Origin of the sequence: Mycobacterium sp. NS-7484 (genome assembly GCF_001953975.1) — a bacterium.
Classification (GTDB): Bacteria; Actinomycetota; Actinomycetes; order Mycobacteriales; family Mycobacteriaceae; genus Mycobacterium.
Genome location: NZ_MBEJ01000010.1, coordinates 1 through 53,793 on the forward strand (window position 1 = coordinate 1; position 53,793 = coordinate 53,793).

The following is a 53,793-nucleotide window of genomic DNA, read 5'->3' on the forward strand; positions in this document are numbered from 1 at the left end:
CCCCCCCCCCCCGGCGCCCCCCCCCCCCCCCCCCCCCCCCCCCCGCCCCGCGCGGCGGCCCCGGCGGGCCCCCCCCCCACGACCACGCCACCGAGCACGCCGACGACCACGCCGCGAACCCGCACGCCTGGTACAACCCGGCCGCGGTGACCGGCCTCGCCGACACGGTGACCGATGAGCTGAGCCAGTTGGCCCCGCAGGCCAAGGAGTACTTCGCCCAGCGCCGGGCCGAGTTCACCACCGCGATGCAGCCCTACCAACAGCTGATCACCGACATCAAGACCAAAGCCCCCGGAAAGCGGTACGCCGCCACCGAAACGGTATTCGACGACATGGCGACCGCGACCGGACTGGTCGATCAGACGCCGGCGGGTTATCAGGCCGCCGCGTCCAACGGGACCGACCCGTCACCGGCCGACCTGGACGCCTTCCTGCGTCTCCTCGGCGACCGCGGGGTCGACGTCCTGGTTTACAACACCCAGACCGAGGGCTCGCTGCCCGAGCAGATCCGCGCCGCGGCCGAGGGCGCCGGAATCCCGGTCGTCGATGTCACCGAAACCGTGCCGCCCGGAGCCGATTCGTTCGAAGCTTGGCAGGTGAACCAACTGACCGCGCTCGCTGAAGCCCTCGGCGTCCAGGGCTAGTGTCAACTGGTGGCACCCAACTCCGCTGAGCCGCCCGCGCTCGTCTTCGACGACGTCAGTGCTGTGCGCGGCGGACGCCTGATCTGGTCGGAGGGCACGTTCGAGATCCCGTCCGGCGGCATCGTCGCGCTGATCGGCTCCAACGGATCCGGTAAATCCACGATGTTGCAAGTCATCCTCGGCTTGCTGCCGGCTGCCTCCGGTTCGGTGCGCGTGCTCGGCAGCGCGCCGGGTGAACACAACGACCTGATCGGCTATGTCCCCCAGGACTACGTGGCCGGTGCGGGGCAGGCCATCCGGGCCCGCGGCGCGGTCACGCTGGGCCTCACCGGGCATCGGTGGGGCTTCACCCGAACCTCGGCCGCCGACAAGGCCCGGGTCGACGAGGCCCTGCGCTGGGTCGAGGCCACCGACTTCGCCGATAGGCGGGTATCGGAGCTGTCCGGTGGCCAACGTCAACGCATCGCGTTGGCCAGTGCCCTTGTCGGACAACCGAAGATGCTCATCCTCGACGAACCGCTGGCCGCGCTCGACCTGCGCAACCAGCACGAGATCGTGCAGCTGCTGGCCCGGCTCAACCACGAACTCGGTGTCACGATTCTCGTTGTCGCCCATGACCTCAACCCCTTGCTGAGCGTGCTCGACAGCGCCATCTACCTGCTCGACGGGCACGCCCACCACGCGGCCATCGACGAGGTGGTCGACGCCGGGTTGCTGACCCATCTGTACGGCACCGCCGTGCAGGTGGCCCACACCCCGATGGGGCAGATGTACATGAGGAGCGTGTGATGTCGGCCGGACTGCTGGCGCAGGGCACGTTCGCCCAAAGCACTCTGGCACTGGGCTATCAGCACAACTGGTGGCAGATCCTGACCTCGGCCTTCATGCGTAACGCGTTGATCGGCGGCACGCTGGTGGCGCTCGCCGCCGGTCTGATCGGCTATTTCGTCATCGTGCGCAACACCGCGTTCGCCGCGCACGCCCTGGCGCACATCGGTCTGCCCGGGGCAACCGGCGCGGCACTGCTGGGCCTGCCGGTCGGGCTGGGGCTGGGTGCCTTCTGTGTCGCCGGAGCCGTGGTGATCGGGGCGCTGGGCAGCCGCGCCCACGATCGGGAGGTGGCCACCGGCACCGTGCTGGCACTGGCCACAGGCTTCGGCCTGTTCTTCAACTCACTGGCCACCAAGAACTCGTCGACGCTGACCAACGTGTTGTTCGGCAACCTGCTGGCCATCACGCATCAGCAGCTGCTCACGTTCGCCGTGCTGCTGGTGGTGTTGGCTGCGGCGATCGTATTCGTTTTCCGCCCACTGCTGTTCGCGTCGGTCAACGCGCAGGTGGCCGAGGCCAAAGGGATACCGGTCCGCGCCTTGTCGGTGTTGTTCATGGTTCTGCTCGGCGTGGCCGTGACCATGGCGGTGCTGGCCGTGGGCACGCTGCTGTTGTTCGCGTTGGTCGTCACGCCGGCCGCCACGGCGATCATGGTGACCGCCCGGCCCATCGCCGCGATGGCGATCTCGACCGGGATCAGCCTGGTGTCGGTGTGGGCGGGGTTGGCAATCTCCTCAATTTTCAATATGCCGCCGAGCTTCGTGATCGTCACCATCGCGTGCGTGGCGTGGTTGGCGATGTGGACGGTTGATCGGGTGAGGAATTCGGCCATCCACTAGCCTCAGAAAGCATGCCAAGGAGTCCCCACCCGCAGCGGCGGGCCACCCTGGCTTCGTTGGCGGCCGAACTGAAGGTTTCCCGCACCACGATCTCCAACGCCTACAACCGTCCCGACCAGTTGTCGGCGGAGCTTCGCGATCGGATCTTCGATGCGGCCAAGCGTCTCGGCTACGCCGGCCCCGATCCGGTGGCGCGGTCCCTGCGGACCCGCAGGGCCGGGGCGGTGGGGCTGATCATCACCGAGCCGCTCAATTACTCCTTCAGTGATCCGGCCGCACTGGATTTCGTTGCCGGGCTTGCCGAATCGTGCGAGGCGGTGGGGCAGGGGCTGCTCCTGGTGGCGATCGGACCCAACCGCAGCTTCGAAGACGGCTCGGCTGCGGTGCTGGCGGCCGGTGTCGACGGGTTCGTGGTGTATTCGGCCTCCGACGACGACCCGTACCTGCCGGTGGTGCGTCAGCGTCAGTTGCCGGTCGTGGTGGTGGACCAGCCCAAGGACGTGGCCGGGGTGTCGCGGGTCGGCATCGACGATCGCGGGGCGATGCGTCAGCTGGCCGAGCAGGTCCTCGATCTCGGTCACCGTGACATCGGGTTGTTGACCATGCGGTTGGGCCGTGACTGGCCGCATGGCGACGCGAAATCCGCACCGGCCGATCCGGATCGGGTGCTGTCGCCACATTTTCACGTGCAACGCGAGCGTATTCACGGTGTGTATGACGCGATGACGGCCGCCGGCCTGGCGCCGGCCACGTTGACCGTGGTGGAGAGCTTCGACCATCTGCCGACCTCGGGTGGCGCGGCGGCCGAGGTGGCGTTGGAGGTCAATCCCCGCATCACCGCGCTGATGTGCACGGCCGACGTGCTGGCCTTGTCGGCCATGGACTATCTGCGCTCGCGGGGGATTTACGTGCCGGGCGAGATGACGGTGACCGGTTTCGACGGAGTGCCCGACGCGTTGCGGCGCGGCCTGTCCACGGTCGTGCAGTCGAGTGTGGCCAAGGGGCGACGGGCCGGCGAACTGCTGCACAATCCGCCGCGCGATGGGCTGCCGGTGATCGACGTGCTGCCCACCGAGGTGGTGCGTGGCCGCACGTCGGGCCCGCCGGCCTAGCCCGTTTCGGCGGTGCGACGGGCGTCGAGTAAATACTTCAGTGCTGCCACAACATCTTCGGGCTCGTCGACGCGGTAGCCGGCCAGTGTTTCGCCCGGTCCCACTTTGACGCCGACATCGCCGTCGCTCAGCCGACGGAACGCCTTCTCGTCGGTCACGTCGTCGCCGAAGTAGATCACCGCGGAGGCCCGGTGCTCGTCGCGCAGGATGTCGATCGCCTCGCCCTTGTCGGTGGTGATCACCGCGAACTCGAGCACGGCCTTGCCCTTGGTCAGCTGGGCATCCCAGGCTTGCGCGGCGTGGAGTGCCTGCGCGCTCGCGGCTTCGGCATCGGCAGGGGAGGCGTTGCGCACGTGCAGGGCCACGCTGGCGGGTTTGAGTTCGACGGCCACGCCGGGCCGGGAGGCGGCCATGGCGCCCAATTCGGTGGCAATGCGGTCCAACAACTCCCGGTCGATGGAATGGGCAAAGCCGGAAGCGAATTCGGCGCCGTGGCTGCCAACGAGGTGCACCGTCGGGGGCATACCCGACAGTTCCCGCAGCACCTCGAGCGCGCGGCCGGAGATCAGCGCGGTCGCGGTGCCGGGGCATTGAGCCAGCGCCACAAGCGCTTCGGCGCCGGCGCGCAACGGACGCGCGTCGGCCGGGTTGTTGACGATCGGGGCCAGCGTGCCATCGAAGTCAGAGGTGATCAGCAGCCGGGGTGCCTGTGCCACCCGGGCCAGCGCCGCCTTGAGTTCTACGGGGAGAGCACTCACCCGTCAGATCTTAGGTTTGTCCTCCGCGCCGATCAGCAGACGCACGGCCAGATCGAGTCGCTTGCTGACGTCGGTGGCCGAGGCGCGGCGGGTCAGCCAGGCCAGCAGATTCGACAGCCACACATCGGAGATCACGCGCGCGATGTGGTACTGGTCCTCGGTCGGCTCGCCGTCGCTCATGGCCCGGGCGAACATCGAGTCCATCAACTTGCCGACATGATCGACCTCACCGGCTGCCGACGCGTCGGCGAAGACGAAGGCGCGGGTCATGGCCTCGGTGAGCAGCGGGTTGCGCTGCATGGCCCGGTTCAGCTTGCCGACCATGAAGCTGAGCCGCTGGTACGGCGTGCCACCGGCGAGCGCGGCCCGGTCGGTCTTGGCGTCGATGCGTTCGAACTCGCGGCCCAGGGCAGAGACCAGCAGATGGACCTTGGAGGGGAAGTAGCGGTACAGCGTGCCGACCGCGACGTCGGCCCGCTCGGCCACGGCGCGCATCTGCACCGCCTCGTAACCGCCCTTGGAGGCGATGGCCAAGGTGGCGTCCAGGATGCGCTTGCGACGCTCCCGCTGCGCTTCGGAGCCGAGTTCGGATTCGGCGAGGACGGCCACGTTCAGCACCTCACGTGGTCGCGAGTCCGACCCGGACGTGTCGTTGCCTGAAGGCTGTGATGCGCCGGACATGCGGTCTGTGGCTCCTTCTCGTCGCGTACCTCGTCGAAAACGATACGCACGCCGATCTCCTTCTACCCACCTCCCTGCCGGTGAAGACACGGACGTGTACTGCTGTGATGCGGGTCGACTTGACGGTCGAACGCTGTCACCATTAGAACACGTTCTAGTGGGAAGCACGGACTTCTCGCGTTAGCGGCTAGGAGGTCCACCATGTCCGGCGCATCTGCCACCATCACCGACGAGCAGTTTGCCGCCCGTGACCTGGTCCGGAGCTGGGCGGCCGCAACCGACACGGCCGCGGCGGTCCGAGCCGGTGAACACGATGCCGACGCCTGGCGCGGGCCGTTTCAGGGTCTCGCCGAACTAGGGATCTTCAGCGTCGCAGTCGCCGAGGAACACGGCGGCGCCGGCGGCACGGTCGAGGACCTGTGCGCGATGGTCGACGAGGCGGCGGCCGCCCTGGTGCCCGGTCCGGTGGCCACCACCGCGCTGGCCACGCTGATCGTCACCGACGATGCGGTGCTGGAAGCGCTGGTGTCGGGTGAGCGCACCGCCGGGGCGGCATTGAACGCGGATCTGAGCCTCGACGGGGACCGGGTGTCCGGCACCGCCGAATATGTCCTCGGTGTCGACGCCGCCGGTGTGCTGTTGCTTCCGGCCGGAGATCGGGTGGTGCTGGTCGACGCCGGGGCCGACGGGGTCAGCATCGACCTGCTCACTGCCACCGACTTCTCGCTGCCGCTGGCGCGGGTGGTGCTCGACGCGGCTCCCGCGCAGGTGCTCGAGGTGTCACGGCAGCGCTTCGCCGACATCACCGCCACCGTGTTGGCCGCCGAGGCCGCCGGGCTGGCGCGCTGGACCCTGCAGACGGCAACCGAATACGCCAAGGTGCGTGAGCAATTCGGCAAGCCGATCGGCAGCTTCCAGGCGGTCAAGCACATGTGTGCCGAGATGCTGTTGCGTTCGGAGCAGGTTTCGGTGTCGGCAGCCGACGCGGCGCGCGCGGTCTCGGAATCCGATGCCGGCCAGCTGTCGATCGCCGCGGCCGTGGCTGCCGCGGCCGGTGTGGACGCGGCCAAGGCCAACGCCAAGGACTGCATCCAGGTGCTCGGTGGCATCGGCATCACGTGGGAGCACGAGGCACATCTGTATCTGCGTCGGGCATATGGCATTTCGCATGCGCTCGGCGGGCAGCGCGCGTGGCAGCGCCGGATCTCGGCGCTGACCCAGCAGGGCGTGCGCCGTGAGCTGCGTATCGACCTGGAGTCGGTGGCTGCCCTGCGCCCGGAGATCAATGCCGCGGTGGCCAAGGTGGCCGCCCTGCCGGTGGACCAGCGACAGGCTGCCCTGGCCGAGGCCGGGCTGCAGGCCCCGCACTGGCCACGTCCCTACGGCCGCAACGCATCTCCGGCCGAGCAGCTGCTGATCGATCAGGAACTCGCCGCGGCCCAAGTGGAGCGGCCGGATCTCGTGATCGGCTGGTGGGCCGTGCCGACCATCTTGGAACACGGCAGTCCCGAGCAGATCGACCAGTTCGTGCCGGCCACGCTGCGCGGTGACCTGTCGTGGTGCCAGCTGTTCTCCGAGCCGGGCGCCGGTTCGGATCTGGCCGCCCTACGCATGAAAGCCGTTCGCGCCGAAGGGCCCAACGGTGAGGCCGGATGGAAACTGACCGGGCAGAAGGTGTGGACCTCCGCGGCGCAGAAGGCGCACTGGGGCGTGTGCCTGGCGCGCACCGACGCCGACGCCCCGAAACACAAGGGCATCACCTACTTCCTGATCGACATGAAGTCCCCGGGCATCGTGATCCGGCCGCTGCGCGAGATCACCGGTGACGAGCTGTTCAACGAGGTGTTCTTCGACGACGTGTTCGTGCCCGACGAGATGGTGGTGGGCACGGTCAACGACGGCTGGCGGCTGGCCCGCACCACGCTGGCCAACGAGCGGGTGGCCATGGCCGGCGGCACCGCGTTGGGCAACCCGATGGAAGAACTGCTGCGGGCGCTCGGGCAGCAGGCCGACGTGGATCCGGCCGATCTGGACCGCCTCGGCGGGTTGATCCTGACGGCCCAGGTGGGCTCACTGCTGGATCAGCGGATCGCCCAGCTCGCGGTCGCCGGGCAGGACACCGGCGCGCAGGCCTCGGCTCGCAAGCTGATCGGGGTGCGTTATAGGCAGGCGCTCGCCGAGTTCCGGCTGGAGCTCTCCGACGGCGGCGGTGTGGTGCGCAATCAGGAGGTGCACGACTTCCTCAACACCCGCTGCCTGACGATCGCCGGCGGCACCGAGCAGATCCTGCTGACCGTGGCCGGTGAGCGCCTCTTGGGCTTGCCGCGCTAGGACTTTCTTCCGCGAGCAGACGTAAACCCGTACCTTTTTGCCGAAAAAGGTACGGGTTTACGTCTGCTCGCCGGGCGCGTGAGCGCTGATCAGAACCCGGTCTGCGTGCAGGCGGTAGGCGTGGTGAGGTTGACCCCGCCATAGACCACCTGGATCACTGAGCAGACGATGAAATCGTCCTTGGTGTTCGGCTGCCCGGTGCGCCATTCGGTGGGCACGGATTCGCCGTCGATGGTGAAGCGCTCGATCGGCCCGCCACCGAAATATGTCGCCGAGATCTCGACCCTGTTCAGCGACCGGTACAACTTCGACAGCACGTTGTCGTGGTTGGAGCCCTTGATCTCACGCGGCATCCCGGCCGGGGCGCTGTAGGACGCCTCCTGCCAGGTGTCCTTGTTGGTGCTGCGCAGCGTGATGGTCTGACGTGCCCAGGTGTCACCGGGGAATCCGATGGGGCCCTCGGGCGTCAGCAGGTTGGCGTGCGTGTTGAACGTGCACCGGCCGCCCGAACACTCGGCGTTCACGTGCATCTCGATCGTGCCCGCCGGGCTGGGGATCGAGGTGACGGCCGAGTTGGCGGCCGCCGTCGCCGACGCGGGATACGTCAGCGCCGCCGCGGTCAGCACCGCTGCCGCGCTCGCTGCGGAGAGCCTGTTGATCGTCATCGTCAAGAAAGGTATCCGCTCGCTACTCGTCGTAGGTGACTTCGACCGAATCCGACACCGGCGTGGCCTGGCAACCCAGGATCAGCCCCTCGTCGAGATCGGAGGGTTCCAGGACGTCGTTGATCTCCATCTCCACGTCGCCCGATTTCTTCAGCACCGCGCACGCACCGCAATGACCTTCGCGGCAGGAGAACGGTGCATCCAGACCCTTGTCCAACAGGACGTCGAGCAGCTTGGCCGAACGGGGCCAGCGGATCTCGTGGGTGGTGCCGTCCAGGGTGACGATCGCGGTGGCCGGCCCCTGGTCGCTGTCGTCGTCTTCCTCGATCACCACCGCGGCGAACGGATCCGAATCCAACGACTTGAACACCTCGATGTGGATGTTCTCGGCTGGGGCGCCGGCCTGTTGCAGGGCCTGCTCGGCGGCGGCCATGAATGGTCCGGGCCCGCAGATGAAGGACTCGCGTGCGGCGTAGGGGCTCACCAGCCCGGCCAGGGCGGCCGTGCTGGGCAGGCCCTGCACGCTCTCCAGCCAGTGCACGACGGTGAACCGGTCGGGGTACTTGGCCGTCAGTTCGCGCAGGGTGGCGCCGAAGATGACCGAGTTCTCGTCGCGGTTGGCGTAGACGAGCACGACGTTGCCGGTGCCTTCGGCGAGGGCGGATTTGCAGATCGCCATCATCGGGGTGATGCCGCTGCCGGCGGCCAGCAGTAGGAAGTCGGTGTCGAGCTTCTTGGGCACGAAGGTGCCCGACGGGGCCAGCACATGGATCTTCATGCCGGCGTGCGCGTTGTCGCACAGCCAGTTCGACGCATAGCCGTCGGCGGTGCGCTTGACCGTGACGGTCAGTTGGTCGTCCGTCGTCGGTGAACTGGACAACGAATAGCAGCGGGCCACCGAACCGGTGCGGTCGCTGGGTATCCGCAAGGTCAGGAACTGGCCAGGGGAGTAGCGCAGCTTCTCGGCGGCGATGTCCGAGCCTTCGGGCACGGAGAACACGAGGGACCGGGCGTCGGCCGTCTCGTCGATGACCGCGCTCACCTGCAGTTCGAGCACATGGCTGCCCAGTGGCTCATCAGTCACGGCTGGACCCTCTCTTCACTCATAACTAGAACAGGTTACAAAAACGTACTTGCCCAGGTCCAGCCCCCGTAGGAACTCGCTACTCGACACAAATCGTAACGTGTTCTAATCTCTGTCTAAGCGGTCAGCTCGCGCTCATCGCAGTCCGATTCTTGGGAGGCATTTCCGTGACATCCATTGAACAGCGTGACGTTCAGGCGGTTCTGGCCGGCATCGATGAACTGCTGCCAGCGCTGCGCGAGCGCGCGCAGGAGACCGAGGATCTGCGCAAGCTGCCCGACGCAAACGTCAAGGCATTGGAGGAGATCGGCTTCTTCAAGTTGCTGCAACCCGAGCAGTGGGGTGGGCTGCAGTGCGACCCGACGCTGTTCTACGAGGCGGTCCGGCGGTTGGCCAGCGCGTGCGGTTCCACCGGCTGGGTGGCCGGCATCATCGGCGTGCACAACTGGCACCTGGCGCTGTTCGATCAGCAGGCCCAGGAAGACGTCTGGGGTGAGGACACCTCGGTGCGGATCTCCTCCTCCTACGCCCCGATGGGTGCCGGTGTGGTCACCGAGGCCGGCGACGGTTACCTGGTCAACGGCGCGTGGAACTGGTCCTCCGGTTGTGACCACGCCACCTGGGCCTTCCTCGGTGGCCCCGTCATCAAAGACGGTCGCCCGGTCGATTTCGGCAGCTTCCTGATCCCGCGGACGGACTACCAGATCGACGACGTCTGGAACGTCGTCGGCCTGCGCGGCACCGGCTCGAACACCGTCGTGGTCAAGGACGTGTTCGTGCCCAAGCACCGCTTCCTGTCCTACAAGGCGATGAACGACGGCACTGCCGGCGGGTACCAGACCAACACCGCCCCGGTCTACAAGATGCCTTGGGGCACAATCCATCCCACCACCATCTCGGCTCCGATCGTCGGCATGGCCTACGGCGCGTACGACGCACACGTCGAGCACCAGGGCAAGCGCGTGCGCGCGGCCTTCGCCGGCGAGAAGGCGAAGGACGATCCGTTCGCCAAGATCCGGATCGCCGAGGCGGCCAGCGACATCGACGCCGCCTGGCGTCAGCTGTCGGGCAACGTCGCCGACGAGTACGCCCTGCTGTCGGCCGGCAAGGAGATCCCGTTCGAGCTGCGGGCCCGCGCCCGTCGCGATCAGGTGCGTGCCACCGGTCGCGCGATCGCCTCGATCGACCGGCTCTTCGAGGCCTCGGGTGCGACCGCGTTGGCCAATGATGCTCCGGTGCAACGGTTCTGGCGCGACGCTCACGCCGGCCGGGTGCACGCCGCCAACGATCCCGAGCGTGCCTACCTGATCTTCGGCAACAACGAGTTCGGCCTGCCCCCGGCCGACACGATGGTCTGATCGCGATGACGTCGTTCGCCGCCGAAGCTGCTCAGCAGCAAGAGATCACGTTCGAATCCACCTCGCGCTACGCCCAGGTCCGAGACGACATGCGGCTGCACTACCACGAGGCCGGTGACCCCGAGGCGCAGACCATCGTGCTCCTGCACGGCGGTGGTCCTGGCGCGTCGAGTTGGTCGAACTTCGGCCGCAACATCGCGGTGCTGGCCGAGCGCTATCACGTGCTGGCCGTCGACCAGCCCGGCTACGGGTATTCCGACAAGCACACCGAGCACGAGCAGTACAACCGCTACAGCGCCAAGGCGTTACTCGGGCTGTTCGACCACCTCGGCCTGCAGGGTCGCATCCCGCTGCTGGGCAACTCGCTCGGCGGCGGCACCGCCGTCCGCTTCGCGCTCGACTACCCCGACCGGGCCGGCAAGCTGGTGCTGATGGGCCCGGGTGGGTTGAGCGTCAACCTGTTCGCGCCCGACCCGACCGAAGGCGTCAAGGCGCTCGCAAAGTTCAACGTCGAACCGACGCGCGAGAACCTCGAAGCTTTCATCCGGATCATGGTGTTCGACCAGAAGCTGGTCACCCCTGAGCTGGTCGAGGAACGGTTCGCGATCGCCAGCACGCCCGAGTCGCTGGCTGCCACTCGGGCGATGGGCAAGTCCTTCGCCGGTGCGGACTTCGAGCTCGGCATGATGTGGCGCGAGGTGTACAAGCTGCGCCAGCCGGTGCTGTTGATCTGGGGCCGCGAGGATCGGGTCAACCCGCTCGACGGCGCACTGGTTGCCGTCAAGCAGATTCCGCGTGTGCAGCTGCACGTCTTCGGGCAGTGTGGGCACTGGGCTCAGGTCGAGAAGTTCGACGAGTTCAACAAGCTCACCATCGATTTCCTTGGGGGTTAGGCGATGAGCATCAAGTCACTGGGCTACCTGCGCATTGAGGCCACCGACATGGCCGCCTGGCGTGAATACGGGCTCAAGGTCCTCGGCATGGTCGAGGGGTCCGGCAAGACCGAAGGTGCGCTGTACCTGCGGATGGACGAGTTCCCGGCGCGGCTGGTGATCGTTCCGGGTGAGCATGACCGGCTGCTGGAGTCCGGCTGGGAGACGGCGAATGCCGCTGAGCTGCAGGACATCCGGACTCGCCTCGAGGCCAACGGGACACCGTACAAAGAGGCCACGGCTGCCGAGCTCGCCGATCGTCGGGTCGACGGGATGATCATCTTCGAGGATCCGTCGGGCAACCGGCTCGAGGTGTTCCATGGTGTTGCCCTGGAACACCGGCGTGTGGTCAGCCCCTACGGGCACAAGTTCGTCACCGAAGAGCAGGGGCTGGGCCACGTCGTCCTCACCACCAAGGACGATGCTGAGTCACTGCACTTCTACCGCGACGTGCTGGGCTTCTATCTACGGGATTCGATGCGTCTGCCTCCGCAGCTGGTGGGTCGGCCGGCCGATGGAGACCCCGCGTGGTTGCGCTTCCTCGGCGTCAACCCCCGTCACCACAGCGTCGCGTTCATGCCGGGGCAGACGCCCAGTGGCATCGTGCATCTGATGGTCGAGGTGGAGAACTCCGACGACGTGGGTCTGTGCCTGGACCGGGCCCTGCGCCGCAAGGTGAAGATGTCGGCGACGCTGGGCCGCCACGTCAACGACAAGATGCTGTCCTTCTACATGAAGACCCCGGGCGGTTTCGACGTCGAGTTCGGTTGTGAGGGGCTCGAAGTCGACGACGACAACTGGGTTGCTCGGGAGTCCACCGCCGTCAGCCTGTGGGGGCACGACTTCTCCGTCGGATTCAAGTAGGCATGTCCACCGCCGCGATCGATCCCCGCACATTCCGAAATGTGCTCGGCCAGTTCTGCACCGGTGTCACGGTCATCACCACCGTCCATGACGACGTGCCGATCGGCTTTGCCTGCCAGTCGTTCGCCGCGCTGTCGCTTGATCCGCCGTTGGTGTTGTTCTGCCCCACCAAGCAGTCACGCGCCTGGCAGGCGATCGAGGCCAGCGGGAAGTTCTGCGTGAACATGCTGCACGAGAAGCAGCAGCACGTGTCCGCGCAGTTCGGTTCCAAGGCGCCGGACAAGTTCGCCGGTATCGATTGGACACCCTCGGAGCTTGGTTCGCCGGTGATCGACGGCAGCCTCGCCCACATCGACTGCACGGTGCACTCCGTGCACGACGGTGGGGATCACTTCGTGGTGTTCGGTGCCGTGCACGCACTCTCGGAGGTGTCCAAACTCAAGCCGCGTCCCCTGCTGTTCTATCGCGGCGAGTACACCGGGATCGAACCGGACAAGAACACCCCGGCGCAGTGGCGTGACGATCTGGAAGCGTTCCTCACCACGACGACGTCCGATACCTGGCTCTGATCTTTAACTAGGCAACAAATGGACCCCTTCCACCGGGAGGGGTCCATTGTCGTTCTACCTGGGCTTTCGGGTGGCTCAGCGCGCCCCAGGGGCCTCCGTAGGTCAGGGTAGCCATACCTATTGAAATTTAGAGTAACCTAAGCTAACTTTTGGTCGTTCCACAGTCAATTATCAGCTTCAGGAGACTCAGTTGCCCTATCCTGCCCTTGCTTCCTCCGGTGACACCGCATCGGTGAACCGGAAGAACAAGTTCCTTCTCGCCGGTGTGGCCATGGTGGCCACCAGCGCCATCGCGGTCACCCCGGTTGCCCAGAACACCTCGGTCGTCGAGCAGGCCAAGACGCTTGCGTACGACCTGACGGCCTCGATGGACGCCACCGCGTCTCCGCTTGACGTCTACGGGTCGTTGTTCGAGACGACCTTCAGCAACCTGCAGCACCTCGGCGGCGCCGTCGCGGCCAACCCCGCACCGCTGCTCAGCCAGATCGTGGAAAACCAGCTGGGTTACGCCGAGAAGTTCGGCGCTGCCTTCGAGGCCATCCCCACCAACCTGCAGAGCTGGTGGTCCGGTAACAACGGCGAGGCACGTCTGCAGATGGCGCTGGACGCCCTCGAGGCCGGTGACATCGGTGAGGCGTACCGGTGGTTCAACCACTCCATGCTGTACGCCTTCCAGGGCGCCTTTGGCTCGCTGATCGCCCCCGGGTTCATCCTCTCGGGCATCCCGCGCAACGGGACCGAGTACATGGTCGGCATCCCCGAGCAGATCGCACAGAACTTCACGAATCTGGTCGCGGCGACCTTCACCTCGAGCGTGGTGGTCAGTGCCCTGTTCCAGAACACCTTCGCGGCGGTCAGCGGCCCGGTGTTCGAGTTGGCCCGCGTTGCCGAGGCGATCAGCACCAGCGCGGCCGCGGGTGATTTCGAGGGTGTCATTAATGCGGTGGTGAACACGCCGGGCATCCTCGTCAACGCGGCGCTCAACGGATTCGACTATGCAGACGTCGACCCGGATACGGGCACAGTGGGCTACTCCGAGTGGCCGGCGTTGCTCACCTGGGCCGAGCCGGGCGAACAGGGCGGGGCCCGGATCGTCCCGGGCCTCCTGCAGAACCTGCTGGTGAACCTCCCCAAGGCCTTCGCCGAGGCGATCGACAACACCCCGGAGGTCACCCCCGAGACGGATGCGGCACGGACGATCGCTGTGGCCCAGGAGGTTTCCGACGAGCTGACTGTTTCGCCGTTCACCAAGTTGGCGAAGTCGACCCTCGTGCCGGTCAAGGTCGAGGCGCCGGCGATCGAGCCCGCAAAAGTCGAGACGGCCGTTGAGCCCGTGAAGGAAGAAGTCCTGAAGGAAGAGGCTCCGAGCGTTGACGCCGGCTCCTCCGCCGCAGACGACGCTGCTGCCGGACTGGTGAGCGCACCGGCCGTCGACAAGACCGCCGACGCCAACGCCGATGACACGACCAAGGGCAAGGTCAAGATCTCCGACCGGATCAAGGCCAAGTTCAACGAGGCCAAGGAGGCCCGGCAGGCCAAGGCCGCCGAGGCCAAGGAAGCTAGGGCTGCGGCCAAGGAGGCCAAGGCTGAGTCGAAGAAGGCCAAGGCCGAGTCCAAGGCTCAGTCGAAGAAGGTCAAGGAAGCCAAGTCCAAGGAGTCCAAGAAGGATTCCGGTTCCTCGTCTTCGTAAGTAGCACGCTCGCGTAGCTGGGCCCCACCCGCCAGGGTGGGGCCCAGTCGCGTTATGCCGGTGATCAGGCCGCGGACTTGTGGCCCGACTGCTTCTTGGCGTGGCCGCTCTTGCTCTTGGACGAGCTCTTGCTCGACGTGCTCGAACCGGCGTCAGAGGAGCGGGTCTGGGTCTTGGTGCCCTTGACCTTGTCGCTGAACTTCTTGACGGCCGAGCTCAGCCGGTTTCCGCCAGGCTTGCCGTGGGTGCTCGACTCGCCCTTGGTCGGTTTGGCTTCTTCCGAACTGGTCTCCTCGGTCGAGGTGGCATCCGCATCGGTGGTGGTCGCCACGGTCGCGTCCGCGCTGTCGGTATCGGTGTCAGACGCCGCCTCGGCGGTGAGCGCGGTCTTTGCGGTCAGTGCGGCCTTGGCCGACTTCGCGGTGTCCGTCGGCGAGGCGGCTGCCGTCTCGGCTGCCTCGGCGGCATCGGTGTCACCGCTGATGTCGGTGACCGAGGTCTCGACATCATCGGGCACCGTCGAATCATCCACTGGCGCAAGCGCATTAGTCAGCACAGCGGCACCGGTCACGGTCGTGGTCGCGGTGGTCGTGTTGGTGATAGCGGCGGCGATCTTCTGCGGAATCGTGATCAACAGCTGAGAGAGCGGACCACCGCTGGCCCGGGTGCCCTTGGGGGAGAACAATCCCGCCCACGCTTCGGTGGTATCACCCTCGTTGTAGTCGAAACCGTTGAAGAAGGCGTTCGCGATGATGCCGGGTGCATTCACCGCCGCGGTGAGCGCAGCTTCCACGTCTCCGGATGAAAAGGCCGCCGAGATGGCGTCGTTCACCCGCGAGGCCTCGAACGCTGCGCCGCTGACCGGCGCGAAGAGTGACTGGAAGAGGCCGTACACCAAGGTTCCGGAGCTCGACACTGCGGTGACGGCGTCCGCGAAGTTCTGCGCCATCTTGGGGGGAATCGTGAACAGGACGTTGAAGACCGGCAACACCGAGTTCTGTAGCGCGAACAGGAAGAACTTGTTGAAGTTGTCGTACGCGGTGTTGAAATCTCCTTCTTCGAGTGCGGCCTGGATGGCCGCCACGTAGACCTTGCCCGCGCTTCCCTCGCGTCCCCCGTTTTCGTACCAGTTCTGCAATGTGGTGGGGATCGCCTGGATTGCGGTGCCGATCTGCTCCGCGTAGCCCTGCTGGTTCGAGATCACCGTGCTCAGGACGGGGAACGGGTTCGCCGCAAGCTGTTCCCCGAGGGCACTGATGTTCGTGACGGTGTTGTCGAACAGCTCGCCGTAGACGTCGAGCGGTGAAGCGGTGGCATCCGCAACCAGTTGGACCGCACGGTGCTGTGCCTCGATCAGGGCGGGGCTGGAGGCGATCGGGCTGATTGCGACGACGCCGGCGGCCAGTGCCGCGACTCCGCCGACAACGAACTTGTTCATGCGCCCGGCGGGCTGCGTAAGTGCGTGTTGCACGAAGAACTCCTCTTTTGAATTGACGCGCCGTCTGGATGACGGCGGTCAGACGTTAGCTGAGGTTTACCTAAGAAACAATAGGTATGGCTAACCACATTTAGATTGTCTATTTACCTGTGAACTTCCTGTGCGTGCAGGTTTGGCCGAGGGGATCGGCGCAGGTAGGCGTGGTGTAACCGCCAGTGGCCAACCGCGGCAGTCGCGACTGGAGCTGGCTATGTGGCACCTGAGAGCAAGCTGTGACGCAACTTTCTGGCCGCGCTTTACGGGCACCGGGCGGTGCCGGCGTCACCGATTGATCAGTTGATCAGCCACGCCCTTGACATCCGAAGCGGCAACTCTCATAGTTTGATCAATCGATCAAAACGTTGAAAGGATGCACATGACTGGTCGGGTGGAGGGCAAGGTCGCCCTGGTTACCGGCGCGGCTCGCGGGCAGGGGCGTAGCCACGCACTGCGGTTGGCGCAAGAGGGGGCGGACATCATCGCCGTCGACGTCTGCGCCCCGGTCACCGACACGAGTGCGATTCCGGCGTCGACCCCGGATGATCTGGCCGAGACGGCGGATCTGATCAAGGGCCTGGATCGCCGGATCGTGACGGCCGAGGTCGACGTGCGCGATTTCGATGCGCTCAAGGAGGCCGTCGACAGCGGGGTTGAGCAGCTGGGTCGCCTCGACATCGTGGTGGCCAACGCCGGGATCGGCAACGGCGGCGACGTGCTGCACGAGACCAAGCAGTCCGACTGGGATGACATGATCGGTGTCAACCTGTCGGGTGTCTGGAAGTCCGTCAAAGCCGCAGTGCCCCATATTCTTTCCGGTGGCCGCGGCGGTTCGATCATCCTGACCAGCTCGGTCGGCGGCCTCAAGGCCTACCCGCACACCGGTCACTACATCGCCGCCAAGCACGGCGTCATCGGCCTGATGCGCAGCTTCGCAGTGGAACTGGGCCAGCACTCGATCCGGGTCAACTCGGTGTGTCCGACGAATGTGAACACCCCGATGTTCATGAACGAGGGCACGATGAAGCTGTTCCGCCCGGATCTGGAGAACCCGGGTCCCGACGACATGGCCGTGGTGGCCCAGTTGATGCACGTCCTGCCGGTCGGCTGGGTGGAACCGGTCGACATCAGCAACGCAGTGCTGTTCCTCGCCTCGGACGAGGCCCGCTACATCACCGGGCTGCCGGTCACCGTGGACGCTGGCAGCATGCTCAAGTAGCGGTCTGGTCGCTGCCGAACCGGTGCAGAAAACGTTCGACGAAGGCGCGGAACTCGGCGTGGCCCGCGGTCACGCCGACCGCCTCTTCGTTGCACAGGCTGCGGGCGGACTGGGTGAGCAGCATCGACATCACCACCGGCGGAAACTGCTCCATGTCCACGCCGTGGGCCCGCAGCACGCCTGCCATCGCGGTGGCCTCGATGTCGCGGACCCGCTCGGAGTACGCCTTGAGTTCGGCACCGATTGCCTTGCGGTGGTTGGCCAATGCCATGAACTCGGTGTTGAGTCCGGTGACGCGGGAGTCGGAATTGATCAGCCACAGGGCCCGCAGCGGATCGTCGTTCGTCACGGCCTCGCGCATCCGGGCCAGCGCCGCGTCGGCCCCGCTACGCACCACCGCGACGAACAGGTCGTCGAGGGTGTCGAAGTAGTAGTACACCAGCGCCGAGCGCACGCCTGCTACGGCCGCGATCCTTCGAGTGGTGGCGGCGGCATATCCCTCGTCCCGGATGACCTGGGCGGTTGCCTCGATCAGCCGCTTGCGGGTGCCGGCGTCCTTGCCCTTGGCGTCCCGTGCCGCCGGCATCAGCGCATCCTCCGAAAATCATTGCCCGACAAGAGAAATTTGCGTCCGGCAGCGATCCTTGACCGCTGCTGGCCGGGGGTGGTAAGCATGAGCCATCTTAACGGTTTGATCGATTGATCAAATTCAGAACTGAGGGAAAATGCACGACACCAGCGAAACCATGGTCCGGGTGGACGCCGGCCTGTGCGAGGGACACGCACTGTGCATCCAGCTGGCCCCCGAGGTGTTCGACCTGTCCGACGACGAGGTGGCCGGCGCCGCCCAGCCGGACGGACAGTGGGATGAACACACCTGGGACACCGTCAAATCCGCCGTCGACGCCTGCCCGCGTCAGGCGATCAGCCTCCTTGCCACCAGTACGAAAGGCCACTGAGCCATGACCGATCTCGCCTCAGTCGACTATTTCGCCGACCCCGCCGTCGCCCAAGATCCTTACGAGTACTACGAGTACCTGCGCAGCAACGGGCCGGTGTTCACCGAGGCGCACCACGGCGTGGTGGCGGTGACTGGCTATCAGGAAGTGATGGCGGCCTTCAAGGACCACGACTCGTTTTCGGCGGTCAACGCGATCGGTGGCCCGTTCCCGCCGCTGCCGTTCGAGCCCGAGGGTGACGACATCACCGAGCAGATCGAGGCGCATCGTCACGAGTTCCCGATTTTCGAGCACATGGTGGTGATGGACCCGCCGCAGCACGAGCGCGCCCGCTCGCTGCTGAGCAGGTTGCTCACCCCGCGCCGACTCAAGGAGAACGAGGACTACATGTGGCAGCTGGCCGACAGCCAGCTCGACGAGTTCATCACCAACGGTCGCTGCGAGTTCCTCTCGGAGTACGCCAAACCGTTTGCCACGCTGGCCATCACCGACTTGCTCGGCGTGCCCGAGGATGACCGGGCCGAGTTCCGCCTGGCCCTGGGCGCGGGCCAGCGACCGGGCAGCCGGGTCGGAGCGCTCGACGGTGAAGCGGTGGGGCTCAACCCATTGCAGTATCTGGATGACAAGTTCAGCGGATACATCGCCGAGCGACGTGAGCATCCGCGCAACGACGTGCTCGGCGGGATGGCTGCCGCGACGTACCCGGACGGATCGATTCCGGAGCTGCTTGAGGTGGTCCGCCCGGCGACGTTCCTGTTCGCCGCCGGTCAGGAAACCGTGACCAAACTGCTCAGCGCCGCGGTGCAGACGTTGGGGGACCGGCCGGAGTTCCAGCAACAGCTGCGCGAGAACCCTGACCAGATCCCAGCTTTCATCGAGGAAGCCCTGCGCATCCAGAGCCCCACCAAGATCGACTTCCGGTTGTGCCGCAAGACCACCACGCTCGGCGGCGTGCCCATCAAGGCCGGCACCGTGCTGATGCTGTGCCTGGGCGCGGCCAACCGGGATCCGCGCAAGTTCGAGAACCCCGATCAGTTCCGCATCGACCGTCCGAATGTGCGGGAGCACATCGCCTTCGGGCGCGGCATCCACACCTGCGCCGGCGCGCCGCTGGCCCGAGTCGAAGGCCAGATCACCGTGGCCCGTCTGTTAGAACGGTTGCGCGACATCGCCATCGACGAATCCGCACACGGCCCGGCCGGGCAGCGCAGCTACAGCTACGAGCCGACGTTCCTGCTGCGCGGCCTGACCGAACTGCACATCACCTTCAAGGAGGCTCAGTGAACAGTACGTCTCATCGCGGAGCCTTCTGGAGGTTCCTCGGCGTCGCGCTGGGCGTGTGTGCACTTCTTGTCGGGGCCGCGATCCCGGCCGCTGCGGCCGAATTGATGAGGGTGACGTTCGTACGTCATGGTCAGTCGTTCGGTAACACCTCCGGCGTCGTCGATACCTCGACGCCCGGCCCGGTACTGACACCGAAGGGCCAGCAGCAAGCCCGGGACGTGGTCGACACGTTGGGCGACAACAACTACGACGCCATCTATGCGTCGACGATGGTGCGGACGCAGCTGACTGCCGCGCCGATGTCGCAATACCTGGGCCTGCCGATTCAGGTGCTGCCCGGTCTGCAGGAGATCGAGGCCGGTGACTTCGAAGGATCGCCGGAAAGCGAGGCCGGCAGCGGCTACGCGAGCTACATGGTCGCGTGGGCCCTCGGGGGTCAGCCTGATTTGCGGATCCCGGGTTCGATCGACGGCAACGAGTTCGACGCCAGAGTGGACGGCGCGCTGAAGACGATGTACGACAACGGCGACCGCAATCCGGTGGTGTTCTCTCACGGCGGCACCATCATGTTCTGGACGATGATGAACGCGCAGAATCTCACCCTGGCGCAGAAGGTCGATCTGCTGCGCACAGGCGTGCTGGACAACACCGATTACGTGGTCATCGAGGGCAACCCGGAGGACGGCTGGATCTTGGTGAGCTGGAATGGCCGCCAGTTCAGCCCCGAGCCCACGCTCGGCGCCGAGCTCAAACTGCAGGCCCGTACACTGACCCGCCAGCTCGCGGCAGCCACACAGCAGGTCACCGAGGCGTTCGCCACGGGCGACATCGCGACGATCGCGACAGCGATCAACCGCGGTGTGGCGGAAGCGAGCTTCTCTGTCACCAAGTTCAATCGTGCGGTGACCGCCAAAGTCATCCACGAGGTCGAGAAGGCGGTGACCGCGGGTTCGCCCGCACCCTCGTCGGTGGAGTATCCGGCTTCCGAGACCGTGGCCGACCCCGTTACTCGACAGGTTGACTCGACCGTGGCTCAGGGGCCGGTGACGGAGCAGTCGGAGGGCGTCGCCTCGACGCTGCGGGCCCGCAAGGCCGCAACGCGATCGACGCGCGAGGACCAACCGGTTCGGGAGACTGGCCCGCGTGTGCGGGAACAGGTCCGGGCATCGGTCGAGAAGCTTCGTGACAGGGTCGCAAAGAACTCCGGCGTCACGAAACGCGCTGGCGTAGCGAAGAATACCGGCGTCAAGAAGATCACCGGCACCCCCAAGTCCAGCACCGCCAAGTCCGCTACCTCAGGCGACGCGGGTGACCGCCGTACCGCACACCGAGATGCGGCGTGATATCAGCAGTCAATGGGCGAGTGGTCACTCCAACGAAAGCGTGACCGGCCCGCCGCGGAAATCGACCGCGTCGAGGATGCTCGACGGCACCCGGAACACCCGCCCGGGTGAGGCCGGCCAGGGCAGGGTTTTGCGACCGATGCCCCGGCCATCCTGGCGTGCAACCACTTTCGGGATTCGCACCAGGGTGTCAGTCCACAGCAGCAGCCGGTGCCGGGCCGGTGCAGGGTCGCCGGGGCGCAGTAGGCCGGGGGCGACCCAGCGCAGCGGCGCATCGGCCTCGATGCGGACCCCTTCGTCGGGCGTGGTCGCGCCGCCCAGGTAGCGACGCACCTGGGCGGCCACGTGGCGACCGTCGAGCGCGGCGATGTCGGCGGTGTCCACCGGGTGCAGCAGGTTGCCGATCGCGAACACACCGTCGCGGCTGGTCCGCAACGCGGTATCGACGACGGGACCCAGGCTCTTCGCATCCATGTCGAGCCCGGCGGAGCGGGCCAGCTCGTGGTCGGGAATCCAGTCACCGGTGAACACCACGGTGTCGCAAGCCACGATGCGACGGGCTCCGGTGCGCGTGTTCTCGATCTCCACGCCGACGACGGTGCCCTTGCCGATGATGCGAACCACCCGGGTGGTGGTGGCAACCTCCACACCCAGCAGTGGAGTGCGGCCGGCGAGGTTGAACACCGCGTATGACTCGGGGGAGGGGTATTCGCTTGTCATCAAGACGGTTTCGCATCCGGCATGTTTGAGCGTGAGCACCGCCGAATAGCTGACCAGTTCGGCACCGACGATCACCGCGCGCGTGCCCACGCTGCGGTGCTGCAGGTGCACGGTGTTCTGCAGCTGTCCGGTGGTGTAGACGCCACCGGGCCGGTCACCGGGGATCATCCGGGCCGGCCGGGGCCGCTCGCGGGCACCGGTGGCCAGGATGACCGCGCGGGCGTCGAGTTGTTCGCGCCCGGCGGGTGAGGTGAGCTCCAGAGACCTGTCGCCGGCCCAACCGGTGACCATCGTGGCGGTGCGGATCTCCGCGCCCGCCGCGGTGGCCTCGCGGACCAGGCGACGAGCGTATGCCGGCCCGCCGATGAAGGTCTTCATGTCGCGGATGCCGTAACCCGGGTGGTCACTGTGCCGTGGAATACCGCCGGCCGCAGATTCCCGTTCCAGCACAACGGTATTCACTCCGGAGCCGGCGAGCTCGGCTGCGGCGGTCAGGCCGGCCGGGCCACCACCGACGATCGCGACGTCGTAGGTGCTCACTTGTTGATCTCCTGACGTTCCCGCTCGAACACCGACTGCACCTCGGCGCCGCAGAAGAAGGCCTGGCAACGGCCGTTCATCACCCGGGTGCGTCGGCGCAGCCCCTCCAGCGCGGCCGGTGGGATCACGGAGTGGCAGGCATCGCGCAATTCCCCTTCGGTGACGCGTTCGCAGAAGCACACGACGCGGCCGTAGGCCGGATCAGCTTTGATCTTCTCGGCCTGCTGGTAGGGGCGGGGAAACGCCTCGCCGAGGTTCGGCATCCGCGGCGGGTCGGGCAGGTCGGCAGCCGGGGTCAATTCCAGGCCGGCCGAAACCAATTGCTCACGAGCATATTCGGCAATGGCCATCCCTGCGGTCAGCCCGGTGGAGCGGATGCCGCCGACCAACAGATAGTGCTGCGTCGGATCGGCGTCGATCAGGTAATCACCGTGGTCGATCGCGGCCCGCAGCCCGGCGTAGGTCGCGGTGACCTCCTCGTCGAGCAGTCGGGGCATCAGCCCGCGGCCTTTCTCCAGCAGGAACTCGAAACCGTTCTCCGAGGTGCCGGTGGCCGTGCGGTCGGTCAGATCCTCAGAGGTGGGGCCGAGCATGACGTTGCCGTAGATCGTGGGGCTGACCAGAACACCTTTTCCGCGCGAGGTCGGCACGGGCAAGACGATCTTGTCGACCAGCGGTCGGGCCAACTTGTCGTAGACGATCAGCTCGCCGCGACGCGGGGTGACCGTGAAGCGCGAGAAGCCGAACAGACCGTCGATGACATCGGCGCCGAGCCCGGCCGCGTTGACCACCCAGCGCGTGCGCACAGCTCCGGCGGAGGTGTGCAAAGTGGTGACCTGGTCACCGATCTCGACGCGCTCGACCCGATGATTGGTCAGCAACGCGGCGCCGCGGTTGACCGCGTCGGTGGCCAGCGCGAGGTTCACCGTCCAGGTGCAGATGATCGACTCGTCCGGCACCGTGAGCCCGCCGAGTGCGCCCGGCCCCAGAGCGGGGACCGCGTTGTACACCGCTGCAGCATCGACGATCTCGCACCGGTGGTAGCCATTGGCCTCGGCCTTCTCCTTCAGTCCGGGCAGTGCGTCGAGTTGTTCGTCGTCCCAGGCCACCAGGATCGCTCCGGTGTGTTCGACCGGGATTCCGGTGTGGGCCGCATAGTCGGACAGCAGCCGATAGCCGCGGCTGACCATGGCCGATTCCAGCGTGCCGGGCTTGGCGTCGAAGCCGGTGTGCAGGATCGCGGTGTTGGCCTTGCTGGTGCCGTCGCCCACGTCGTCGCGGGCTTCGAGCAGGGCTACCGACAGTTGGTATCCGGACAGTTCACGGGCGATGGCGGAGCCGACGATGCCGGCTCCGATGACCACGACGTCGTAGCCGTCGGAGGTCAGGGGGGTCATGAAATCTCCTGGTGGTACGTGGTTTCAGCCAGATCGCGCCAGGCCGAACGGAATTCGTCGGCGCGCTCCGGGCGCCATCGGGGCTCGTAACACCCCGACGGTGTCCAGTCGGTGACGACGTCGCGCACCGACTGTTCGGGTGTCAGGCTGAGCCGGGCCAGTGCAGCGGCACCCAGCGCGGTGGCGTGCGCCGACGGGTACACCTCGACGGGCACTTGCAGAATGTCCGCGCAGGCCTGCATCAGCACCGTGGACTGGGTGAGCCCGCCGTCGACCCGCAGCCGGGTCAGTGCCGCGGCGTCCGCGTCGATCGCCGAGACCAGCTCGGCGACCTGGGCGGCGATGCCCTGCAACACCGCGAGCACGACATGTCCGCGTCCGGTGGACAGCGTCATACCCGAGATGGTCGCGGTGGCATGGGATTTCCACCACGGCGCGGCCAGTCCGGCCAGCGCGGGCACACACAGCATGCCGGCGTTGTCCGACGCGGCGACGCCGTCCATCTCGGCCGCGCCGCTGATCACTCCGAGGGACGTCAGCCACTTGACCGCCGATGCCGCGGTGTAGACCTGGCCGTCGATGCAGAACGAGTCCACGCCACCCAGCCGCCAGGCCACCGAGGAGGTCAGTCCCGCGGTGGAGCGGACGGGGTCGGTCCCGGTGTTGGACAGCAGGAACGCGCCCGTGCCGAATGTGCACTTAGCCATGCCCGGTTCCAGGCACGCCTCGGCCAGCAGCGCGGCCTGCTGGTCCACCACGATCCCGCCGACCGGTACCTCGGCACCGAAAGCCGATGTGGTGCCGATGATCTCGTCGTTGGTCGCGATCCGGGGCAGACGTTCGTCGTCGAGGCCGAACACCGACAGTAACTCCGGGCTCCAGTCCTTGGCGCCGAGCTCGACGACGGCCGACCGACTGGCGGTGGTGGCGTCGGTGACGAACTCGCCGGTGAGCTGATGCAGCAACCAGGTATCGGACGTCGTCACGACACCCCCGGCATCGGGGGCATGGCGCCGCAACCAGGCCATCTTCGGTGCCGAGAAGTACGGGTCGAGCACCAATCCGGTTCGGGTGGCCAGCATCTCGGCGTGCTCGGCCAGGTCGGCACACAGGGTCTCGGCGCGTCGGTCCTGCCACACGATCGCCTTGGTCAGGGGACGGCCGGTGCCCGGATCCCAGGCCAGCACGGTCTCGCCCTGGTTGGCCAGCGAGACCGCGTCGATCGGGCGGTCGGCCTGCTCGAGCGCGGCGCGCCCGGCGCCGAGCACGGAATCCAGCAGTTCTGCCGGATCCTGCTCGACGCCGCCGCCGTCAAGGTAACGCGGGTGTACCGCCACCTCGGCCAAGCCGACCACGCCCTGTTCGGGGTCGACGACGATCGCCTTGGTCCCCGACGTGCCTTGGTCGATGGCCAGTACCGTCATTTCACGGCGTCCAGTTCGGCGTCTATCGACGCCATCGCGGGCATCTTGAGGCCGTCGCGGCCGCGGGTGATCAGGAGGTACCCGAGGTAGACCGCACCGATGGCCACCATCGCCAGGACGTAGAGCCACGGATCTTTGAACGAGGCATCGCGGAACAGCGACAGTTCGAACACCAGCCACACCACGGCGACCACCAGAACCGGAACTTCCCAGCGGCCCAGGCTGAACCCGGCGCTGGCGGGCAGCTTCTTACGGGTCGCGATGTACAACACGATGGTGATGGCGTAGATCGACGCCGGTAGCAGCGTCGCCGCGGAGAACAGCTTGAACAAGGCGTCGGTGCTCGTCGAGAAGATGCCGAGGATCACTGCGGAGGTGGCAGCCATGAACACGGTGGCGTTGGCCGGGGTGCGGAACCGCGGTGAAACCTTGTGCAGGATTTGCCATCCTGGGAACCGCTGATCCCGCGACATCGCCCAGACCAGGCGCACGCCGCTCATCAGGATCACCAGCCCGCAGGCGAAGATCGCGATCGCCACCAACACGAGCAGTGCGGTGCCGACGAAAGAGCCGAGGATGTCGCGGATGACGTCGGCGATCGGAGTACCCGACTGCGCCAGTGCGGTGGGGTTGTCGACGGCGGCGGTGACCACCAACAGGAACAGGAAGCCCAGCACGCCAGAGGCCAGCACGGCCTGCCACATGGCGCGCGGCACCACGATTTCTGGCCGCTTGGTCTCCTCGGCCAGGTTGGCCGCCGACTCGAAGCCGACGATGGTGAAGGCGCCGAGCAGGAAGCCGAGCATCCACGGTCCCACCGAGGTGGCGGTGCCGAAGTTCCAGTACCCCTCGGCCGGAATGTCGCCGCGGGAGAACAGGTTTCCGACGGAGAGCTTGTGCGCGATCACCCCGACGATGAACAGCAGCACCACCAGGGCCACCATTCCGATCAGCTCAGCCGTGACGGCGAAGTTGTTGACCCGCTCGGTCCACTTGGTCGACAGCCCGACCAGCAACGCCTGCAGCAGCAGCACTCCGGCGGTGATCAGGAATCCGGTGAGCGCGGTGCCCTGGAAGTCGAACAGGGCCGGGACCACGGTGGCCGCCACGGTGTAATCCACTGCCACCACGACGATCGCCAGGAACGTGAACGAGATCCAGCCGGTGATCCAGCCCAGGATGGGGTTGGCCAGCCGTGACACCCACTGGTAGGCGTAGCCGGTCACCGGGATGCGAGCGGCCAGCGAGCCGAGCAACAGCGCCACGGCCACCTGGCCGACGATCACGAAGGGCCAGGTCCAGATCCCCAGGGGGCCGGAGCTGCTCAGCACGCTGCCGTACGTGGTGAAGATGCCGGTGGCGATGGAGACGAACGCGAAGGCCACGGCAAACGAGGCGAACTTGCCGGTGCCGCGTTCCAACGTCTCGGTATAGCCGTAGGCCGATATGGAAGAATTTGTCATCGATCGGGCTTTCTGCGGGAATTGTCTGTTTCGCGAAGGAATGGCTCGGTCTGCGGGCGGCGCTGCAACGTCGCCCGCACCCGTTTCAGGCGCTCGCCGGCCGCGCCGGCATGACCACACCTCCCGTCTCCTCCAAGGCCGCGGCCACGGCCGGGTCGGTGTTCTCGTCGGTGATCACGCCGTCGACCGCGCTCAAGTCACAGACCCGGTAGGGTGCCACCTTCCCGAGCTTGGACGAGTCGGCGAGGATGTAGCTGCGGGCGCTGTTGGCGATGATCGTGCGGCGCACGTCGATCTCGTCGAGATGGAAATCGGTGAGCCCAGCGGCCGCGTCGACACCGCCGGAGCCCAGCAGGGCGATGTCGGCGTAGACGTCGGTGAAGAAGCTCTTGGTGTGCGCATTCGAGCAGGCCAGATCCCCGGCCCGGACCCGGCCGCCGGCCAGCAGCACCTCGATTCCGGGGCGGTCGGCCAGTTCCACCGCGACCGGCAGCGAAGGGGTGATCACGGTGCCGGTGAAGCCGCGGGGGATCGCCCGGGCTGCTGCGACGGCCGTCGTCCCGATGTCGATGATGACGGTCTGCCCGTTCTCCAGCAGACCGGCGGCCACCCGGGCCAGCTGTGCCTTGGCCTGGTGCCGGATCATCGTGCGTTCGGAGTAGGACGGCTCGATGGGGCGATGATCCGAGACGGCGGCGGCACCGCCGTGGACCCGACGCAGCTCGCCGCGTTCTTCGAGAAGGGCCAGGTCACGCCGGATCGTCTCGGCTGATACCCCGAGGCGCCGGACGAGTTCGTCGGTGCTGATCGCTTGCGCGGTGCCTACCGCCTCGACGATCGCCTCGTGACGTTCAACCGGCAGCACGGCTGACCGTCGATGTGGATTTCTGACCGAACATGACGGCTATTGTGGGGTGTTGCCTGGCTCACGTCAACCGGAGCCGGGAAATCAGCGCGCGGTGTGCCCGTACTCGGCCATCAGGTCCCTCAGTTCGCCCCCGCCGACGCGCGCGATGAACCTCAGCACGGCCGGCCCGTTGCCGTCGTCGATCGTGGGGTCGGCTCCGGCGGCCATCAGCACCGCCACGATGTCGGCACGTTTCCCGGTCGTATTGCGCACGGCCTGATAGAGCGGCGTGCAGCCGTCTTCGGCGACAGCGTTCACGTTCGCGTTCGCTTCGAGCAGGATCTTCACGATGTCGATGCTGTCGCTCTGGGCGGCGAAGTGCAGCGGCGTCATCCCGACGTTGTCGACGGCGTTGACGTCAGCCCCCAACGCGAGCAGTCGCGTGGTGTTCTCGGTCCGAAACTGGTTGCCGATCCGGAAGTTCTCGGCCGCGAGCTGCGGGTCTTTGAGGGCGGCCGTGTAATTGAGGCCAACCGGGTCGTTGGTGACGGCGTAGTGCAGTGCCGTGCGGCCCGCGCGATCGGTACCGACAGGATCATCTCGGGGCACCACTCGGCGGTCGTTTCGGCGGCCAGGAGTGAACCTGAACTTCATCGAAAAACCGTATCAACGCACGGCGATCCGGATGTTCTTTACTTGCTGAAACTCGTTGAGGCCCTCGATGCCGCCGGTCCGGCCGGAGCCGCTCTGCTTGTAACCGCCGTACGGACCCTGGGGTGAGATGTCGCTGAACTGGTTGATCCACACCGATCCGGATTCCAGCCGACGGGCCACTCGATGGGCACGGTTGAGATCGGTCGTCTGGACGAAGGCGTTCAGGCCATATGGGGTGTCGTTGGCGATCCGCACCGCCTCGTCTTCCTCGCGGAACCGCATCACCGAGACGACCGGTCCGAAGGTCTCCAGTTGCGCGAGTTCCGAGGAGTTGTCCACATCGCCGAAAACCGTCGGTTCGACGTAATAGCCCTTGCCATCGATCCGCTTGCCGCCCATCAGCAATTCACCCGCACCGTTGGACGCCGCGGTATCGACGGCGGCCAGGATCCGGTCGGCGGCGGACTGGCTGATCACCGGTCCGAACGTGGTCGCGGGATCCATCGGGTCGCCGATGTTAGCGGAACCGATGACGGCGAGGAACTTCTCCAGGAATTCGTCGTAGACCGCATCGTGGACCAGTATCCGGCTCGCGCATGCGCAGCTCTGTCCTGACTGCATGAGCGGGCCCTGGTGGGCCGACAGCGTGGCGGCCAGGTCGAGATCGGCGTCGGCGAAGATGAGATTGGCGGATTTGCCCCCCAACTCGGTGACCACCGGCGTGAGATTCGTTGCGGCAGCCTGCAGTACCTTGCGTGCCGTACCACCGCCGCCGGTGAAGGCGATCTTGCCGATGCCGGGATGACGGACCAGGGCCTCGCCGCCCTCGGCGTCGGCCGGGGCGACAGTCACCAGTCCCTGGGGCAGCCCGGCCTCGAGACACAATTCGCCGAAGCGCAGTGCCGCGAACGGCGCGAGCTCGGAGGGTTTGAGGACGACGGCATTGCCGGCGGCCAGCGCCGGCGCGACACACGATCCGGTGACGACCAGGGAGCCGTTCCACGGCGTGATGACGCCGACCACGCCATAGGGCTCACGCTCGACGAGATTGATGTCGAACGACCCGTTGACCGGTGTCGTCACCCCGTGCGGCTTGTCGGCGTAACCCGCGAAATGTCGCAGGAACCGCTCCAGAAGCATTGCGGTGCCGGCGAACGAGATCGGCACCGCATAGTCGGCCACGTTGAGCTTCGCGAGCTCGTCGAGGTGCTCGTGCACCACGTCGGCCAGGTCGATCAGCAGGTCGCGGCGCCGGTCGACGGTCAGTGAGACCCACTTCCGCTGCGCCCTTGCGGCGGCGGTCACCGCTTCGTCGATCTCGGCGGCTCCGGCCAGGTCCACGGTCCCGTTCGGCTGGCCGGTCGCCGGGTAGATGTGCTCGAACTTCATGCCTCGGCGTTCTCTTCCTCGAGCACACGTTGCTGCTGTTCCCGGATCACCTGGTTGAGGTTCGCGGCCTTGGGCCAGCCGTAGTACGCCGCGAAATGCAGTGCCAGCTCGTCCATTTCCTCGAACGAGACATCGCGGCTCTTGAGCGCGGCATAGACGTGGCTGAGGATCGGCAGCGGCGCGTCCTGGAACGCCACGCAGGCCACCGTGATCAGCCGCCGTTCCTTCATGCCCAGGCCGGGCCGCAACCACATCTCCCCGAACACGAAGTTCAGAATCCCGGCCCCGGAGTACGGGTTGTCCCGGGTCGGGGCGAACGGGATGCAGTTGATGTCCCGGAAGGACTGCTCGCCGCAGACCAGTCGTTCTTCCGGATCGCTCGGTGTGGGCAGCGGCAGCAGCGGCTCGGGTGCGGGCGGGGTCAGCCCGCGTTCGCGGTGGATGCGGTCCCACTGCTCGTCGACCATCATGTTGAACCACGAGGCCTTGGGCCAGCCCGCGTACACCGCGAAATGCAGGACCGCTTCCCGCATTTCGACGATGGACACGTCCCCACTGTTGAGGGCGGCGTAGACGTGGTCACGCAGTGGTCCCTCGGCGTCGGCCGCCGCCACGCAGGCCAGCGTGACGAAGCGCCGGTCGCGGCGGGACAACCCGGGGCGCGGCCACACCTCGGCGAACACGAAGTCGATGAGGTTCGCGGTGGCCGGGCTTGGATCGTTCGGTGCCTCGAACGTCATCACCTCGGCGAACTCCCGCCGGCCGCGCGCGGTTCGGGTGTCGGCGGCGGTCATCGGATCGTCGCCCCGGCGTCGACCTTGAATTCCAGCCCGGTGACGTGCCGGGCCTCGTCGGAGATCAAAAACAGCACCGCGTTGCTGATGTCGAGGGCGTCGGTCATCTGGATCGGCAGCGCGTTCTGGAAGATCGGGCCCAGGTCTTGACGGGTCTCGTGGATCAGGGTGTGCAGGGTGTCGGGTCGCAGCCCGGTGGCGACGCCGGTGGGATGCACGGTGTTGACCCGAACATTCACCGCCGCAAGCTCGTTGGCCAGGGCTCGACTGAGGCCGACCACCCCGTGTTTCGATGCCGTGTACGGCGTGTGCAGCGGTGAGCCTTTGACCCCGGCCACCGAACTGACGTTGATCAGGCTGCCGCCGCGTTCCACCAGATGCGGCAGCGCGGCCGCACAGGTGTTCCAGGTGCCGATCAGGTTCACGTCGACGACGGTGCGCCACTGTTCGGCGGTGGTGGTGTCCCAGGTGCCGGCAGTCAGCACCCCGGCATTGGCGACCGAGGCGTCCAGGCCGCCGAGCTTCTCGACGCCGTCGGCCACCGCGGCGCTCAACGCTGCGCCGTCGCGGACGTCGACCACATAGGTTAGTGCCTGGTGGCCCAATTCGCCTACCAGACGGGCGGTTTCGTCGAGATCCTCACGGGTGGCCAGGGGATACTCCACCTCGGGCAGTGATTCGCAGATGTCGACGAGGATCACGTCGGCACCTTCCTCGGCCAGACGTACCGCGTGGCTTCGGCCCATGCCGCGTGCTGCGCCGGTGATCAGCACGCGCTTGCCGGTGACGCGCCCCATCAGAGCTTGTTCGTGAAGCCGGCGTCGACGGGGAGGGTGACCCCGGTGACGTATTTGGCAGCGTCGGAGACCAGGTAGCTAATCGTCGCGCTGATGTCCTGGGGCTCAAGCAGTTCCACCGGAAGTGGGTTCTGCAGGTGCGGTCCCCCATCGGGGTAGTTCTCCAGGAACGCCGTCATCGCCGGGTTGACGGCCATCATGGTGTTGACGGCGGTCGGATGCACGGTGTTGACCCGGATGTTGTGCGGGGCAAGGGCATTGGCCAAGGTACGCATCAATCCCACGATGCCGTGCTTGGATGCCGCGTAGCCCAGGCCACCGCCCTGCGATCCGCCGAAGCCGCGCAGCCCGGCGGTGGAGCTGGTGAACACGATGGAGCCACCGCGTCCGCCGCCGATCAGGTGCGGAATCGCGGCCTTGGCGGTGTGGAATGAGCCGACCAGGTTGACCCCGATCGCGTCGGTCCACATCGCGAGGTCCTCGTCGATCGTCACCTCCCGGAACGCGGTGGGCGCGATGCCCGCGTTGGCCAGCACGATGTCCAGCCGGCCGAACTGCTCGACGCCGGAGTCGACGGCGCTCTTGAGTGCGTGGAAGTCGCGCACGTCGGCGACGGTGCCGAGCATCTTGCCGCCCGCTGCCTCGACCAGGGCGACCGTCTCGTCGAGCTCGTCACGGCTGGCCATGGGGTACGGGTTGGAGGCGATGTCGGCACAGATGTCGACACCGATGATCGCTGCGCCTTCGCCGGCCAGCGTGACCGCATGACTGCGGCCCTGACCTCGGGCGACCCCGGTGATGAAGGCGACTTTTCCGTCCAGATTGCCCATTGATCCTCGCTTTGCCGAATGGGTGTAACCGTGTTACCCAGGTACGGTAACCTGGTTACACCACGGCGGCAAGGATGATTTCGAAGTGGCAGAAGAACGCGATCGGATCCTCGACATCGTCGTCGAACTCCTCGAGACCGAGGGCTATGACGGCGTGCAGCTGCGTGAGGTGGCGCGGCGGGCCAAGACGTCCCTGGCCACGATCTACAAGCGGTACTCCACCCGTGACGAGCTGATCCTGGCCGCGCTGGATTCCTGGATGGCTGAGAACCGGTACTCGGGCGTGTCCGGACAGGTGCGTGAGCCGGGGGAGTCCCTGTATGAGGCCCTGATGCGGATGTTCCGCACCCTGTTCGAGCCGTGGGAGAAGCACCCGGACATGTTGCGGGCCTACTCGCGAGCCAGGGCAGCTCCGGGTGGGGACCGCCTGGTGCGCCGTGGGCTCGACGCCGTGGTGCCCGCCGGCCTGACCATCCTGGATGGAGTCGACGAGGCATTCGTCGACGATCTCGACAGCATCGTGACGAGCCTGGTGTTCGGGCTCGTGGGACGGTTCACCGCCGGCGAGATCGAGATCACCGACATCCTGCCCAGTCTGGATCGCACCGTCTACTGGCTTACCGCGGGTTACCAGAACAGGAAATGACCACCCCTCGCCGGCGAAAACCCGGCCCGACGTGTCGATCAGGTTGGCCATACACGCATCGCCTTGGCGTGTCGTGTGGGGTGCCGGTCTGCCCGCCTATCCGCGACTTCTCAGCGACAATCGCCTCTCAGGCACCAGAGGCACCGTTCGCCACGAGGCCACTGTTTACTCACGTCACCGAAGCCCCAAAAAACCCACCCGCCACGGGTTTTGGGTTGTCCAGCTACCAGCGACAGTGTCGCTGGCAACCGGACACTGGGCAGGTGAGGCCCATGAGACGGGAGGTGTCCGTGTGCCAAAAACGACGAGCGACAATGGGATTGGTGAGGCGTCACGATACCGGTGTGGCGATTGTCGCTGAGAAGTCGCTAACAGGCGGGCACATCGGATATCCCGCGCCCTCGCGCACCCAACCGAGACCCACCGAGGCCCGCGGGACCGGCAGTCGGCCGGCTACCGTTTGCGCTTGAGCCGCTGACCGAGCGTATGTGCGGCCAGCAGCAGCGCTTCCCCGAGGGCGGCCTGACGTTGCGCTCCGAAACGCATCTCCACACCGGTCAGGCTCAGCGCCCACATCGGCTGACCGAGCTCGTTGAACACCGCCGCGCCGATACCCCAACTGCCTTCGACGATCAAACCCGGGTTGACCGCGTAGCCCTTGATCCTCGTCTGCTGGATGCGGCGGCGAAGTTGGGCAGCGGAGTGCGTCTCGCCCCACTCCGCGGTCAGGTCAACGCGATCGAGGTAGGCGGTGATCTCCGGGTCCGGCAGGTGCGCCAGCATCACGATTCCCGCCGAGGCGACGCCGAGCGGAAACCGTTTGCCCGGATGCAGGACGTGGGAGCGCAGCGGGAAGCTGCCTTCCTCGGCGCTCACACAGATGGATTCGTCGCCGCGACGCGCAGACAGAAACGCACTCTCGCCGGTGTCACGCGCCAGCGCTCGCAGGATGTCGGTGGCCAGCGGGGCCGCGTCGTACCGCGCTGCGGCCACCGAGCCGAGCAGGTACACCTCCGGACCGAGGAACCACAGCCCGGTGTCGGGCGCCCGGTCGACGAGGCCTTCGCCGGCCAGCGCGGTGAGCATGCGGTGTGCGGTCGCTCGCGGCATGTTCGTCGCCCGGGCGACCTCGGTCGTGGTGACGCCGTCGGAGCGGGCGTCGGCGAGCGCGCGCAGGATCGTCGCAGCCCGCGTGATCACCGGAGTGCCGGATTCACCTTCAGCCACAGTCCCGACTCTAGCGTCCACTGAATGGACGCCAGAGCGGCCCGGTGTCACCTCAGCGGACAGAACGGCGCCGATGGGCCGCCAAGTCTTGCGCTCACCAGCTGTTTGATGGTGTTCTCGCCTGGACAAGTCATCCACTGAACAAACGCAGGAGCATCGAGTATGGCCGGTAAGCAGGTGGCTGACGTCCGCGAGGCGGTTGCCGACATCGGTGACGGCGCCTCGCTGGCCGTCGGCGGGTTCGGACTCTGCGGTATCCCCGACAGCCTGATCCAGGCCGTGGCCGATGCCGGAGTCGGGAACCTTTCGGTGTACTCCAACAATTGCGGCGTCGACGGTGTGGGTCTCGGCGTGCTGCTGGGGCTGGGCCGCATCAGCCGCGTCACCGCCTCCTATGTGGGAGAGAACAAGGAGTTCGCCCGGCAGTACCTGGCCGGCGAACTCGAGGTGGAGCTGACGCCACAGGGCACGCTCGCCGAGCGGCTGCGGGCCGGCGGGGCCGGAATCCCGGCGTTCTACACCCCGGCCGGGGTGGGCACGTTGGTCGCCGACGGCGGGTTGCCCTGGCGCTACGCGGCCGACGGTTCGGTCGCCGTCGCCTCACCCCCCAAGGAGACCCGCGAGTTCGACGGGCGTCGCTACGTGCTGGAGACCGGCATCCACGCCGACTTCGCCCTGGTGCACGCCGCCGTGGGGGACACCCAGGGCAACCTGGTGTTCGACAAGACCGCGATGAACTTCAACCCGTTGGTCGCGATGGCCGGCCGGATCACCATCGCCGAGGTCGAAAAGCTGGTCGAGCCAGGTGAATTGGACCCCGAGCAGGTCCACCTCCCCGGTGTCTTCGTGCAGCGCATCGTCGAGACGGGGCCGCAGGAACAACGGATCGAGAAGCGCACCGTGCGCGAGGAGGTGTCGGCATGACAGATTCGGTGATCACCAAGGGCTGGACCAGGTCACAGATGGCCGCCCGTGCGGCACAGGAACTGTCCGACGGGCAGTACGTCAACCTCGGCATCGGTCTGCCCACGCTCATTCCCGGATACCTCGACCGCGATGTGCACGTGACGTTGCACTCGGAGAACGGGATCCTGGGCACCGGCCCATACCCAACCGCCGACGAGATCGACGCCAACCTGATAAACGCCGGCAAAGAGACGGTGACCATACTCCCGGGTGCCGCATTCTTCGATTCGGCGTTGTCCTTCGGGATGATTCGCGGCAGCCACATCGACGTCGCGGTGCTGGGCGGCATGCAGGTTTCGCGGTTCGGCGACCTGGCGAACTGGATGGTGCCGGGCAAGATGGTCAAGGGCATGGGCGGCGCGATGGACCTCGTGCACGGTGCCGGGCGCGTCATCGTGTTGATGGAACACGTCGACAAGTCCGGACAGCCGAAGATCGTCGAGAGTTGCACGCTGCCGTTGACCGGGGAACGGGTCGTGCATCGCATCATCACCGACCTTGCGGTCATCGACGTCACCGGAGACGGCACCTTGACACTGGTCGAAACCGCACCGGATCTCACTTTCGACGATGTTCAGGACGCGACCGGTGCCACACTGACGCATGCCTGAAAGTGAGTCTGCGGCCCAGCCCTCGGGGCTGGGCCGTGTCGTCGCCGCGTCGATGGCCGGCACGGTGGTGGAGTGGTACGAGTTCTTCCTGTACGGCACTGCCGCCACCCTGGTGTTCAGCAAGGTGTTCTTCCCCGGGATCGGTAGCGAACTCGACGCGATCCTGGCCGCGTTCCTCACCTACGCGGTAGGTTTCGTCGCACGCCCGTTGGGCGGCATCGTGTTCGGGCACTTCGGCGACAAGTACGGCCGCAAGAAATTGCTGCAGTTCTCGTTACTGCTGGTCGGCGTCGCCACGTTCTTGATGGGATGCCTGCCGACGTACGACCAGATCGGCTATTGGGCGCCCGCCCTGCTGGTGGTACTGCGCTTTCTGCAGGGCTTCGCAGTCGGTGGTGAATGGGGCGGGGCGGTGCTCCTGGTCGCCGAACACAGCCCGAACCGCAGCCGCGGATTCTGGGCCAGTTGGCCACAGGCCGGTGTGCCGGTCGGCAACATGCTGGCCACCGTCGTGCTGTTGGCGCTGACCGCAACGTTGTCCGACGCGGACTTCCTGTCCTGGGGTTGGCGGGTGGCGTTCTGGCTCTCGGCCGTCGTCGTGCTGATCGGGTACTACATCCGGACCCAGGTCACCGACGCCCCGATCTTCGTTGTGGCACAACGGGAAGCCGAGCAGATCAAGGCGTCGTCGTTCAGCGCCGTCGAGGTGTTGCGCCGGTATCCGCGCGGCGTCCTGACCGCCATGGGGCTGCGGTTTGCGGAGAACATCATGTACTACCTGGTGGTCACGTTCTCCATCACCTATCTGAAGGTGCACGCGCACGCCGACACCGACTCGATCCTGCTGTGGCTGCTGGTCGCACACGCGGTGCATCTTGTGGCCATCCCGCTCGTCGGCGCCCTGTCCGACCGCTTCGGGCGTCGACCGGTATACCTCGTCGGTGTGCTCGGCACCGGGGCGTGGGGATTCTTCGCCTTCCCGATGATGGACAGCCACGACAATGTCGTCATCCTGTCGGCGATCGTGCTCGGCCTGGTCTTCCACGCCTTCATGTACGCCCCGCAGCCGGCGTTGATGTCCGAGATGTTCCCCACCCGGATGCGATATTCCGGTGTCTCCCTTGGCTATCAGGTGACGGCCATTGTCGCGGGATCACTTGCGCCGGTCATCGCGGTGCGCCTGTTGGCCGAGTTCCACTCGTCGGTACCGATTGCGATCTATCTGGCCGGCGCCGCGGCCGTCACTCTCGTGGCGTTGGCGTTCGCCCGGGAGACCAAGGGCGTGGATCTGGCCGACGTCGATGCCGCCGACGTAGAAGCCGTCGAAGGTGGCGTCACCGCGAAGTCGACGTAGGAAGCCACGACCCGATGCGGCGCAGCGCCTCGTCGATGTCGCTCGTCGGCCCCGCAAACGACAGTCGCACATAGGAGCCGCCACGCACGGTGTCGAAGTCGATGCCCGGAGCGATGGCAACGCCGGTGTCGGCCAACAGTTTCGAACACCAGGCTAGCGAATCGTCGGTGTAATCGCTGACGTCGGCGTAGACGTAGAAGGCACCATCGGTCGGGGCGAGCCGATCGATGCCGATGCCACGCAACCCGTCGAGCAGCAATGTGCGGTTCTCGGCGTAGTGCGACAGCAGACCGTCGGCCTCGGCCAGCGACTCCGGCCTGAACGCGGCCACCGCGGCATGCTGGGCCAGCGCCGGCGGACAGATGGTGAAGTTGCCCGTGAGTCGGTCGACGGCCCGCTGTAACTCGGTGGGCACCAGCAGCCACCCCAACCGCCAGCCCGTCATCGCAAAGTACTTCGAAAAGCTGTTGACCACCACGGCATTCCGTGAGGTCTCCCACGCGCAGCTGGTCACCGGCGCGCCGGGGTAGACCAGCCCGTGGTACACCTCGTCGCTGATCAGCCGCACGTCCGTCTCGTCACACCAGCGAGCGATCGCGGCCAGCTCCTCGGGCGGGATGACGGTGCCGGTCGGGTTGGCCGGACTGGCGACGATGACGCCGGCGACCGGGGGATCGAGCGCCTCGAGCATCGTGACCGTCGGTTGGAATCGGGTTTCGGGGCCGCACGGCATCTCGATGACCTCGCAGCCGAGCGCGGTCAGGATGTTGCGGTAACACGGGTAGCCGGGTCTGGCGATCGCCACGCGATCACCGACGTCGAAGCAGGCCAGGAATGTCAGCAGGAACCCGCCGGAGGAGCCGGTGGTGAGCACCACCTCGTCGACGCTGACGTCGACGCCGTACTTTCGGTACGACGCGGCGATCTCGGCGCGCAGCTCGGGGAGACCGAGCGCGACGGTGTAACCGAGCGAACCCTGATTCAGCGCAGCGACGGCGGCGTCGCGTACCGCCGTCGGTGCCCCGGCGCTGGGCTGCCCGGCCGAGAGGTTGACGAGGTCGCCGTGCGAGCGTTGGCGTTCGTCGGCGGCCAGCCACACGTCCATGACGTGAAACGGCGGGATCCCGGCTCGCAGTGCGACGTCGACCATGTCCTGCAGGCTAGAACACTTCGGCTTCGAGCCGGCGCAGATGCTCGCGCGGCGGTCCCAACAGCTGCGCGCTGCCGTGAGCGCGCTTGAAGTACAGCTGGATGTCGCTTTCCCAGGTGATCGCGATGCCGCCGTGCATCTGGATGGCCTCGGCGGTCACCGCGGACAGGGCCTCGCTGGCGAAGTAGCGGGCCAGCGACGCCGTGGCCGGTGACGGGGCCGCGATGGCGTCGTTGATGACGGCGCGTGCGGCGGACACCTTGACGTACAGGTCGGCCATCCGGTGCTTGAGCGCCTGGAAGCTGCCGATGGCGCGGCCGAACTGCACCCGGTCCTTGGTGTAGGCGACGGTGAGGTCCAGGCAGCGTGATGCGGCACCGATCTGTTCGGCGGCCATCAGCAGGGCCGCGGTGTCGGCCAGGCCGGGGTCGGCGCCGAGGACGACGGTGTCGCCGGGGATCACCGCGGACAGCCGACGGGTCAGATCCATGGTGGTCTTGGGCGTGGCGGTGAATGTGGTCCAGCGCGTGAGGTTTTCCCCGTCAGCGCCGATGACGATATCGGCCACGTCACCGTTGATCACGTATTCGGGATCGAAGGCGACGGTGCCGATGGACGTGCCTTCGGCCAACTCTTCGAGCGGCTCGTGCACCTCGACCGCAAGCAGGGCCAGCTCGGCGAGCGTGGTGCCCAGCAGGGGGGTGGGCACCAGGGCTTTGCCGAGCTCTTCGAGAACCACTGCGGCGTCGGCGAGTTCGCCTCCGGCGCCGCCGAGTTCCTCGGGAACCACCAGGGCGGCCGCGCCGACCTGCTCACACAACAGGGTCCACAGTTTCTCGTCGTAACCACGTTCGGATTCCATCGCCGTGCGCACGGCCTCGGGGGAGGCGTGCTTGTCAACCAGCGCGGCGACGGTTTCGCGCAGCAGTTGCCGTTCTTCACTCACGAGAGGGCCTCCAACAGTCGACGGCGGTGCGTGGTCGGATCGCCCCAGGCACTGCGCAACGCCTGCACGCGCAGCAGTGACAGGGACAAGTCGTGTTCCTGGGTGAATCCGATGGCGCCGTGGGTCTGCAACGCCGAGCGGGCGGCAAGCAAGGCAGCGTCGGCGGCAGCCACCTTGGCGGCGCTCACATCGCGGGCGGTGTCTGGCGAGCCCTCGGCCAACGACAGTGCCGCTCCGTAGACCAGGGGGCGGGCCAGCTCGACAGCGATGTGAACGTCGGCCAGCTTGTGCTTGATGGCCTGGTAGGAGCCGATGATCCGGCCGAACTGAGACCGCTGCTTGGCGTACTCGACGGACTGATCGAGCATCGCCTGCCCGGCGCCCACCAGTTGGGCGGCGGTGGCCAGCACGCCGAACTCGTAGGCCCGTGCCGTGTCTGCCGACTGGGTGTCACCGGATGCGGTGACGTCGAACAGCTTTCGGGTCGGGTCGACGGAATCGTGAGCAGCCCCGGCCTGAACGTCAATGCTGGCGTCGCCGACCTGTCCGTCGGCGGCCAGCAGCGTCAACCCGGCAAAATCGGCGTTGACGGCCCGCGGCGCCTGAGGAGGCATGGCGACGGTCGCGATCAACTCACCCGAGGCAAGTTGTGCCGACCTTTCATCGTTCGCCAGGAGAATCGGTGCCACGGCGATCGACTCGGTCACCGGTCCGGGCACGGCCCAGTAACCCAACCGCTCCATGGCGACCACCAGGTCGACGGGGCTGGCTTCGATGCCGTCGAACTTCTCGGGCACCAGCAGCGCGGTCACCCCAAGGTCGGTCAACTGTGCCCATACTTTGCGGCCGGGGGCGGTGTCGCCGTCACCCCAGGCGCGCACGGCGGCCGGTACGTCGGCAGCGCCCAGCGCGGCGTCGATGCTGGCCGCGAAGTCCCGCTGCTGTTCGTCGATTTCGAAGTTCACTTCGGCTCCCGGGGCAGGCCAAGAAGGCGCTCGGCAATGATGTTGCGCTGAATCTCGTTGGTGCCGGCGTAGATCGGGCCGCCAAGAGCAAACAGCAGCCCTTCGGTCCAGCTGTCTGCGAGCTCGGCGTCAGGGCCCTGCAGATCCAGCGCGGTCTGATGCAGGGCGACGTCCAGATCGGACCAGAACACCTTGGTCACCGAGGACTCGGCGCCCAACTCGCCGCCGTTGGCCAGCCGGGTCACCGTGCCGAAGGTGTGCAGCCGGTAGGCCTGGGCCTTGATCCAGGCGTCGGCGACGCGGTCGGTGAACACCGGATCGGGGTTTTCTTTCCACAGCGAAACCAGGCGCTCGGCCGGTGCGAGGAAGCGGGCCGGGCTGCGCAGCGACATGCCGCGCTCGTTGCTCGACGTGCTCATCGCCGCGCGCCAGCCCTCGTGCACGCCGCCGATCACGTCGTTGTCGGGCACGAACACGTCGTCGAGGAAGATCTCGCCGAATCCGGTGTCCCCGCCGAGTTGGGCGATCGGCCGCACGGTGATGCCGGGTGCCTTGAGGTCGAACATGAAGTAGGTCAGGCCCTTGTGGCGCTGCGCCTCCGGGTCCGAGCGGAACAGGCCGAAGCCGCGCTCACCGAACGGGGCGCGTGAGCTCCAGATCTTCTGTCCGTTGAGTTTCCAGCCGCCGTCAACCTTGGTCGCCGTCGAGCGCAGCGAGGCCAGGTCGCTGCCCGACTCAGGCTCGGACCAGGCCTGGGCCCAGATCTCCTCGCCGCTGGCCATTTTCGGCAGCACCCGCTGCAGCTGCTCTTCGGTGCCGTGGGCGAACAGTGTCGGGGCCAGCATGGCGGTGCCGTTGGCGCTGGCCCGCCCCGGTGCGCCGGCGTGGAAGTACTCCTCCTCGAACACCACCCACTGCAGCAGAGTGGCGTCGCGGCCGCCGTATTCCTTGGGCCAGGCGATCACTGACAGCCCGGCGTCGAAAAGCACCTTGTCCCAACGACGGTGCTGCTCGAAACCCTCGAGCGTGTCGTACGACTTCGTCGGGAACGAATCCCGGTTGGCCGTCAGGAATTCGCGGACCTCGGCCCGAAAGGCCTCGGTCTCCTCATCGAATGTCAGGTCCATTGCACCCCTTCTCGGGTCCCTTTGCTGCGCAGCACCGGTTTGATCACTTTGCCGCCGGGATTTCGCGGCAGCACGTCGAGGAACTCCACCGACCGCGGCACCTTGAAGTTGGCCAGATGCTCACGGGTGTGGGCGATCACGGCGGTCTCGTCGAGCGTGGAGCCGGGCTTGAGGACGACGAAGGCCTTGCCCACTTCGCCGAGCCGCTCGTCGGGCACGCCGATCACCGCGGTCTCGGCCACCCCGTCCAGACGGGCCAGCACCTGCTCGATCTCGGCCGGGTACACATTGAACCCGCCGCAGATGTACATGTCCTTGAGCCGGTCGGTGATGGTCAGGTTGCCGCGCTCGTCGAGCTTGCCGATGTCGCCGGTGTGCAGCCAGCCGTCGGCGTCGATGGCGGCCGCGGTGGCCTCGGGATCGTCGAGGTAGCCGAGCATGACGTTCGGCCCGCGCAGCAGCACCTCGCCCGAATCGTCCAGCCGGAGCTCGAAGTCGGCGATCGGCCGGCCGCAGGTGGTGGCCACCGTCACGGCGTCGTCGTCGGCCCGGCACATGGTGCCGAACCCGGCCGCCTCGGTCAGCCCGTAGGCGGTCAGCACGATGTCGATGTCGAGCTCGGACTGCATCCGCTCGATCAGCACCACCGGCACCACGGCCGCGCCGGTGACCGAGAATCGCAGAGACGACAGGTCGTAGTCAGCGCGTTTCGGATGGTCCAGCAGGGTCTGGAAAATGGTCGGCGGGCCGGGAAGCACGGTGATGCGCTGTTCGGCAATGGTTTTGAGGGTCTGCTCGGCGTCGAAGGTGAGCATCGGGTACAACGTGGCGCCGGTCTGCAGGCAGGCCAGGATGCCGGCCTTGTAGCCGAAGTTGTGGAAGAACGGGTTGATGCACAGGTACCGGTCGGTGCTCGTCACCTGACCGCACTCGGCCCACGCGGCCGAGCCGTCCAACGACTGTCGATGCGCACACCGCACACCCTTGCTGCGTCCGGTGGTGCCGGAGGTGAACAGGATGTCGGAGACGTCGTCGGGCTGCACCGCCGCAGCGCGGGCGTCGACAGCCTCCAGGGCGCCGTCCTTGTCGCCGCGGGCGACGAACTCGTCCCAGGTGCCGTCGTCCTTCTCGATCGGTACCCGCACGACGTGGCGCAACGCGGGCAAGGCGGCGCGGTCGAGTTCTGCGGTCTTGTCTGCGCCGAGGAACTCGCCGGAGGCGATCAGCAACGGCGCCTCGGTGCGGGCCAGGATGTCGGCGGCCTCGCTGGCGGTGTAGCGGGTGTTGAGCGGCACCATCTGCGCGCCCGCATAGTGCGTGGCCAGACACGCCACCACCCAGTGCCAGGTGTTCGGCGACCAGATCGCCACCCGGTCACCGGGTTCGACACCGAGATCGATCATCGCTGCCGCGGCCTGACGCACCTGTGCGCGCAGTTCCGAATAAGTGAGACGCCGGTCAGGACTGACCAGCGCATCGTGGTCGGAAAACTGCACGGCAACCCGGTCGAGCACCGCGGGCACGGTGCGACGATCTTGCCCCGCGATCGGGTGGTGTGCCCAGGCCATCGACTCCCCTAACAAAGCAAGTGCTTGGTAGGTTAGCCTACAGGGGTGATAGAGGTCCAGGAGTTCCGGGCCGAGGTCCGGCAGTGGCTCGCAGACAATCTCGTAGGCGAATTCGCAGCGCTCAAGGGCCTAGGTGGACCGGGGCGTGAGCACGAAGCCTTCGAAGAGCGCCGCGCGTGGAATCAGCATCTGGCCGCCGCGGGATTGACCTGCCTCGGTTGGCCCGTCGAGCACGGCGGTCGCGGGCTGTCGGTTGCGCACCGCGTCGCCTTCTACGAGGAGTACGCCCGCGCCAACGCGCCGGACAAGGTCAACCACCTGGGCGAGGAGCTGCTCGGGCCGACGCTCATCGAGTACGGCACCCCCGAGCAGCAGCAGCGGTTCCTGCCCAAGATCCTCGACGTCACCGAGCTGTGGAGCCAGGGTTACTCCGAGCCCAACGCCGGCAGTGACCTGGCCAACGTGGCGACGACGGCCGAGCTGGTCGGCGACGAATGGGTGATCAACGGCCAGAAGGTGTGGACGTCGCTGGCCCACTGGGCGCAGTGGTGCTTCGTGGTGGCGCGGACGGAGAAGGGCTCCAACCGGCACGCCGGCCTGTCCTATCTGCTGGTGCCGCTCGATCAGCCCGGCGTCGAGATCCGCCCGATCATCCAGCTCACCGGAGACTCCGAGTTCAACGAGGTGTTCTTCGACGATGCCCGGACCGACGCCTCGCTGGTGGTCGGTCAGCCCGGTGACGGCTGGCGCGTGGCGATGGGCACGCTGACCTTCGAGCGTGGGGTCTCCACGCTGGGCCAGCAGATCCGCTATGCCCGTGAGCATTCCAACCTCGTCGAACTGGCCAAGCGCACCGGCGCGGCCGACGATCCGCTGATCCGTCAGCGGTTGACCGAATCCTGGACCGGTCTGCAGGCCATGCGGTCGTATGCGCTGGCCACCATGGACGTCGAGCAGCCGGGTCAAGACAACGTTTCGAAGTTGTTGTGGGCCAACTGGCATCGCGAACTCGGCGAGATCGCCATGGACGTACAGGGCATGGCCGGGCTGACGTTGCCCGACGGCGAGTTCGACGAGTGGCAGCGGCTGTATCTCTTCTCCCGGTCGGACACCATCTACGGCGGGTCCAACGAAATCCAGCGCAACATCATCGCCGAGCGGGTGCTCGGTCTACCCCGAGAGGCCAAGGGCTGAGCATGAAGGATTTGTCTGTCGCCCCCAAAGAGGTCGAGGGTCACGGTCTTTTGGCGGGCAAGGTCGTTCTCGTGACCGCCGCCGCCGGTACCGGCATCGGCTCGTCCACCGCCCGCCGCGCCCTGCTGGAAGGCGCCGACGTCGTGGTGTCCGACTACCACGAACGGCGCCTGAACGAGACCCGTGACCAACTGGCCGAACTCGGCCTGGGTCGGGTCGAGGCCGTGGTCTGCGACGTCACCTCCACCGAGGCGGTCGACGCGCTGATCGCCTCAGCGGTCGAAAAGATGGGCCGGCTCGACGTTTTGGTCAACAACGCCGGACTGGGCGGAGAGACCCCGCTGGTCGACATGACCGACGACGAGTGGGATCGCGTCCTCAACGTCACGCTGAACTCGGTCATGCGGGCCACCCGCGCAGCGCTGCGCTACTTCCGCGGCGTCGAGCACGGCGGCGTCATCGTCAACAACGCCAGCGTTCTCGGTTGGCGCGCACAGCACTCCCAGTCGCACTACGCCGCGGGCAAGGCCGGCGTCATGGCACTGACCCGGTGCAGTGCCGTCGAAGCCGTCGAGTACGGCGTCCGCATCAACGCCGTCTCGCCGAGCATCGCGCGGCACAAGTTCCTGGAGAAGTCGGCCGACGCCGCCCTGCTGGACCGGCTGTCCTCGGACGAGGCGTTCGGGCGCGCGGCCGAGCCGTGGGAGATCGCCACCACGATCGCTTACCTGGCCAGCGATTACTCGAGTTACCTGACCGGCGAGGTCATCTCGGTGTCCAGCCAGCGGGCCTGACGTCGCGGCCACGGTTCTCGGCGGGATAGGCGATGTGCCCGCCTAGTAGCGACAACTCAGCGACAATCGCCTCATCGGCAACGCAGGCATCATCAATCTCATTGTCGCTGGTCACTTTTGGCAGAGCAGCACCACTGATCGCATGAGCCTCACCAGTCCAGTGCCCGGTTGCGAGCGACTCTGTCGCTGATAGCTGGACATCACGAAATCTGTTGCGCGCGAGGCCAATGCGTCTGCCGTGACACGAGTATTCATCGACCGCGTGACTGGCGATGCCGACGGTACCTGTGTGGCGATTGTCGCTGAGTTGTCGCTATTAGGCGGGCACCACGGCACCCCGCGCGGAGCCGGTGCCAGTGGGATCCATGTGACTCAGAGGTGACGCATCGGGCACGGGCCGCCCAGAATCGTGCCGATTCAAAGCCTGTCGAGCCGGCTGCAATCGGCCGAAGGTATGCCGTGTGACCGCACTCTCCGTCGAGGCATCCCCTCGAACCACTCCGCTGGAACCGGTCGAGCTGGATCCCCAGGCACTGGGATATCCGACCGACAACCGCGCTTCCATCCCACCGCTGGCCAAGCAGTGGCAGGGGCTCGACTTCTCCGAGATCCTCTCCAGACCTGCGGCATTTCTGTCGATCAGCCAGTCCAATTCGCTGTACAAACCCGGCGGTGTCCAGTACGCTGAAGGCCACGCGTATCGCGGCAGCCTTGAGGCGACCGTGAAGGCGGTGAAGGCCGCACGATCGGCGCCGAATTTCGTGTCGTTCAACTGGATCGGGTTCTCGGTCTTCCGTGACGACTACCCGAAGACGGATTTCGATCGGGTGCAATACGACGGTTGGACCGGCCACCTCGATGCCACACCTGAGCAGATCGCGTGGGACAACGAACTCGTGGGCGAGCTGCGCGATCTGGTCGAGCCCGGCGACAACGAGTTGTACGAGAAGGCACTACAGACTGCCTTCGTGGGAACCGATCTACCCGGCGCGTTGAGCCGGCAGCGGGTCGAGGTATTGGTGCTCACCGGCATCCATCTCGATTGGTGCGTGGAAGGCAATGCCCGTGCCGCGCGGGATCACGGCCTGTTGCCCATCGTGATCGGTGATGCGACGGGCACGGCCGATCCCGAACACGAGCGTGCCGCCTTCGAACGGATCAACAACTTCTTCGCACCGGTGATCACTTCGGATCAGTTCGTGGAGTGGGTCGGCCGCTGATGGGAAACGTCGGGTTGCTTCTCGTGGGTGTGGTGCTCTTCGTCAACGGGCTGGTCTCCGTCGGGATCGTCGAGGCCAAAGGTGCTGCGCCGCTGAACCTTTTCGTCGGTGCCGCTCAGGTTGTCCTGCCGACGCTCGTGCTGGTCCAGTCGGGCGGTGACCCGGGCATCGTCAACGCGACGTGGCCGAGTTATCTGTTCGGGTTCACCTACCTCTGGTTCGCGTTCATTCAGATCTTTGACATCGATACCCGTGGCTTCGGTTGGTACAGCGCGTTCGTCGCGGTGATCGCGGCGTACTACGCCATCAAGAGCGTCGGCACCGATCCGGTGTTCGCGGTCATCTGGGGGACGTGGGCCGTCATGTGGTCGCTGTTCTTCGTCCTGCTGGGGCTGGGCCTGACCAAGGCGGGACGGACGGATCTGGGCCACTTCACCGGATGGCTCCTGATCTTGCTCGGCATTCCGACCTGCACGGTGTCGGCGGTCCTGCTGTTGAATGGGGTGTGGTCCACCTCGGCGCCGGCTGGTTGGGGCGCGCTGGTGGTCGCGCTGCTGGCCGGTCTGCTGGCCGTGCCGCTGTCTCGACGCAGCGCTGGGCCGCAGGCCCTGCCGGTACTGCAATCCGAGGCCTCGGTGGCGGTTGTCGAAGAGGTGCCCCAGCCCGCGTGATTCAGCTCAGCCGAGGGTGACCGGAACTATCCCGAGTGTCGGTTCAGCGCGGTCATGCGACGGTCGATCCACTGGTGCATGGAATCGACTGCCTCCCGGAGCTTTTGTTCGGGCAAGCCGTCGGTCACCGGCACCGTGGCAGCGATCTGGTCGAGCAGGGTGTGAGCGTGCCCGTCGGCGTACATCCGGTCGTAGAGCGCCCAATAGGCGTCGTCGTACGTCGGCGCCCAGGCCTTCGATGCCAGGAATTTGTCTTTGAGCAGGTTGCCACCCAGTTTCGGCGGTGGTCCGTTCTTGCCTTTGGGGCCGGGCGGAGGCGGGAGGCCCTCGGGAATCTTGATTTCCACCTTGTCGTGCGGTCCGGTAGCGGTGTCACCCGCCATCGCGAGGTTGAGATCCCATGAGACGACGGAGAATTTCTTGGTGGTCAGGTCGTACCAGAGGTAGTAGTTCTGCCCCGGCCCGCCCATGTCGTCGGCATTGACCAAGAGATTCTGGGTGGCCAGGTACCGGGCCAAAGATTCGACGTCCACCCACTCGTCCAGCCGGGCGTCGAACTCTTGTTGGTCGGCGTTGTGCAGCCACTGCGCGAAGTTGATGACCGGCTGCAGGTTTCCGTTGTCGACGGCATTGATCTGCTTGAACTGGTCGGCGTATTTGGATTGGTCGCTGCCGGCGTATTCCAGGCGGGACTTCGCGTCGGACTTGTACAGGTAACCGTCGGATTCGAAGAGCGTGTTGGCGTACGTCTCGTCGGGATGTTCGAGGAGCAGTCGGGTGGTGCTCTTCCCGTTGAGTGTGTATGTCGCGTAGGCGAAACGCTGAGTGGGCTGTCCGCTGGCACCGGTCAACGACAACGCCAGCGACTCGTTGAGTACCGGAGCGCCCGGTCGGACCGACAGCTCGGTGAGGCCCTGATAGCCACGGCCGTCGGCGTTTTCGTCGAAACTGATCAGCAGCGGCAGCGAGGTCGGATCGTCGGCTTTGGCGGTCATCGACATCATGGTCTTCATGAACTCGTCGGGCACCGGTGGCGCCCCAAGCTTGCCGGGCATCGGCGGACCATCACCTCGCAGGCCCATCAACGTGGAGTTGCCTTTCAGCCGCACCGCCACATCGCCGATCGGGGTGCCGTCGATGACGATGTCCGCGGTCACCCACTTCTTGGCGCCGTCTTTGACGTAGGCCGAGAGCATGTCGTCGTACTCGGCCGGGGTGAGGTCGACGGTCAGAGTGTGCGGCACGGTGGGATCGAACAGATCGACGGTGCCGGTGATGTTGTCGGTGATCGGCGAGGCCATCACCGTGACGTCACCGGTGATGTAGGGCCGGATGCGGGTCTGACCGACGGCGGCCATCAACCCGACGGTGGCCACCACAAGCAACGCCAGCAGTTTCCAGTGCTGACGCAGCCGCGTCGGTAACCGGTGAACAAACCGTCGCCGCGGCTCAGATGTCGGTCTGGTCATAGCCGGTCAGAACCGTCACCCGCTGCCCGGTGTTGACCGCGCCCAGCGCGGCAATCAGCTCACCGGCCTTACGGCCCTTCTTCAGCTGTGCGGTGTAGTAGAGCTCGTTGAGGGCGCCGGAGCGTGCGGATTCGGTTGACACCAGCTCGAATTCGGAGCAGAAGTCAATCAGTACATCCTCCACCCGGGCGGTGTATTCCGGCTCCGGCGGTACCTGCACCTTGACCACCTGGCGCTGCACGTCCAGGGAGAACCAGTTGAAGCGGTACATGATCACCAGTACCAGGCAGACGACGACGGTGGCCACGACTGCCAACAGGTAGAAGCGGGTGCCGGTGGTCATGCCGACGGCCATGGCCAGGAAGATGAATCCGACGTCGCGGGTTTCCTTGATGGCGTTGCGGAAGCGGATCACCGACAGCGCACCGACCAGGGCGAAGGCGCGGGCGATGTTGGACCCGACCACCAGCATGATCACCGAGATCACCATGCAGACCATCACCAGGGTCTGCACGTAGGACTGACTGTAGGAGACGTTCTTGTGGGTGTAGCGGTAGACCCAACCGATGATCGAGGCGAGTACGAACGACAAGGCCAAAGATGCGGCCACGTCGAACACGGTGAACGTCCCGCTGAGATCCTGCAGGTCGATGGTCATCGAATTCCTTTGTGGTAGTGCTGTTTACAGGTTGACGAGGGAGCCGGGGGTGGGCATGGCCAGTTCGGGCGCGCCGATGGCCGAGCGGGGGGCCAGGCCGAAGGCCTGAACCGACTGGCAGTACTTGGACACCCGGATCACCGACATATCGGCCCGGGCTGCGAGGTCGGTGACCCAGTAGGGCACCCGCTCGTTGGCTTTGATCTCGACGATCGCCAGTTTGGGCGGAATGATGAAGCGGTTCTGTGCCCCGGCCGCGAAGTGGAAGTCGCGGTCACGGCCGTGCACCTTGTGGTCGATGGTGACCCGTAGGCCGAGGTCGGCGTCGCGACCGACGAACGCTTCGCGCAGGTACCCGGTCGTCACGATCGGCCGCAGGTCGAGGTTGCCGATCAGCATGGTCACCTCGTCGACGAACGGGCGCTCGGCCGGATTACAGGCGAACTGTTCCCGCTCGTCGAGCCAGCGCCGGGCGGTGCCGTAGGGCAGGGCGATCCGGCGCTTCTGGGTGACTCGGTTGACCCGTTGCTTGATCTCGAGCTGTACCGAGGTGTCGTCGGTGCACTCGGCCGGTGTGCCGTAGAGCCGCAGCCGCAGTTTGCGCCGGAAACGCAGTCCTTCGATCTTTTCCCAGTAGAACCGCAGGTCTGCGGTGTCGTAGTACAGCGACGTGACCGGGTAGCCGCCATGCGGCGAGTACGGGTCGGAGTCCATGTGGGCGGCTAATTGTTCGCGGAGCGCCGGCACCTTGAACTCGTCGAGCAGGTACTTGATCTCGTACCGGTTGAACGAATGCAGCCGGCTGGCGGTCTGCTGGTAGCCGGTCGGTTTGGTGGGTACATCCTCGTGTTGCCGCGTGGCCTCCCGGTCGCGCCGGGAGAACCGGTCGAACACCCTCATCGATAACCGTCCGTCTTTCTGTCGTTCATTTAGCTGGACTAGCAGATCATCTTCAGCTATGAATTTCATGAGAGACGGCTAGCTGCCAGCTGTCCGCCGGCTGCAAGGCCCATCGAGAATCGGCACTCGGAGAAAGTCGTTAACCAGGACGAGGCCCAGTGGGTGCCCTCCACCGCGGCAGTTCGTGTTCGTCGACAGCCGCCACAAAGAGAAGTACAAGATGTGGGCGGAACCGTGGCGGGGGTGGTTTCCCCTCGTCGCGGCTACCGCTGCCGCTAAACCAGGTGCGGACGTCGGGTCGGTGGCTGTCGCACGCGGCCAGCGATCTGGGAGTTGGCCCTCGATCGAGCGCGCCTGCCCGGGTACTGCGCGGCCGCACTGGTCTAACCGCAGTACCGGTACATTTCACTCTTTGGCTTCGACGGTGGCCCTTATCCGATCATGGCTGGGGGCCACCGTCGAGCTGCTACTAACTGTCGCTGCTGGAACTGCTGGTTCCAGCTCCGTTCTTGTTCTTGCTCTGCTTGTTCGTGGATTCCCGAGCAGCCTTGCCGGCAGGGGCCTTGTTATTTCGGTCTTTCAGTCCGGCGACTGACTTCTCGATACCGTCGCGAATATCGTTGAGGCCGCCGTTGAACTGGTTGGCGGCGTTTTCGAGCGAGGTGCGCAACTGCTGGCCGCGTCGAGTCGATGTAGTGCCGATCTCTCCCGGTTCTGCCTTGTTTCCGGTCGAAAGACCCTTTGCGCTATTGGATTTCACCTTCGCTGTGGCGCCGTCGTCATCCTCGGCCGGGGTGGCGTCGGATTCGGTGAGCCCGGCCGTAGAGTCGGTCTCAGCTGATGCGGGATCTACCTCTGTGGGCTGGGCGGCGACGCTGGTATCGGCGGGCTGCTCGGTGGCGGGAAGCGTACTGGTCGGAAGCGAAACCATCTTTCCGGCAGTGACACCGGGGAGGGCCACCGAGGTGGCAGCGGCAGGCGTGACTGGCGGCGCGAGGTTGGTCATGATGGACTGAGGGATCTTCACCAGCAACGATGTCAACAGACCTCCAGAAGTGAGAGTGCCCGTGCTGCCGATCATGCGAAACTCGACGAGCCCGCCGCGCGCGTTCAAGAAGTGATCGACGGCGTCGGCAGGGGCATTGAGCACCGCCCCGAGAACGCCGAGTGCATCGCCAGCCTCAACAGCATCGACGGCCTTCTGTGCGGTGATGCCAACCGAGAGAAGCGGCGACCATGCCAGATTCGCAACGGGCGTCACGAGTGACAGCAACTGTATCGGTGCCGTGATCGCCCACGCGATGTCCACAACATCCTGCATGATCTGGTTCGGCACCACGATGAAATCCATCATCCCCATCAGCGGGGACCCGAGTCCAAGCAATGACATGACCGTGCTTTGGACCGTCCGGGCGGCCGCCTCGGGCTCTCCCGACGCCGCCAATTCGAAGGCCGTCTGCAGTCCGGCTGGGAGGGTTGTGGCCGCCCAATGCTGAAGGCCTTCGGCAACTTGGGGAAGATCGCCGAATAGTGCGTTCCCATAGCCTTCTAGCTTGGCCTGAAATAGCTCGAGCATCCCCGGAAGGGATTTCTCCGGCCGTGCGTCCATGTAGTCACCGATTTCGGTGAGGTTGGTGGCGGTGGCTTCGAAGACCTGCATCCACCTGGTGATCGGGTCGACGAAGGTGGAGGCGGCCAACTGCACCGAAGCCGACGAGACGGCCGGCACCTGAATGTCGGGCGGGGGCGCTGTGACGGGCGTTATCGCGATAGCACTCGTCGCCGCGAGTGTTATTGCGGCCGTTGAGAATGGACGTAGGGCTGGGTGCATCAGGATCCCTTCGGGGACAGTCGATATCAATGACCGGGCGAAGGTATCTGAGAACTGGCTGAGGAAACTTTCACGTTCTGCGCGAATTTCACGTTCTCGTTGGAACATGTTCTAGATCCGGGGTACCGCAAACGGGCCGGGCGCGTACCAGCCGGGCCCGACGGGATAGGTTGCCGTTTTAACGTCCGAGACGGTAGGCGCGGGGCGTGACGCCTACGCGGCGACCGAACACTGTGGCAAAGTGACTAGGCGTCGAGAAACCCACTGCTGCCGCGATTTCCGTGATCGACAGGGAGGTCGTCAACAGCAATGACTTTGCCTGACTGATCCGGCGATCCAGTAGGAACTGGTGTGGTGTGGTGTGGAAGGCATCTCGGAATGCCTTGATGAATGTGTCGACCGGCATGTCGACCAGCCGTGCGAGCGAGTCCAGTTTGATGTCGGAATCCAAACTGTCGTTGATGTATTCGATGATCAGCGATCGAGCGGCCGGGTCCAATGTGCGTCGACCGTATCGTCGACGTGGCTGCTTGGCGGTATGGGTGTCGATGATCAGCAACCGCAGCGTCTCCGCTGCGGATTCGGTCAGCAATTGCGCGATGGTGTCCTCGCGACCGGCCACGCTGCCCACTGCCTCGACCAGGTGATGGATCAGTGGATTCCTGTACTTGACCCGTGGGATCAAAGCCGGATCCCCGACCGCGCGGCCCGGAATGGCGATCTCGCAGTATCCCGCGGTGTCGCCTTGCATCAGGACTGACGACGCGACGCCCGCAGGCCTCCACCAGATGTCGCCGGGAACGGGCGGAACGCGACCCGATGGTCCCCAGTCGATCAACGTCTCCATCGAACGGATGGCACCGTGTCGGTACACGTAGAGCCAGTGGTTGTCGTCATCGACGCCGCACCAATCGGTGGGCGCGGAGATCTGCTCGGTGACGAAGTTGAACGTCAGGCCACGCGACGCGACAGCCTCTTGCTTCAAGATTGTCCGTGGCGTCATGGGGCGATCGCTGTTCCACGGCTTCAGCGCCATGCGCGGATTGTATTCATCTTGATAGCGGACGACGGCGTTTTACCGTGATCAACCTCGGACGTGACCTAGCAAGCGCTTGGTTGCTATGCTGTGGCAATGGCGCCGGATACGCCCAGCCCCCCGGCTAGCAGACGCGACGAGCTCCTCGACCTCGCCGCGACCATGTTCGCCGAACGCGGCCTGAAGGCGACGACAGTCCGCGACATCGCCGACTCCGCCGGAATTCTCTCAGGCAGCCTGTATCACCACTTCAAGTCCAAAGAGCAGATGGTCGAGGAAGTGCTCAAGGACTTCCTGGATTGGCTGTTCGGGCGGTACGAGCAGATCCTCGAGCAGGAGTCCAGCCCGCTCGGCCGGCTCACCGGCCTGTTCATGGCCTCCTTCGAGGCGATCGAGCACCGGCACGCGCAGGTGGTGATCTACCAGGACGAGGCCAAGCGACTGTCGGCGATCCCGCAGTTCGGCTTCGTCGACGAGCGCAACAAAGAACAGCGCAAGATGTGGATCGACATCCTGCACCAGGGCATCGCCGACGGATCGTTCCGCCCCGACCTCGACGTCGACCTGGTGTACCGGTTCATCCGTGACACCACCTGGGTCTCGGTTCGCTGGTATCAACCGGGCGGTCCGCTCACGGCCGAGCAGGTGGGCCGGCAATACCTCGCCATCGTCCTCGGCGGCATCGTCGCGGATAACGACACTGTCAAAGGAGACAACCATGCGTGAGGCTTACATCGTCGACGCCGTGCGTACGCCGGTCGGCAAGAAGAACGGCGCGCTGGCGCAGGTGCACCCGATCGACCTGGGCGTGCACGCATTCCGCGCCATCTTCGACCGCAACGACGTCGATCCGGGTGCGGTTGACGACGTCATCGTCGGCTGTGTCGACGCCATCGGCGGGCAGGCCGGCAACATCGGCCGCCTGACCTGGCTGGCCGCCGGCTACCCCGAGGCCGTCCCCGGCGTCACCGTCGACCGGCAGTGTGGTTCCAGCCAGCAGGCCATCTCCTTCGGCGCCCAGGCGATCATGTCCGGCACCGCCGATCTGATCCTGGCCGGCGGCATGCAGAACATGAGCTGGGTGCCGATCTCCTCGGCCATGATCGTCGGCAAGGAGTTCGGATTCACCTCGCCCACAAACGAATCCAAGAACTGGCTGCACCGCTACGGTGATCAGGAGATCTCGCAGTTCCGTGGCTCGGAGCTGATCGCCGAGAAGTGGGACATCTCGCGCGAGGAGATGGAGCAGTTCGCCTACACCAGCCATCAGCGGGCGTTCGCCGCGATCCGGGCCGGGCACTTCGACAACGAGATCGTCCCGGTCGGCGACTTCGGTGTCGACGAGGGTCCGCGGGAGACCACGCTGGAGAAGATGGCCTCGCTGCAGCCCCTGGTCGAAGGTGGCCGGCTGACCGCCGCGTTGGCCAGCCAGATCTCCGATGGTGCCTCGGCCGTGCTGCTGGCCTCAGAGGAAGCGGTCAACAAGCACAACCTGAAGCCTCGGGCCCGCATTCACCACATCAGCGCCCGCGGCGACGATCCGGTGATGATGCTGACCGGCCCGATCCCTGCCACCCAGTACGCCCTGGAGAAGACCGGTCTGTCGATCGAGGACATCGACACCGTCGAGATCAACGAGGCATTCGCACCGGTCGTGCTGGCCTGGCTCAAGGAGACCAAGGCCGACCCGGAGAAGGTCAACCCGAGCGGTGGCGCCATCGCCCTGGGCCACCCGCTCGGTGCCACCGGCGCCAAGCTCTTCGCCACGATGCTCAACACCCTGGAGCGCACCGGCGGCCGTTACGGCCTGCAGACCATGTGTGAGGGCGGCGGCACCGCCAACGTCACCATCATCGAGCGCCTTTAGTAGTCCCGCGAGCAGACGCCAAAACCCCCCTTTTTCACCGCGGGGGTGGGGTTTTTGGGTGGTGGGGCGGGGGGTATGGGGGGTGGTATGGGCGGGGGGGG

51 protein-coding genes are annotated in these 53,793 nt (G+C 66.2%); 24 read left to right on the forward strand and 27 right to left on the reverse strand.

Translation table 11 applies throughout. The features are described 5' to 3' along the window. The 4 genes from A5733_RS02025 to A5733_RS02040 all read left to right on the forward strand — a co-directional run. Positions 1-644, forward strand: a 644-nt coding sequence (locus tag A5733_RS02025; RefSeq protein WP_158070581.1) for a metal ABC transporter solute-binding protein, Zn/Mn family, incomplete at its 5' end; no start/stop codon positions are given. Positions 645-650: 6 nt separating this feature from the next. Then, positions 651-1,433 (forward strand): metal ABC transporter ATP-binding protein, encoded by a 783-nt coding sequence (locus tag A5733_RS02030; RefSeq protein ID WP_076238886.1) that lies wholly within the window; start codon positions 651-653, stop codon positions 1,431-1,433. Next, positions 1,433-2,314, forward strand: coding sequence for a metal ABC transporter permease (locus A5733_RS02035; RefSeq protein WP_076238887.1), 882 nt, complete (start codon positions 1,433-1,435; stop codon positions 2,312-2,314). The genes A5733_RS02030 and A5733_RS02035 overlap by 1 nt, the downstream gene beginning before the upstream one ends. Before the next feature lie 11 nt (positions 2,315-2,325). Further along, positions 2,326-3,426, forward strand: a complete 1,101-nt coding sequence (locus A5733_RS02040) for a LacI family DNA-binding transcriptional regulator (RefSeq protein ID WP_067773973.1) — start codon at positions 2,326-2,328, stop codon at positions 3,424-3,426. Here A5733_RS02040 and otsB read toward each other — a convergent pair. Both otsB and kstR read right to left on the reverse strand, forming a co-directional pair. Then, complete coding sequence (otsB, locus tag A5733_RS02045; protein ID WP_076238888.1) at positions 3,423-4,184, reverse strand: trehalose-phosphatase; 762 nt, start codon at positions 4,182-4,184, stop codon at positions 3,423-3,425. The two genes, A5733_RS02040 and otsB, sit on opposite strands and share 4 nt — an antisense overlap. A gap of 3 nt (positions 4,185-4,187) precedes the next feature. Then, positions 4,188-4,793: a cholesterol catabolism transcriptional regulator KstR gene (gene kstR / locus A5733_RS02050; RefSeq protein WP_164480958.1), complete on the reverse strand. Its 606-nt coding sequence runs from the start codon at positions 4,791-4,793 to the stop codon at positions 4,188-4,190. A gap of 273 nt (positions 4,794-5,066) precedes the next feature. Here kstR and A5733_RS02055 point away from each other — a divergent pair, with 273 nt between their 5' ends. Next, positions 5,067-7,196: an acyl-CoA dehydrogenase gene (locus A5733_RS02055; protein ID WP_076238889.1), complete on the forward strand. Its 2,130-nt coding sequence runs from the start codon at positions 5,067-5,069 to the stop codon at positions 7,194-7,196. Between the two features lie 89 nt (positions 7,197-7,285). Here A5733_RS02055 and A5733_RS02060 read toward each other — a convergent pair whose 3' ends face one another. Next, on the reverse strand, positions 7,286-7,855 hold the full coding sequence (locus tag A5733_RS02060) for a hypothetical protein (protein WP_067774041.1): 570 nt from the start codon (positions 7,853-7,855) through the stop codon (positions 7,286-7,288). A gap of 28 nt (positions 7,856-7,883) precedes the next feature. After that, the gene (locus A5733_RS02065; RefSeq protein ID WP_076238890.1) at positions 7,884-8,945 is read right to left on the reverse strand and encodes a ferredoxin--NADP reductase; all 1,062 of its coding nucleotides are present in this window, start codon (positions 8,943-8,945) and stop codon (positions 7,884-7,886) included. A gap of 167 nt (positions 8,946-9,112) precedes the next feature. Here A5733_RS02065 and hsaA point away from each other — a divergent pair, with 167 nt between their 5' ends. From hsaA to A5733_RS02090, 5 genes are all read left to right on the forward strand, one after another. After that, positions 9,113-10,303 carry a 3-hydroxy-9,10-secoandrosta-1,3,5(10)-triene-9,17-dione monooxygenase oxygenase subunit gene (gene hsaA / locus A5733_RS02070; RefSeq protein ID WP_067773988.1) on the forward strand — a complete coding sequence of 397 codons (1,191 nt, stop codon included), beginning with the start codon at positions 9,113-9,115 and terminating at the stop codon, positions 10,301-10,303. A gap of 5 nt (positions 10,304-10,308) precedes the next feature. Continuing rightward, positions 10,309-11,196, forward strand: coding sequence for a 4,5:9,10-diseco-3-hydroxy-5,9,17-trioxoandrosta-1(10),2-diene-4-oate hydrolase (gene hsaD / locus A5733_RS02075; protein WP_076238891.1), 888 nt, complete (start codon positions 10,309-10,311; stop codon positions 11,194-11,196). 3 nt (positions 11,197-11,199) lie between these two features. After that, entirely contained in the window at positions 11,200-12,099 is a 900-nt protein-coding gene (gene hsaC, locus A5733_RS02080; protein WP_067773994.1) for an iron-dependent extradiol dioxygenase HsaC, read from the forward strand. A gap of 2 nt (positions 12,100-12,101) precedes the next feature. Beyond that, on the forward strand, positions 12,102-12,668 hold the full coding sequence (gene hsaB / locus A5733_RS02085; protein ID WP_076238892.1) for a 3-hydroxy-9,10-secoandrosta-1,3,5(10)-triene-9,17-dione monooxygenase reductase subunit: 567 nt from the start codon (positions 12,102-12,104) through the stop codon (positions 12,666-12,668). A 190-nt stretch (positions 12,669-12,858) separates the two neighbouring features. Continuing rightward, on the forward strand, positions 12,859-14,358 hold the full coding sequence (locus tag A5733_RS02090; protein ID WP_142253760.1) for a hypothetical protein: 1,500 nt from the start codon (positions 12,859-12,861) through the stop codon (positions 14,356-14,358). Positions 14,359-14,422: 64 nt separating this feature from the next. On the opposite strand, the gene A5733_RS02095 is transcribed toward A5733_RS02090, so the two are convergent. Further along, the gene (locus A5733_RS02095) at positions 14,423-15,829 is read right to left on the reverse strand and encodes a hypothetical protein (RefSeq protein WP_142253761.1); all 1,407 of its coding nucleotides are present in this window, start codon (positions 15,827-15,829) and stop codon (positions 14,423-14,425) included. A gap of 382 nt (positions 15,830-16,211) precedes the next feature. Here A5733_RS02095 and A5733_RS02100 point away from each other — a divergent pair, with 382 nt between their 5' ends. Continuing rightward, complete coding sequence (locus A5733_RS02100; RefSeq protein ID WP_076238895.1) at positions 16,212-17,051, forward strand: mycofactocin-coupled SDR family oxidoreductase; 840 nt, start codon at positions 16,212-16,214, stop codon at positions 17,049-17,051. On the opposite strand, the gene A5733_RS02105 is transcribed toward A5733_RS02100, so the two are convergent. Then, positions 17,044-17,637, reverse strand: coding sequence for a TetR/AcrR family transcriptional regulator (locus A5733_RS02105; protein ID WP_076238896.1), 594 nt, complete (start codon positions 17,635-17,637; stop codon positions 17,044-17,046). The two genes, A5733_RS02100 and A5733_RS02105, sit on opposite strands and share 8 nt — an antisense overlap. Before the next feature lie 139 nt (positions 17,638-17,776). Here A5733_RS02105 and A5733_RS02110 point away from each other — a divergent pair, with 139 nt between their 5' ends. Genes A5733_RS02110 through A5733_RS02120 form a run of 3 tightly spaced genes read left to right on the forward strand, consistent with a single transcriptional unit; the run spans position 17,777 to position 20,637 of the window. Then, positions 17,777-18,010, forward strand: a complete 234-nt coding sequence (locus A5733_RS02110; protein WP_233152595.1) for a ferredoxin — start codon at positions 17,777-17,779, stop codon at positions 18,008-18,010. Between the two features lie 3 nt (positions 18,011-18,013). Next, the gene (locus A5733_RS02115; RefSeq protein ID WP_076238897.1) at positions 18,014-19,294 is read left to right on the forward strand and encodes a cytochrome P450; all 1,281 of its coding nucleotides are present in this window, start codon (positions 18,014-18,016) and stop codon (positions 19,292-19,294) included. Beyond that, positions 19,291-20,637, forward strand: a complete 1,347-nt coding sequence (locus A5733_RS02120; RefSeq protein WP_076238898.1) for a histidine phosphatase family protein — start codon at positions 19,291-19,293, stop codon at positions 20,635-20,637. Before A5733_RS02115 ends, A5733_RS02120 begins: the two co-directional genes overlap by 4 nt. A 24-nt stretch (positions 20,638-20,661) precedes the next feature. Here A5733_RS02120 and A5733_RS02125 read toward each other — a convergent pair whose 3' ends face one another. The 10 genes from A5733_RS02125 to A5733_RS02170 form a co-directional block, all read right to left on the reverse strand. Continuing rightward, on the reverse strand, positions 20,662-21,897 hold the full coding sequence (locus tag A5733_RS02125) for an NAD(P)/FAD-dependent oxidoreductase (RefSeq protein WP_076238899.1): 1,236 nt from the start codon (positions 21,895-21,897) through the stop codon (positions 20,662-20,664). Further along, positions 21,894-23,294 carry an NAD(P)/FAD-dependent oxidoreductase gene (locus A5733_RS02130; protein ID WP_076238900.1) on the reverse strand — a complete coding sequence of 467 codons (1,401 nt, stop codon included), beginning with the start codon at positions 23,292-23,294 and terminating at the stop codon, positions 21,894-21,896. Before A5733_RS02130 ends, A5733_RS02125 begins: the two co-directional genes overlap by 4 nt. Continuing rightward, positions 23,291-24,718: an FGGY family carbohydrate kinase gene (locus A5733_RS02135; protein WP_076238901.1), complete on the reverse strand. Its 1,428-nt coding sequence runs from the start codon at positions 24,716-24,718 to the stop codon at positions 23,291-23,293. Before A5733_RS02135 ends, A5733_RS02130 begins: the two co-directional genes overlap by 4 nt. Beyond that, positions 24,715-26,181, reverse strand: coding sequence for an amino acid permease (locus A5733_RS02140; protein ID WP_067774019.1), 1,467 nt, complete (start codon positions 26,179-26,181; stop codon positions 24,715-24,717). The genes A5733_RS02135 and A5733_RS02140 overlap by 4 nt, the downstream gene beginning before the upstream one ends. 85 nt (positions 26,182-26,266) lie before the next feature. Beyond that, a complete protein-coding gene (locus A5733_RS02145) occupies positions 26,267-27,046 on the reverse strand; it encodes a DeoR/GlpR family DNA-binding transcription regulator (RefSeq protein WP_067774022.1) in 780 nt (259 codons plus the stop codon). Positions 27,047-27,130: 84 nt separating this feature from the next. Beyond that, complete coding sequence (locus tag A5733_RS02150; RefSeq protein WP_083665949.1) at positions 27,131-27,682, reverse strand: ankyrin repeat domain-containing protein; 552 nt, start codon at positions 27,680-27,682, stop codon at positions 27,131-27,133. Positions 27,683-27,694: 12 nt separating this feature from the next. Continuing rightward, complete coding sequence (locus tag A5733_RS02155; RefSeq protein ID WP_076238902.1) at positions 27,695-29,071, reverse strand: aldehyde dehydrogenase; 1,377 nt, start codon at positions 29,069-29,071, stop codon at positions 27,695-27,697. Then, positions 29,068-29,865, reverse strand: coding sequence for a carboxymuconolactone decarboxylase family protein (locus tag A5733_RS02160; protein ID WP_076238903.1), 798 nt, complete (start codon positions 29,863-29,865; stop codon positions 29,068-29,070). Before A5733_RS02160 ends, A5733_RS02155 begins: the two co-directional genes overlap by 4 nt. Further along, complete coding sequence (locus A5733_RS02165; protein ID WP_198938712.1) at positions 29,862-30,662, reverse strand: mycofactocin-coupled SDR family oxidoreductase; 801 nt, start codon at positions 30,660-30,662, stop codon at positions 29,862-29,864. Before A5733_RS02165 ends, A5733_RS02160 begins: the two co-directional genes overlap by 4 nt. After that, positions 30,662-31,492 carry a mycofactocin-coupled SDR family oxidoreductase gene (locus A5733_RS02170; protein ID WP_076238905.1) on the reverse strand — a complete coding sequence of 277 codons (831 nt, stop codon included), beginning with the start codon at positions 31,490-31,492 and terminating at the stop codon, positions 30,662-30,664. Before A5733_RS02170 ends, A5733_RS02165 begins: the two co-directional genes overlap by 1 nt. An 85-nt stretch (positions 31,493-31,577) precedes the next feature. Between A5733_RS02170 and A5733_RS02175 the strand changes: the two genes are divergently transcribed. Then, the gene (locus A5733_RS02175; RefSeq protein ID WP_067774038.1) at positions 31,578-32,138 is read left to right on the forward strand and encodes a TetR/AcrR family transcriptional regulator; all 561 of its coding nucleotides are present in this window, start codon (positions 31,578-31,580) and stop codon (positions 32,136-32,138) included. Between the two features lie 453 nt (positions 32,139-32,591). Here A5733_RS02175 and A5733_RS02180 read toward each other — a convergent pair whose 3' ends face one another. Further along, a complete protein-coding gene (locus tag A5733_RS02180; protein ID WP_067776383.1) occupies positions 32,592-33,365 on the reverse strand; it encodes an IclR family transcriptional regulator in 774 nt (257 codons plus the stop codon). 162 nt (positions 33,366-33,527) lie between these two features. On the opposite strand from A5733_RS02180, the gene A5733_RS02185 reads away from it, so the two are divergent. Genes A5733_RS02185 through A5733_RS02195 form a run of 3 tightly spaced genes read left to right on the forward strand, consistent with a single transcriptional unit; the run spans position 33,528 to position 36,296 of the window. Further along, positions 33,528-34,289, forward strand: a complete 762-nt coding sequence (locus A5733_RS02185; RefSeq protein WP_076238906.1) for a CoA transferase subunit A — start codon at positions 33,528-33,530, stop codon at positions 34,287-34,289. Next, complete coding sequence (locus A5733_RS02190) at positions 34,286-34,942, forward strand: CoA transferase subunit B (RefSeq protein WP_067776387.1); 657 nt, start codon at positions 34,286-34,288, stop codon at positions 34,940-34,942. The genes A5733_RS02185 and A5733_RS02190 overlap by 4 nt, the downstream gene beginning before the upstream one ends. Further along, positions 34,935-36,296: an MFS transporter gene (locus A5733_RS02195; protein ID WP_076238907.1), complete on the forward strand. Its 1,362-nt coding sequence runs from the start codon at positions 34,935-34,937 to the stop codon at positions 36,294-36,296. The genes A5733_RS02190 and A5733_RS02195 overlap by 8 nt, the downstream gene beginning before the upstream one ends. Here A5733_RS02195 and A5733_RS02200 read toward each other — a convergent pair. The 5 genes from A5733_RS02200 to fadD3 are packed head-to-tail and all read right to left on the reverse strand — an operon-like array spanning position 36,277 to position 42,052. Further along, the gene (locus A5733_RS02200) at positions 36,277-37,446 is read right to left on the reverse strand and encodes a pyridoxal phosphate-dependent aminotransferase (RefSeq protein ID WP_076238908.1); all 1,170 of its coding nucleotides are present in this window, start codon (positions 37,444-37,446) and stop codon (positions 36,277-36,279) included. The two genes, A5733_RS02195 and A5733_RS02200, sit on opposite strands and share 20 nt — an antisense overlap. A 10-nt stretch (positions 37,447-37,456) precedes the next feature. Beyond that, complete coding sequence (locus A5733_RS02205) at positions 37,457-38,392, reverse strand: acyl-CoA dehydrogenase family protein (RefSeq protein WP_067776397.1); 936 nt, start codon at positions 38,390-38,392, stop codon at positions 37,457-37,459. Beyond that, on the reverse strand, positions 38,389-39,357 hold the full coding sequence (locus tag A5733_RS02210; RefSeq protein ID WP_076238909.1) for an acyl-CoA dehydrogenase family protein: 969 nt from the start codon (positions 39,355-39,357) through the stop codon (positions 38,389-38,391). Before A5733_RS02210 ends, A5733_RS02205 begins: the two co-directional genes overlap by 4 nt. Then, positions 39,354-40,484 carry an acyl-CoA dehydrogenase family protein gene (locus tag A5733_RS02215; protein WP_067776405.1) on the reverse strand — a complete coding sequence of 377 codons (1,131 nt, stop codon included), beginning with the start codon at positions 40,482-40,484 and terminating at the stop codon, positions 39,354-39,356. Before A5733_RS02215 ends, A5733_RS02210 begins: the two co-directional genes overlap by 4 nt. After that, on the reverse strand, positions 40,475-42,052 hold the full coding sequence (fadD3, locus tag A5733_RS02220) for a 3-((3aS,4S,7aS)-7a-methyl-1,5-dioxo-octahydro-1H-inden-4-yl)propanoate--CoA ligase FadD3 (protein ID WP_076238910.1): 1,578 nt from the start codon (positions 42,050-42,052) through the stop codon (positions 40,475-40,477). Before fadD3 ends, A5733_RS02215 begins: the two co-directional genes overlap by 10 nt. Before the next feature lie 45 nt (positions 42,053-42,097). On the opposite strand from fadD3, the gene ipdE1 reads away from it, so the two are divergent. The 4 genes from ipdE1 (at position 42,098) to A5733_RS02240 (ending at position 45,931) form a co-directional block, all read left to right on the forward strand. Then, positions 42,098-43,246 carry an acyl-CoA dehydrogenase IpdE1 gene (ipdE1, locus tag A5733_RS02225; protein ID WP_076238911.1) on the forward strand — a complete coding sequence of 383 codons (1,149 nt, stop codon included), beginning with the start codon at positions 42,098-42,100 and terminating at the stop codon, positions 43,244-43,246. Positions 43,247-43,248: 2 nt separating this feature from the next. Then, positions 43,249-44,040, forward strand: coding sequence for a (5R,7aS)-5-hydroxy-7a-methyl-1-oxo-2,3,5,6,7,7a-hexahydro-1H-indene-carboxyl-CoA reductase (gene ipdF / locus A5733_RS02230; RefSeq protein ID WP_076238912.1), 792 nt, complete (start codon positions 43,249-43,251; stop codon positions 44,038-44,040). Positions 44,041-44,501: 461 nt separating this feature from the next. Beyond that, positions 44,502-45,260 (forward strand): cysteine hydrolase, encoded by a 759-nt coding sequence (locus A5733_RS02235; protein WP_076238913.1) that lies wholly within the window; start codon positions 44,502-44,504, stop codon positions 45,258-45,260. Then, positions 45,260-45,931, forward strand: a complete 672-nt coding sequence (locus tag A5733_RS02240) for an AmiS/UreI family transporter (RefSeq protein ID WP_076238921.1) — start codon at positions 45,260-45,262, stop codon at positions 45,929-45,931. Before A5733_RS02235 ends, A5733_RS02240 begins: the two co-directional genes overlap by 1 nt. Before the next feature lie 26 nt (positions 45,932-45,957). Here the strand turns inward: A5733_RS02240 and A5733_RS02245 are convergent, their stop codons facing one another. The 5 genes from A5733_RS02245 to A5733_RS02265 all read right to left on the reverse strand — a co-directional run bounded on the left by A5733_RS02245 (position 45,958) and on the right by A5733_RS02265 (position 51,825). Continuing rightward, a complete protein-coding gene (locus A5733_RS02245) occupies positions 45,958-47,400 on the reverse strand; it encodes a CotH kinase family protein (protein WP_076238914.1) in 1,443 nt (480 codons plus the stop codon). After that, a complete protein-coding gene (locus A5733_RS02250; protein WP_076238915.1) occupies positions 47,381-48,058 on the reverse strand; it encodes a DUF4956 domain-containing protein in 678 nt (225 codons plus the stop codon). Before A5733_RS02250 ends, A5733_RS02245 begins: the two co-directional genes overlap by 20 nt. A gap of 24 nt (positions 48,059-48,082) precedes the next feature. Beyond that, complete coding sequence (locus tag A5733_RS02255) at positions 48,083-48,958, reverse strand: polyphosphate polymerase domain-containing protein (protein ID WP_076238916.1); 876 nt, start codon at positions 48,956-48,958, stop codon at positions 48,083-48,085. Between the two features lie 469 nt (positions 48,959-49,427). Next, entirely contained in the window at positions 49,428-50,897 is a 1,470-nt protein-coding gene (locus A5733_RS02260; RefSeq protein WP_233152596.1) for a hypothetical protein, read from the reverse strand. 70 nt (positions 50,898-50,967) lie between these two features. After that, positions 50,968-51,825, reverse strand: a complete 858-nt coding sequence (locus tag A5733_RS02265; protein WP_083665951.1) for an AraC family transcriptional regulator — start codon at positions 51,823-51,825, stop codon at positions 50,968-50,970. A gap of 96 nt (positions 51,826-51,921) precedes the next feature. Between A5733_RS02265 and kstR2 the strand changes: the two genes are divergently transcribed. Then, positions 51,922-52,551 carry a TetR family transcriptional regulator KstR2 gene (gene kstR2 / locus A5733_RS02270; RefSeq protein WP_076238918.1) on the forward strand — a complete coding sequence of 210 codons (630 nt, stop codon included), beginning with the start codon at positions 51,922-51,924 and terminating at the stop codon, positions 52,549-52,551. After that, the gene (gene fadA6, locus A5733_RS02275) at positions 52,544-53,692 is read left to right on the forward strand and encodes a steroid 3-ketoacyl-CoA thiolase FadA6 (protein WP_067775536.1); all 1,149 of its coding nucleotides are present in this window, start codon (positions 52,544-52,546) and stop codon (positions 53,690-53,692) included. Before kstR2 ends, fadA6 begins: the two co-directional genes overlap by 8 nt. Positions 53,693-53,793: the final 101 nt, after the last annotated feature.

Excerpts from the sequence above, each read along its gene's own strand:
- hsaC (WP_067773994.1), top strand. The coding sequence starts at position 11,200 with ATGAGCATCAAGTCACTGGGCTACCTGCGCATTGAGGCCACCGACATG.
- kstR2 (WP_076238918.1), top strand. The coding sequence starts at position 51,922 with ATGGCGCCGGATACGCCCAGCCCCCCGGCTAGCAGACGCGACGAGCTC.
- fadD3 (WP_076238910.1), bottom strand. The coding sequence starts at position 42,052 with ATGGCCTGGGCACACCACCCGATCGCGGGGCAAGATCGTCGCACCGTG.
- A5733_RS02115 (WP_076238897.1), top strand. The coding sequence starts at position 18,014 with ATGACCGATCTCGCCTCAGTCGACTATTTCGCCGACCCCGCCGTCGCC.
- A5733_RS02160 (WP_076238903.1), bottom strand. The coding sequence starts at position 29,865 with ATGACCGCCGCCGACACCCGAACCGCGCGCGGCCGGCGGGAGTTCGCC.
- A5733_RS02135 (WP_076238901.1), bottom strand. The coding sequence starts at position 24,718 with ATGACGGTACTGGCCATCGACCAAGGCACGTCGGGGACCAAGGCGATC.
- A5733_RS02200 (WP_076238908.1), bottom strand. The coding sequence starts at position 37,446 with ATGGTCGACGTCGCACTGCGAGCCGGGATCCCGCCGTTTCACGTCATG.
- A5733_RS02035 (WP_076238887.1), top strand. The coding sequence starts at position 1,433 with ATGTCGGCCGGACTGCTGGCGCAGGGCACGTTCGCCCAAAGCACTCTG.
- A5733_RS02185 (WP_076238906.1), top strand. The coding sequence starts at position 33,528 with ATGGCCGGTAAGCAGGTGGCTGACGTCCGCGAGGCGGTTGCCGACATC.
- A5733_RS02140 (WP_067774019.1), bottom strand. The coding sequence starts at position 26,181 with ATGACAAATTCTTCCATATCGGCCTACGGCTATACCGAGACGTTGGAA.
- ipdF (WP_076238912.1), top strand. The coding sequence starts at position 43,249 with ATGAAGGATTTGTCTGTCGCCCCCAAAGAGGTCGAGGGTCACGGTCTT.
- A5733_RS02265 (WP_083665951.1), bottom strand. The coding sequence starts at position 51,825 with ATGGCGCTGAAGCCGTGGAACAGCGATCGCCCCATGACGCCACGGACA.
- hsaD (WP_076238891.1), top strand. The coding sequence starts at position 10,309 with ATGACGTCGTTCGCCGCCGAAGCTGCTCAGCAGCAAGAGATCACGTTC.
- A5733_RS02130 (WP_076238900.1), bottom strand. The coding sequence starts at position 23,294 with ATGACCCCCCTGACCTCCGACGGCTACGACGTCGTGGTCATCGGAGCC.
- A5733_RS02260 (WP_233152596.1), bottom strand. The coding sequence starts at position 50,897 with ATGTTCCAACGAGAACGTGAAATTCGCGCAGAACGTGAAAGTTTCCTC.
- A5733_RS02250 (WP_076238915.1), bottom strand. The coding sequence starts at position 48,058 with ATGACCATCGACCTGCAGGATCTCAGCGGGACGTTCACCGTGTTCGAC.
- A5733_RS02245 (WP_076238914.1), bottom strand. The coding sequence starts at position 47,400 with ATGACCAGACCGACATCTGAGCCGCGGCGACGGTTTGTTCACCGGTTA.
- A5733_RS02255 (WP_076238916.1), bottom strand. The coding sequence starts at position 48,958 with ATGAGGGTGTTCGACCGGTTCTCCCGGCGCGACCGGGAGGCCACGCGG.
- A5733_RS02165 (WP_198938712.1), bottom strand. The coding sequence starts at position 30,662 with ATGGGGCGCGTCACCGGCAAGCGCGTGCTGATCACCGGCGCAGCACGC.
- A5733_RS02105 (WP_076238896.1), bottom strand. The coding sequence starts at position 17,637 with ATGCCGGCGGCACGGGACGCCAAGGGCAAGGACGCCGGCACCCGCAAG.
- A5733_RS02040 (WP_067773973.1), top strand. The coding sequence starts at position 2,326 with ATGCCAAGGAGTCCCCACCCGCAGCGGCGGGCCACCCTGGCTTCGTTG.
- hsaB (WP_076238892.1), top strand. The coding sequence starts at position 12,102 with ATGTCCACCGCCGCGATCGATCCCCGCACATTCCGAAATGTGCTCGGC.
- A5733_RS02170 (WP_076238905.1), bottom strand. The coding sequence starts at position 31,492 with ATGGGCAATCTGGACGGAAAAGTCGCCTTCATCACCGGGGTCGCCCGA.
- A5733_RS02190 (WP_067776387.1), top strand. The coding sequence starts at position 34,286 with ATGACAGATTCGGTGATCACCAAGGGCTGGACCAGGTCACAGATGGCC.
- A5733_RS02240 (WP_076238921.1), top strand. The coding sequence starts at position 45,260 with ATGGGAAACGTCGGGTTGCTTCTCGTGGGTGTGGTGCTCTTCGTCAAC.
- A5733_RS02110 (WP_233152595.1), top strand. The coding sequence starts at position 17,777 with ATGCACGACACCAGCGAAACCATGGTCCGGGTGGACGCCGGCCTGTGC.
- A5733_RS02215 (WP_067776405.1), bottom strand. The coding sequence starts at position 40,484 with ATGGACCTGACATTCGATGAGGAGACCGAGGCCTTTCGGGCCGAGGTC.
- A5733_RS02155 (WP_076238902.1), bottom strand. The coding sequence starts at position 29,071 with ATGAAGTTCGAGCACATCTACCCGGCGACCGGCCAGCCGAACGGGACC.
- A5733_RS02100 (WP_076238895.1), top strand. The coding sequence starts at position 16,212 with ATGACTGGTCGGGTGGAGGGCAAGGTCGCCCTGGTTACCGGCGCGGCT.
- fadA6 (WP_067775536.1), top strand. The coding sequence starts at position 52,544 with ATGCGTGAGGCTTACATCGTCGACGCCGTGCGTACGCCGGTCGGCAAG.
- A5733_RS02150 (WP_083665949.1), bottom strand. The coding sequence starts at position 27,682 with ATGAAGTTCAGGTTCACTCCTGGCCGCCGAAACGACCGCCGAGTGGTG.
- A5733_RS02055 (WP_076238889.1), top strand. The coding sequence starts at position 5,067 with ATGTCCGGCGCATCTGCCACCATCACCGACGAGCAGTTTGCCGCCCGT.
- A5733_RS02195 (WP_076238907.1), top strand. The coding sequence starts at position 34,935 with ATGCCTGAAAGTGAGTCTGCGGCCCAGCCCTCGGGGCTGGGCCGTGTC.